Here is a 49,022-nt window from a genome sequence, read left to right on the forward strand (position 1 = left end):
CCGGTGGTCCGGGCGGACGGCCAGGCCCTCCAGGTGCCAGGTGCGGACCATGGTCTCCCAGGCCTGCGGCTCGGTGAAGGTGCCGTGGTCGCGCAGTGCCTCGACGGTCTTGGACATCTGCGTCGTGGTGGCCACGTAGCAGCAGATCAGGCCGCCGGGGACGAGCGCCTTGGAGGCGACGTCCAGGCACTCCCAGGGGGCGAGCATGTCGAGGATGACGCGGTCGACGTCGGCCTCGACCAGGTTGTCCTGGAGGTCGCCGACGGTGAGCTTCCACGCCGGGTGCGGCCCGCCGAAGTAGCGCTCGACGTTGCCCTTGGCGATGTCGGCGAAGTCCTGCCGGCGCTCGTACGAGGCCAGCATGCCGGTGTCGCCGACGGCGCGCAGCAGGTAGGTGGAGAGCGCGCCCGAGCCGACACCGGCCTCGACGACGCGGGCGCCGGCGAAGATGTCGGCCATGGCCAGGATCTGCCCCGCGTCCTTGGGGTAGATCACGGCCGCGCCGCGCGGCATGGACAGGACGTAGTCGGGGAGCAGGGGGCGCAGCGCGAGGTACGGGACGTTCCCCGTGGTGCGCACGACCGTGCCCTCGGGGGCGCCGATCAGCTCGTCGTGGGGGAACGCACCCTTGTGGGTGTGGAACTGGTTCCCGGCCTGGAGCGTGAACGTGTAGTGGCGGCCCTTGGGGTCGGTCAGCTGGACCTGGTCCCCGACCTGGAAGGGCCCGCGTCGGCGGGTGGCACCGGTCGGTTCGGACATGCGGTCAATCCTAAGGGAAGCGGACGGTCCGCCCGACCAGAGTGATCACCGGCCGGCGACGGCGGCGGTGAGGCGCTGCTCGATGTCGGTGAGCGCGGCGACGCCGAACACCCGGCCGTCCGCCTCGACCACCAGGTACTCCCCGGCCGGGGTGGCCTGGACGGCGCGCAGCAGGTCCTCGCCGCCGAGGTCGGCGTCCAGCCGCAGGCCGGGTTCGAGGTCGCGGGCGAGCGGGCCGACGGCGACCCACGGGCGGCGGTGCTCGGGCACCGCGCGGACGGCGGACTCGCGGACGATGCCGATCGGGTCGCCCCGGCCGTCCACCACCACGACCGCGCCGGCCTGGGCCTCCCGGGCCCGGCGCAGCGCCTCGCCGAGCGGGGTGTCGGCGGTGACCTCGACGGTCCGGCGGGCGAGGTCGCGCAGCCGCAGGCCGGGCAGCACCTCCTTGAGCCGGGCGTTGCGCAGGCTGCCGGTGGCGCCGTTCCAGATGATCGCGGCGAGGACGGCGGCCAGCACCGCGTCCACCAGGGTGTCGGTCGTGGTGCGTTCGATCCCGCGGGCGGCGCTGGCCAGCGGCAGGCCGACCAGCACCACGACGGCCAGCGCCCGGCCGACCCAGGCGGCGGCGACCGTGCCGGTCATCGCCTTGCCGCTGATCGCCCAGACGACCGCGCGCAGCATCCGGCCGCCGTCCAGCGGCAGGCCGGGCAGCAGGTTGAAGGCGGCGACCACCAGGTTGGAGACCATCAGCCCGGTGAGCAGCACCCCGGGCACGGTGGAGAGCTCCACGGCCTGCATCGCGAGGAAGAACACGCCGCCGAGCACCAGCGAGAGCAGCGGGCCGACGAAGGCCAGCCAGAACTCGCGCCACGGGCTCTCGGCCTCGTTCTCGATCTCCGAGACGCCGCCGAAGAACTGGAGCTGGATCCGCCGTACCCCGAGCCTGTAGCGAAGCGCGACCAGGGTGTGAGCGAGCTCGTGCACCAGGACGGAGGCGTAGAAGGCGACCGCGAAGAAGAACGCGAGCAGGTAGCGGGCGGCGCCGAGGTCCGGCAGGACGTCGCCGAGCTGGCCGCCGAACACCCAGGTGATCAGCGCGGCGATGACGAACCAGGAGGGGGTCACGTAGACGGGCACGCCGAAGGGGCGGCCCACCAGGAGGCCGCTGCCGCGCTCGGGCGGCCGGGGCGGTCGCCCTGCCGGGCGGCCGCCGTCGTCCTGCGGTGGCTGGTCGGAGGTCTGTTGCCCCCTGCTGTCGCTCACCGTGATCCCTTCGGTCGTCTGCCCCGTCGTGCCCCGGTGCGCCCACGCTACGTGATCGCGGCGCTCCGGTGGCGTGCGGCCCTCTGTCAGGCTTCATACCCACTGTGCCGCGCGGTGTGGCAGCACCGTGGCAGCGGGATGACAGCGAAGGGCAATAGGGTCGGAGGCATGCAGCAGACCGACACCACCAGCGCCGCCGGGGCCCCGGCGCGCCCGGCGGCGCCCCCCACCGGCCTGTCCCCGTCCCGGGCGGGGGACTTCCTGACCTGTCCCCTGCTGTACCGGCTGCGGGTGATCGACCGGCTGCCCGAGCCGCCGAGCGCGGCGGCGACCAGGGGCACGCTGGTGCACGCGGTGCTGGAGCGGCTCTTCGACAGCCCGGCGACCGAGCGGACGCCGGAGCGGGCGCTGGGCCTGCTGCGCCCGCAGTGGGAGCGGCTGCTGGGCGAGCGCCCGGAGCTGGGCTCGCTGTTCCCGGACGATCCGGACGGCGCGGCGCTCACCCGCTGGCTGGCGGACGCCGAGAAGCTGGTCGGCCAGTGGTTCCGGCTGGAGGACCCGACCCGGCTGCACCCGGTGGAGCGCGAGCTGTACGTGGAGACGGCCCTGGAGTCGGGGCTGCTGCTGCGCGGCTACATCGACCGGGTGGACGTCGCCCCGAGCGGTGAGGTCCGGCTGGTGGACTACAAGACCGGCCGGGCGCCCTCGCGGGACTTCGAGGGCAAGGCGATGTTCCAGATGAAGTTCTACGCGCTCGTGGTGTGGCGCTGGAAGGGTGTCGTCCCCAAGCGGCTCCAGCTGGTCTACCTCGGCGGGGGCGGGGACGTGGTCAGCTACGACCCGGACGAGGCCGATCTGCTCGCGGTGGAGCGCAAGCTGCGGGCGCTCTGGGAGCGGATCACCCACGCGGTGGCCACCGGGGAGTTCCCGGCGACCCGCAACCGCCTCTGCGACTGGTGCGACCACCAGGCCAGTTGCCCGGAGTTCGGCGGCACTCCCCCGCCGTACCCGCTGCCGCTGTCGCGTACGTCTGACGAAGACGATCCCACGGGGGATCAGATGAGCAAGGAGTCCTAGTGACGATCCGAGTGCTGCTGGTCGACGACCAGCCGCTGCTGCGCACCGGTTTCCGGATGATCCTGGAGGCCGAGTCCGACCTGGTCGTGGTCGGCGAGGCCGGCGACGGTCAGCAGGCGCTGGACCAGGTGCGGGCGCTGCAGCCCGACGTGGTGCTGATGGACATCCGGATGCCCAGGATGGACGGCGTCGAGGCGACCCGCAGGATCGCCGGCCCCGGGCGGGACGGCCCGGCCAAGGTGCTGGTGCTGACCACCTTCGACCTGGACGAGTACGTGGTGGAGGCGCTGCGCGCGGGCGCCAGCGGCTTCCTGCTGAAGGACGTCCCGGCGGAGGAACTGGTGCAGGCGATCCGGGTGGTGGCGGACGGCGCGGCGATGCTGGCGCCGAGCATCACCCGCCGGCTGCTGGACATGTACGCCACCAAGCTGCCCTCGGGCGAGGAGGCGCCGCCGCAGGCGCTGAGCGCGCTGACCGAGCGCGAGCTGGAGGTGCTGAAGCTGGTGGCGCGCGGGCTCTCGAACGCGGAGATCGCGGCCGAACTGTTCGTCAGCGAGACCACCGTGAAGACGCACGTCGGCCATGTGCTGACCAAGCTCCAGCTGCGCGACCGGGTGCAGGCGGCGGTGTACGCGTACGAGAGCGGGCTGGTGCGCCCGGGCGCCCTGTAAGCCCTCGGGAACGAACCGACGGCCCGCCCGCCTTCCCCCTGCACCCAGGGGGAAGGCGGGCGGGCCGCCGTGTTTGGGGGTGTCGTCCGGTCGGCTACTTGCCGGCGCTGCGGCTGATCTCCCAGAAGCGGAACACGCCGGTGGTGTCGATGGTCGACTCGACGCCGGTGATGTACGAGCGCGACGCGAAGAAGCCCTTGTTCTGGTACAGCGGGATGAGCGGCGCGTTCTCGGCGACGATCTGCTGGATCTGGGCGTAGCCGGCCACCGCGGCGCTGCGGTCTGCCTGCTTGAGGCCGTCCGGCACCAGCTTCTGGCTGATCCTCGGGTCGTCCCAGCCGTGGTGGTAGGCGCCGCCGTCGATGAGCAGCGGGGCGATGTAGTTGTCCGGGTCCGGGTAGTCGGCGAACCAGCCGATGAGGTAGGCCTGGTAGCGGCCCTCGGACCAGCCGGCCCGGTACTTGTCCCAGTCCGGCTCCGTCTGGACGGTCACCTGGAACAGGCCGCCGGCCTCCAGCTGCTTCTTCAGGGTCTCGGGCTCGGCGCTGCCGGCCCGCGAGCGCGACCAGGTGAGGGTGAGCTTGACCGGCAGCTGGACCTTGGCGTCGGTGAGGATCTTCTTGGCCTTGCCGCTGTCCTGGTCGCCGTAGCGGTCGAAGAAGGCCGTGGTGTGGCCGGTGACGCCGGCCGGGACCATCGCGTACAGCGGCTGGACGGTCCGGGCGAAGACGTCGCGGGCGAGCGACTTGCGGTCGAGCAGCTGGGCGGCGGCCTGGCGGACGGCGACGTTGCCGGCGACCGGGTCCTTGGTGTTGAAGACCAGCGAGCGGGTGTCGTTGCTGTCGCCCTCGACGACCTGGAGGTCGGTCTTGCCGCCCTGCTGGTCGGAGTGCATCTGGGCGGCGGTGTTCGGGTCCAGGCTGTTGTCGGTGAGGTCGACGTCACCCTTGTCCAGCGCGGTCTTCAGGTCGGCGGGCTTGTCGAAGTACCGGACGGTGAACTTGCTGTTCCGGAGCTTGGCCTCGCCGTTGTACTTGTCGTTGGGCACCAGGACGACCTTGCCCAGCTGCTTGGCGGTGTCGCCGTCGCCGCCCATGACCTCGACCGTCTCGAAGCGGTACGGGCCGGAGCCGATCAGCTTGTCGTTGGGGACGACCTTGTCGGCCGGGTAGGCCTGGTGGTCGAGGATGGCGCCGGCCGGGCCGGCCAGCTTGGCCGGCAGGGTGGCGTCGGGCGTGGAGAGGTGGAAGATCACCTCGGTGTCGCCCTTGGCCTCGACGCTCCTGATCGAGGAGAGCAGGGGGGCCGCGCCGTTCTGGTCGTTGATCTTCTTGGTGCGCTCGATCGAGAACACCACGTCGGCCGCGGTCAGCGGGTGGCCGTTGGAGAACTTCAGGCCGGTCCGCATGGTGCAGTGGTACTGGGTGGCGTCGCCCGCGGTGAACTCGCAGGACTGCGCGGCGTCCGGGGAGGGGGCGCTGGAGGCGGCCGGGAAGGTGAGCAGCGACTGGAAGGTGTTGCGCAGCAGCAGCCAGGAGCCGGAGTCGTAGGCGGCGGCCGGGTCCAGCACACCGGTGAGCTGGGTGGTGCCCATGACGATCGCCTTGCCGCCGTCCCCCTTGACGGCGTCGGTGACCGATCCGCAGCCTGCCGCCGTCACGGCGACAAGACCGGCGCAGCCGAGTGCTGCCAGGCGTTCAGCTGAAGTCTTCACGGGGCGCGTCCTTCTGGGTGCGGTCCGACCGGGGCCGGCGGCCCGCGTCGAGGGCGCTCCCGGTGCGGAAGGCGTGCGCGGGCCTGACGCCCGTACGACCGCGGGCGGGACGGGGTTGCCCGTCGTCGGCGGTGGCAGGGCGCGAGGGAGGGGAACGAACTGGAGTAGCGTGCCATATCGAACACGCACGACCGATACCCGTGCAGATGACGTTTGGGACACGGTGGTTGAGGGCATCGCGAAACACCCGACGAGTTGTCAGGCAATGCCCTTTTTCTCCCCGGACGGCCGTCGGCGGCGGCTGGATCCAGCCGCTTACCGGCGAGTAGAGCACCCTCGCAATGAGATGACAATCACACCCGCGAAGCGACCAGCGAGCGCAGCAGTTCAAGATCGACCTGCTCCAGCGAGGAGCGCACCAGCCGCCCCGGGGCCGGCTCGATCGGCGCCACCGAGGGCACCGCGACGACCGGGCAGCCCGCCGCCTCGGCCGCCCGGACCCCGGTCGGCGCGTCCTCGACCACCACGCAGCGGGCCGGGTCCGCGCCCAGCCGCCGGGCCGCCTCCAGGTACGGGTCCGGGTGCGGCTTGGTGCGCGGCACCTCGTCCCCCGCGATCGTGAACGCGAAGTGGTGGGAGCCCAGCGAGCGCAGCACGATGTCCACCACGTGCCGGTGCGAGGCGGTCACCAGGACGGCCGGAATCCCGTGTGCGGCCAGGGTGTTGAGGAGCCGTTCGGCGCCCGGCATGAGCGGCACGCCGCCCGCCAGCAGGTCGACGAAGCGCTGGTTGATCAGCACCGTCAGGTCCGCCGGGGCGAGGTCCACCCCGGTGGTGCCGACCAGGTAGTCGATCACCCGCGTCATCGGACCGCCGACCACCTGGGCCCGGTCCTCGTCGGTCAGCGCGTGCCCCAGCTCGGCGAACAGGGTGACCTCGGCCTGCCACCAGAAGTCCTCGGTGTCCACCAGCGTCCCGTCCATGTCCAGCAGCACCGCCTGCAAGCCGCGGCCGTCCCCGTGGTCGAGGATCCGGGCGGCGGTGGAGGTGGTCATGGCGGGAGTCCTTCCGTCGGTACCCCCGGGCGCGTTCAAGTGCCCCCCGGGGATGGCGCGGGCCGGCCCGCTGGTGAGCGGACCGGCCCGTTCAGGATCATCCAGGATACGCCCGGTTCGCCCGAAAAGAGCGAACGGAACGAGGCGCCCGGGTTACCGGGCGTTGAAGTACTTCGCCTCCGGGTGGTGGATGACGATCGCGTCGGTGGACTGCTCCGGGTGCAGCTGGAACTCCTCGGAGAGCACCACGCCGATCCGCTCGGGCTTCAGCAGCTCGGCGATCTTGGCACGGTCCTCCAGCTCCGGGCAGGCCCCGTAGCCGAGCGAGAAGCGGGCGCCCCGGTACTTGAGCGCGAACATGTCCTTGACGTCCTGCGGGTCCTCGCCGGAGAAGCCCAGCTCGTAGCGGACCCGGGCGTGCCAGAACTCGGCCAGCGCCTCGGCCAGTTGCACCGACAGGCCGTGCAGCTCCAGGTAGTCGCGGTAGGAGTTGTCGGCGAACAGCTCGTTCGCCGCCTCCGAGATCCGGTTGCCCATGGTGACCACCTGGAGGCCGACCACGTCCCGCACACCGGACTCCTCCGGGCGGAAGAAGTCGGCCAGGCAGAGCCGGCGCCCGCGCCGCTGGCGGGGGAAGGTGAAGCGGGTCCGCTCGGTGCCGTCCTCGTGGAAGACGATCAGGTCGTCGCCCTTGGAGTTGGCCGGGTAGTAGCCGTAGACCACGGCCGCCTCCAGCCAGCCCTCGGTCTGCAGCCGGTCCAGCCACATCCGCAGCCGCGGCCGGCCCTCGGTCTCCACCAGCTCCTCGTACGAGGGCCCCTCGCCGCTGCGGGCCGCCTTCAGGCCCCACTGGCCCTTGAACAGCGCGTCCTCGTCCAGCCAGGAGGCGTAGTCGGCGAACGGGATGCCCTTGACGATCCGGTCGCCCCAGAACGGCGGGGTCGGCACGGTGTTGTCGACGGTGACGTCCGAGCGGATCTGGCCGAGGTTGACCTCCGGCTCCTCCACCACCTCGACCCGGGCGTGCCGGCGCTGCTTGAGCTCCGGCAGGCTCGCGCCGGGCACGCCGCGCTTGACCGCGATCAGCGCGTCCATCAGCCGCAGGCCCTCGAAGGCGTCCCGGGCGTAGCGGACCTCGCCCTCGTAGATCTCGTGCAGGTCCTGCTCGACGTAGGCCCGGGTGAGCGCGGCGCCGCCCAGGATCACCGGGTAACTCGCGGCCAGCTTGCGCTGGTTGAGCTCCTCCAGGTTCTCCTTCATGATCACGGTGGACTTCACCAGCAGGCCGGACATCCCGATCACGTCCGCCTTGTGCTCCTGCGCGGCGTCCAGGATCGCCGAGACCGGCTGCTTGATGCCCAGGTTGACCACGTTGTAGCCGTTGTTGGACAGGATGATGTCCACCAGGTTCTTGCCGATGTCGTGGACGTCGCCCTTGACGGTGGCCAGCACGATGGTGCCCTTGCCCTCGCTGTCGGACTTCTCCATGTACGGCTCCAGGTGGGCCACCGCGGTCTTCATCACCTCGGCGGACTGGAGCACGAAGGGCAGTTGCATCTGGCCGGAGCCGAACAGCTCGCCGACCACCTTCATGCCGGACAGCAGGGTGTCGTTGATGATCTCCAGCGCGGGCCGCCCGGCCAGCGCCTCGTCCAGGTCGGCCTCCAGGCCGTTGCGCTCGCCGTCGATGATCCGGCGCTGCAGGCGCTCGTCCAGCGGCAGCGCGGCCAGCTCCTCCGCCTTGGACGCCTTGACCGAGGCCGAGGAGACGCCGTCGAACAGCTCCAGCAGGTGCTGCAGCGGGTCGTAGCCGTCCCGGCGGCGGTCGTAGACCAGGTCGAGGGCGGCCTCGCGCTGGTCCTCGGGGATCCGGGAGATCGGCAGGATCTTGGAGGCGTGCACGATCGCCGAGTCCAGGCCAGCCTCGACGCACTCGTGCAGGAAGACCGAGTTCAGCACCACCCGGGCGGCCGGGTTGAGGCCGAAGGAGATGTTGGACAGGCCCAGCGTGGTCTGCACGGCCGGGCGGCGGCGCTTGAGCTCGCGGATCGCCTCGATGGTCTCGATGCCGTCCCGGCGGGACTCCTCCTGGCCGGTGGCCAGGGTGAAGGTGAGGCAGTCCACCAGGATCGAGCCCTCGTCGACGCCGTAGTCGGCGGTCAGCTCGGCGATCAGCCGCTCGGCGATCTCGACCTTCTTGCCCGCGGTGCGGGCCTGGCCCTCCTCGTCGATGGTCAGCGCGATCAGGCCGGCGCCGTGCTCGCGGGCCAGCGAGGCGATCCGGCCGAAGCGCGAGTCCGGGGCGTTGCCGTCCTCGTAGTTGACCGAGTTGAGCACCGCCCGGCCGCCGAGCGCCTCCAGGCCGGCCCGCAGCACCTGCGGCTCGGTGGAGTCCAGCACGATCGGCAGGGTGGAGGCGGTGGCCAGCCGGCCGGCGATCTCCTTCATGTCGGCGACGCCGTCGCGGCCGACGTAGTCCACGCACAGGTCCAGCAGGTGGGAGCCGTCGCGGATCTGGTCGCGGGCGATCTCCACGCAGGCCTGCCAGTCGCCGGCCAGCATCGACTCGCGGAACTTCTTCGAGCCGTTGGCGTTGGTGCGCTCGCCGATCGCCAGGTACGAGGTGTCCTGCCGGAACGGCACCGCCTGGTACAGCGAGGACGCCGAGGACTCCGGCTGCGGGGTGCGCGGGGTGACCGGCCGGCCCTGCACCCGCTCGACCACCTGGCGCAGGTGCTCGGGCGTGGTGCCGCAGCAGCCGCCGACCAGCGAGAGGCCGTACTCGCGGGTGAACACGTCGTGCGCGTCGGCCAGTTCGGCCGGGGAGAGCGGGTAGTGGGCGCCGTCCTTGCCGAGCACCGGCAGGCCCGCGTTCGGCATGCAGGACAGGCCGATCCGCGCGTTCTTGGCCAGGTAGCGCAGGTGCTCGCTCATCTCGGCCGGGCCGGTGGCGCAGTTGAGGCCGATGTAGTCGACGCCGAGCGGCTCCAGGGCCGTCAGCGCGGCGCCGATCTCGGAGCCGAGCAGCATGGTGCCGGTGGTCTCCACGGTCACCTGCACCAGCACCGGCAGGTCCAGCCCGGCCTCGGCGAGGGCGCGCTTGGAGCCCAGGATGGCGGCCTTGGTCTGCAGCAGGTCCTGGCTGGTCTCGACCAGCAGCGCGTCGGCGCCGCCCGCGATCAGGCCGGCCGCGTTCTGCTGGAAGCCGTCGCGCAGCGTCTCGTACGGGGCGTGGCCGAGGGTGGGCAGCTTGGTGCCGGGGCCGATCGAGCCGAGCACCCAGCGGGTGCGGCCGTCGGCGGCGTGGGCGTCGGCCACCTCGCGGGCGATCCGGGCGCCCGACTCGGACAGCTCGAAGATGCGCTCCGCGATCTCGTACTCGCCGAGGGCGGAGAAGTTGGCGCCGAAGGTGTTGGTCTCGACGCAGTCCACGCCGACCCCGAAGTAGGCCTCGTGGACGGAGCGCACGATGTCGGGCCGGGTGACGTTGAGGACCTCGTTGCAGCCCTCCAGGTTCTGGAAGTCCTCCAGCGTCGGATCCTGTGCCTGGAGCATGGTGCCCATCGCACCGTCGGCGACCACCACCCGGGTGGCGAGCGCTTCACGCAGCGCGTTCGCGCGGCTCTGCTGAGTGATGGACGGATTGGCTGCAGTGGCCATGGGGCTTCTCCCTGGTGCGACGGCTGTCGGCTTTGCGGGCCCGCTTACTCGGGCCCGCACGTGGCCAGGGTATCCGGCCCGCGCCCCGGCCTGCGGTCGCATTCCGTATCCTGAGCGTTCGACCGCAAGGGGGGAGCAACCGCGTGGGCCGATTCCCGACCGTCGCGCGACGCGTCGCAGGGGCCCTGGCGGCCCCGTTCCGGGCGTTGCGCAAGCGCTGGCGGAGCTGGTCCCGGTGGCGCCGGGCGCTGCTGGTACTGGGCCTCGCCGCGGCCGTGCCGGTGGCCGCGCTCGGCTCGGCCTTCGTCGCGATCCGCTTGCACTACACCGGCGACCCGTCCGCCGAGGCCCGCACCCGCGGCCGGGACGCGCTCTGGCTCGGCCACGCCTGGGTGGACGGCCGCAAGAGCGAGGCCGACGTCGCCGCGCTGGTGCGGCAGCTGGCCGGCACCGGCATCCGCGACCTGTACGTGCACACCGGCCCGCTGGAACACGACGGCTCGCTGCCGCCCGCCGTCCACCCCCGGGGCCGCTGGTTCACCGACGCGGTGCACCGGGCGCTGCCGGACGTCCGGGTGCAGAGCTGGCTGGGCGACGAGGTCAAGCCGGAGAAGGACGCCCTGGACCTGGAGGACGCCCCCACCCGGGACCGGGTCACCGCCTCCGCCCGGCAGGTCCTGGACCTCGGCTTCGACGGCGTGCACTTCGACATGGAACCGATCCGGCCCGGCAGCGCGGGCTGGCTGGCCCTGCTCGACCAGGTCCGCCCGGTCACGGCCGAGCGCGGCGCCGCGCTCTCGGTGGCGGCCCCGCAGCTCGACCCGGTGCCCGGCCTGCACACCGCCGGGATCCTGCTCACCGACCACGGCAAGTGGTGGGACCAGGCGTACTTCACCGAGACCGCCCGCCGGGTCGACCAGGTCGCCGTGATGGCGTACGACACCAGCATGCCGACCGAGCCGCTGTACGGCGGCTACGTCGCCCTGCAGACCGAACTGGCGCTGGAGGCCACCCCGGCCGGGGTGGACCTGCTGATCGGCCTGCCGTTCTTCTGGGACGACCGGCACGGCCATCGGGGTGACGCCGAGACCGTGCCGGCCGCCGTCCGGGGCGTCCGGCTGGGCCTGGGCCGCCAGGACCCGGGGCGGCGGAACTTCGGCGTCGCGCTGTACGTGGACTTCGCCGCCACCCCGGAGCACTGGGCGGCGTACCGGCGCGGGTGGGTCGACGCCTGAGGCGTTCCGGCGGTGCGTGCGGGAACGGTGCGCGCGGGAACGGCGTATGCGGGAGCGGTGCGTGCGGGAAGGGTGTGCGCGGGAAGGGTGCGTCGTCGCGCCGCGTCGCCGTTCGGACACCGTCCGCGCCCGCCCCGGGCCATCTGACGCCCCGTCAGCCGAGGCGGTCCGGATATCCGCTGGATCGGGGCGGCACGCTCCCCCAGACTGTCCCGGTGCCCGGCCGCGGTGCGCATCAAAGCCCGTAGGCTGGGCAGGTAGGGACCATGGGGCGAGGCGTTCCATGGGTGACGAGAGGTTCGACAGTCGGCAGCCGACCGGTCGGCGCCCCGGCAGGCCAGCCGAGGCGGCGCGGGTTCGACCGCCGACCGGAGGGAGACGCTGGGTGATCGAGCTGGAAGATGTTCCCGAGTTGATCGACCCGGTGATGGTCTGCGCTTTCGAGGGCTGGAACGACGCGGGCGACGCCGCCTCCGCGGCCCTGGCACATCTGGACGACACCTGGGGCGGCAAGGTGATCGCCGCCCTGGACGCGGAGGACTACTACGACTTCCAGGTCAACCGGCCCACGGTCTGGCTGGACGGCGGCATCCGCCGGATCACCTGGCCGACCACCAGGCTCTCGGTGATCCGGGTGACCGAGCCGACCACCCGGGACGTCGTCCTGGTGCGCGGCATCGAGCCGAGCATGCGCTGGCGCTCGTTCTGCAACGAGCTGCTCGGCTTCGCGCACGAGCTCGGCATCGAGCTGGTGGTGATCCTGGGCGCGCTGCTCGGCGACACCCCGCACAGCCGCCCGGTGCCGGTCAGCGGGGTCACCTCCGACCCGGAGTTGGCCCGCCGGCTGGACCTGGAGGAGAGCCGCTACGAGGGCCCGACCGGCATCGTCGGGGTGCTCCAGGAGGCCTGCACGCACGCCGGGGTCCCGGCCGTGACGCTCTGGGCGGCCGTGCCGCACTACGTCGCGCAGCCGCCGAACCCCAAGGCGACACTGGCCCTGGTCAACAAGCTGGAGGACCTGCTGGACCTGCGCATCCCGCCGGGCGAGCTCGGCGAGGACGCCCGGGCCTGGCAGCTGGGCGTGGACCAGCTGGCCGCCGAGGACAGCGAGGTGGCCGAGTACGTCCAGCAGTTGGAGGAGGCGCAGGACACCGCGGAGCTGCCGGAGGCCTCCGGCGATGCGATCGCCCGCGAGTTCGAGCGCTACCTGCGCCGCCGGGAGAACGTCGGACCGACCGGCGAGAAGCCGGTCGCCGGGCACGCCACGGCGGAGCGGCCGGCCGAGCCGGAGTCCCCGGGCGCGGCCCGGGAGAGCCAGGACGGCGACGAGGAGTAGCCGCCGCCCCGGACAACGCCGAAGGGGCGTCAGGTGTGCTGACGCCCCTTCGGCGTGTTGGGGGGTGAGCCCTAGAGCGCGACGCCGAGCAGGGCGTCCACGGTGCGGCTGACCAGGCCCGGCGCACCCATGTCGGTGCCGCCCCCGGCCTCCTGCCGCTCGGCCCAGCGGTCGACGGCGGCCAGCGCGGCGGGCGCGTCCAGGTCGTCCGCGAGCGCCGTACGGACCTCGTCGAGCAGCTGCTCGGCGGCCGGGCCGTCCGGCCGGGAGACCGCGGCCCGCCAGCGGGCGAGGCGCTCGACGGCCTCGTCCAGGGTCGCCTTGGTCCACTCCCAGTCCTCGCGGTAGTGGTGCGAGAGCAGCGCCAGGCGGATCGCCGCCGGGTCGACGCCCTCGCGGCGCAGCGCCGAGACGAAGACCAGGTTGCCGCGGGACTTGGACATCTTGTGGCCGTCCAGGCCGACCATGCCGGCGTGCACGTACGCCTTGGCGTACGGGTGGGCGCCGGTGGCGACCTGGGCGTGCGAGGCGCCCATCTCGTGGTGCGGGAAGGAGAGGTCGCTGCCGCCGCCCTGGATGTCGAAGGACATGCCGAGGTACTGCAGTGCGATGGCGACGCACTCGATGTGCCAGCCGGGGCGGCCGTGGCCGAGTTCGGTCTCCCAGGCGGGCTCGCCCGGGCGGGCGGCGAGCCAGAGCAGGGCGTCCAGCGGGTGGCGCTTGCCCGGGCGGTCCGGGTCTCCGCCGCGCTCGGCGAAGACCGGGCGCATGGCCTCCTGGTCGAGGCCGGAGACCTGGCCGAAGCGGGGGTCGGACTCGACCGAGAAGTAGATGTCGCCGTCCACCTGGTAGGCGGCGCCGCTGGCGAGCAGCTTCTGGACCAGCGGGACGATCCACGGGATCGACTCGACGGCGCCGATGTAGTGGGCCGGCGGGAGCAGCCGCAGGGCGGTCATGTCCTCGCGGAACAGGGCCGTCTCGCGCTCGGCGAGGGCCACCCAGTCCTGACCGGTCTCGACCGCCCGGGCCAGCAGCGGGTCGTCCACGTCGGTGACGTTCTGGACGTACAGGACGTCGTGACCGGCGTCCTTCCACACGCGCTGCACCAGGTCGAAGGCGTTGTAGGTGGCGGCGTGGCCCATGTGGGTCGCGTCGTAGGGGGTGATGCCGCAGACGTAGATCCGGGCGGTGCCGTCCTGCGGCACGACCTCGCGGACCGTGCCCGCTGCGGTGTCGAAGATACGGAGGGGGAGCCCCTGACCAGGCAGGGCGGGAACCTCGGAGGCGGGCCAGGCATGCATGGAACCGACTTTAACCTTGAGAACATTTGAAAGCCTAACCAGTACACAAGATCGACTGGATTCGCTTCCTGTCATTGCCGGACCGCTTCCCGACTGATAAGGAACGGACCTTGACGGGACCGGCGTTGTTTCCGGCAGACGTGCGGCAGGCTTCGGGCAGGCTTTCGGACACGGTTGAGCGCCCGGTCGACCCTGCCGCCGACCGGGCGCCCGGCACCCCGGGGGACGCGGCCGGAGCCGCTACGACCGCTGCCAGAGGGCCGGCACGTTCGGCGGCTCCCAGCCCACCATGGCGGTGTGCGCCTGGAGGCAGAGGTAGGAGGCGCCGGAGTAGGTGACGCGGTCGCCCGCGTTGTACGAGGCCCCCGGCTTCCAGCTGCCGCTCGGCGGCGTGGGCGTTCCGGTGGGCGTTCCGGTGGGGGTTCCGGTCGGCGTGGCGGTGGGGGTCGGGCTCGGTGTGCCCGGGGTCTGCGGCACGTCCAGGACGAAGTCGTAACTGCCCTCACGGCCCGGGCCGTTCTGGCGGACGTTCATCAGCAGCCGGGCGTCGTAGATGGTGTCCGTGCTGTTGCGCGGCTCGCCGGGGAAGTAGAGCTGGGTGGTCAGCACCGGGCGGCCGGGCGCCTGGAGCTTGACGTGGAGGTGCCGGGTGCGGCCCGGGTAGAGGCCGGGGACGATCGTGTCCAGCTTGAAGGCGCCGTTCGCGTCGGTGAACTGGTGGCCGCGGAAGGTGAACCCGGTGTTGTCGTAGGCGCCGTTGTCGTCGGCCTGCCAGAAGTCCAGCAGGACGCCGGAGATCGGTCGGCAGGCGCGGCCGAAGACGTAGCCGCTGACGGTCAGCCGGGTGCCGGGGCCGTCGTTGACCATGGAGCTGCGCAGTGGGGAGTTGGGCTTGAAGTAGGGGCCCTCGGTCTGCTCGATGGTGGGGTCGTCGCCGTCGTGGCACTCGGGGGTGAGGCCGGGGGGCCGGCCGGTGCCGGCCTGCTCGCGGGCCAGCGCGACGCCGCCGCCGACCAGCAGCGGCGCGGCGCCGAGCGCGGCGGCGGCCTTCAGGACGGTCTTGCGGCTGATCATGCCGTCGGGCGTGGGCATGCGCCCTCTCCTTCGGGTGGGGGGTGGGGTGGATGTGGGGGACGGCCCTTGCCATGGTGGGGGCATGACAAGGGCCGAACCGGCCGCCCGTCCGCGCGCGCCGGACCGGCCACCGGTGGCCACCTGCAAAGTTACGGGCAGTCCGGGGCCGCCGCGATGGACGCGATCCGGGGATCGTGGTGATTTCCGTCGACCCGGGCCCGGAACTCCCCCGGCGTCATCCCGGTCTCCCGCCGGAAGAAGCGGCAGAAGTAGGCCGGATCGGCGAAGCCCGCCTCCTTCGAGACCTGACGAATCGTCAAATCCGTGCAGGCCAGCAGCCGTTTGGCCTCCAGGGTCTGCTGCCGCCGGATCAGCCCGCCCGGGGTGCGACCGGTCGCCTGCTTGACCAGGGTCTGCAAGTGGCCCGGCGAGACGCCGAGTTCCTGCGCACTGGACGCCACCGAGTACCGCACCCCGCCCGGGCCGGCGATCAACCGGGTGAAGGCGGAGGCCACTTCGGTCGGTCGGCCGGGCGGCGCCGGCCGCTCCCCCGGCCGGCCGGCGCGCAGCGCCCGGACGATCAGGATGTGCAGGCTGGCCCGCAGCACGCCCTGGTAGCCGGGCTGCCTGGAGCAGTACTCGTGTTCCATGTCGGCGAGCAACGCGCCGATCGGCCCGGCCTGTTCGCCGAGCCCGAGCGCGGGGCGGGTGGCCAGGGTGCGCAGCGCGGCGAGGTCCTGCGGGTTCCGGAGCAGGAAGTCCTCGTTGAACAGGACGACCTGGCCGGTGAGTTCGTCCGCGTCCGACCAGTAGTGCACCTGGCCGGGTGTGATCACGCACAACTGCGGTGGCGCCAGCGGCCGGTGGACCAGGTCCAGGACGTGGGCGCCGCGGCCGCCGGTGACGTGGACGATCTCGTAGAACGAGTGCCGGTGCGGGAAGCCCGCCCGGGACAGCGGGCCGATCGTGTCGAAGCTCCCGATGGCGAACGGGAGCAGGTGCGGCAGCGGGACCTGTAGCCGGTGCAGCGGCAGGTCCGGCGTGGTGCGGGGGGTGGGGGTGGTCCGTAACGCGTCCATCGGAGCAGTGTGCTGCCGGTTCGCGGACAGGTCCAGACCATCAGCTCGGCCCGAGCCGATCCGTACCCCTAGACCGGCGGCCAGGGGATCGAGGGCCAGTCCTCGGAGGGCAGCGGGTGCCGGCCGGTGCGGCGCAGCCCGGCCACCCGGGCGCGGGTCGCCTCCAGTTCGGCGGCGGTCAGGTGCGGGGCGAGGCGCGCGGCCAGCTCGCCGTCCAGCCGCTCGGCGAGCCGGGTCAGCACCTCCAGCGCCTCGGCGGGCAGCGGCTCGCCGGCCCAGCCCCAGAGCAGGGTGCGCAGCTTGCCCTCGGTGTTGAAGGTGACGCCGTGGTCGATGCCGTAGACCCGGCCGTCGGCGGCCGGGATCAGGTGGCCGCCCTTGCGGTCGGCGTTGTTGAGCACCGCGTCCAGCACGGCGAGCCGGCGCAGCCGCTGGTCGTCGTGGTGCACCAGCAGCGCGGTGCGTCCCCCGCCGACCTCGGCCCGCACGATCGGCAGCCAGCCGTGCTCCGGGCCGCGCGGGTCCTGGAGGGCCAGCAGCGGCTCGGCCTGCGGATCCGGCTCGACCCACAGCTGCACCATGCCGGGCCCGTGCGGCCCGTCGCGCAGCACGGTCGGCGGCACCAGCGCCCACCCGGTCGCGGCGGACACCTCGTACGCGGCGACCTCGCGCCCGGCCAGCGTGCCGTCCGGGAAGTCCCACAGCGGGCGCTCCCCGGCGACCGGCTTGTAGACGACCTGCGCGCTCAGCGAACCGTGCGTGGCGGTGCAGTACAGCGCGGCGTTGGACGCCTCGGTGAGGCGCCCGTGCACCGTCAACTCGCCCTCGCGCAGCAGCTCCAGCGCGGTGGGCACGTCGGCGGCGAGGGCGGCGGCGGCCGCCGGGTCCGCCTGGGGCGGGGTCTCGGTGTTCAGCGCCGGTAGCCGTTCGCGCGCGGGCACAGGTGGCCCTCCGGGTCGAGCGGCAGGTTGCAGAACGGGCAGGGCTTGCGGCCGGCCGAGACCAGGTCCAGCGCCCGCTTGGCGAACACCCGGGCCATCGCGCCGGACAGCCGCACCCGCAGCATGTCCGGACCGTTGTCGTCGTCCTCGAAGACCGCCGCGGCGCTGTCCTCGTCCTCGTCCTCCTCCACCTCGATCAGCGCCTGCGCCTCGACCACCAGGCAGCCGTCCACGCTGTCCCAGGCTAGGGCCATGGTGCCGACCCGGAACTCCTGCTCCAGCGGCAGGTCCAGCGGCGCGGTGTCGAGCAGGTCCTGCGGGGCGGCGGCCGGGATGGAGACGTCGCCGCCGCTGCGCCGCAGCGCCTCGTCCAGGACCTCGTCGATCCGCTCGGCGAGCGCCGCCACCTGGGTCTTCTCCAGCAGGACGCTGGTGATCCGGCCCCGGGCGCTGGCTTGCAGGTAGAACGCCCGGGCGCCGGGCTGGCCGACGGTGCCGGCCACGAACCGTTCGGGCTGGTCGTAGAAGAAGACCTGACGGGGCACGCTCTCGCTCCGGATCGTGTCGGTCGTGGGGATCACAGGGATCGTTCGGACGTCATGGCTCGGGCTGCCGTACGACGGCCCGGGCGCGGGCTCGCCACGCGGCGGGGCTCGTTAGTCACCCTACGACCTCCGGGCCTCCGCAGGGGAGCCGAGCCGCAGTGGCACCGGCCAGCTCAGGCGGTGCCGCCGGCCGCTGCGGGGCGGGGTGCGGCGGCTCTCCCGCCACGTGATGCGGCTCCGGGCCGGGTGGCGCCGGTCAGGCCGGGGTCGTACCAGGCGGGTCGGGCAGGTCGGGCAGGTCGGGCGGAGCGACCGTCTCAGGTGGTGCCGCCGACCACCGCGTCGCCCGCCGGGGCGGCCGGGGCCGCGCCGGGCCTGGGCGCGAGCGAGCCGAGGTCACCGGTGTCGCCCATCCTCAGGACGAAGGGGCGCTGCGGGGTGTAGCGGATCGCGGTGACCGAGCAGGGCTCGACGCTGATCCGCTGGAAGTGGTCCAGGTGCAGGCCGAGGGCGTCGGCCACCACCGCCTTGATCACGTCCCCGTGCGAGCAGGCGAGCCAGACCGCGTCCGCGCCGTGCTCGGCGGCGATCTTCTCGTTCCACTCCCGGACCGCGCCGACCGTCCGGTGGCTCAGCTCGCGCAACGACTCCCCGCCGGGGAAGGCCGCGGCGGCCGCGTGGTCCTGCACGGTGCGCCAGAGCGGTTCCTTGGCCAGCTCGGCCAGCGGCCGGCCGGTCCACTCGCCGTAGTGGCACTCGCCCAGCCGCTCGTCCTCGGCGGGCGGGCCCAGCTCGGGCCGGGCCGCCAGCAGCGGCTCCAGGGTCTGCCGACAGCGCTCCAGCGGGCTGCTGACGGCCTGCACCAGCGGGATCCCCGCGAGCCGGCCGGCCAGCGCGGCGGCCTGCGCGCGCCCGGTGTCGTCGAGGTCCACGCCGGGCGTCCAACCGGCCAGGATTCCGGCGGTGTTCGCGGTCGAGCGGCCGTGGCGGACGAGCAGCAGGGTGGGCATGGGGCTCAGCCTACGGCCTCCGGGCGCGGGCGTGGAGTGCCGGTGCGGGGTACGGGCATCGCGTGCGGGCACGGAGTGCGGGCGCGGGGTACGGGCATCGCGTGCGGGCACGGAGTGCGGGCGTGGGGTGCGGGCGTGAGGTGCGGGACCTCCTGAGCCGCCGCCGGCACCGGCCCGCGACGCCGTCCTGGCCCGGCTCCGCCCCGGGCACCCCGCCCCGGGCCACAATGGCCCGATGATCGTCCACTGCGCCAGCTACCACGACGGCCACCGGATCGAGGCCCCCGACGACCTCGCCGGCGCGCTCGCCGCCGCCCGCGCCGCCGGGCCCGGCGGCTTCGTCTGGATAGGCCTGTTCGAGCCCACCGCCGAGGAACTCGACCACGTCGGAAGGGAGTTCGCCCTGCACCCACTGGCCGTCGAGGACGCCGTCAGCGCCCACCAGCGCCCCAAGATCGAGCCGTACCAGGGCTCCCTGTTCGTCGCCCTCAAGACGCTCGGCTACCACCCCGGCGCCCACGCGGTGACCATCGGCGAGGTGATGGTCTTCCTCGGCGCGGACTTCGTGATGACCGTCCGGCACGGCGCCGACACCCCGCTCTCCGGCCTGCGGGCCCGGCTGGAGAAGCAGCCCGAACTGCTGCGCTACGGGCCCAGCTCGGTGCTGCACTCGGTCTGCGACACCATCGTCGACGGCTACATGGAGGTCGCCACCAGGCTCCAGTCCGACCTGGACGAACTGGAGGCGGACGTCTTCGCCCCCGGCCGGGTCGGCCGCGACACCGCCGGCCGGATCTACGGCTACAAGCGCCAGGTGATGACCGTCCGCCGCGCCACCGGCCCGCTGCTGGAACCGACGCTGCGCCTGGCCCGCGGCGGCGAACCGTACATCCGCCCGGAGACCCTGCCCTACCTGCGGGACGTCGCCGACCACCTGGCCCGGGTGACCGACCAGGTCGAGGGCATGGACCGGCTGCTGTCCGACATCCTCAACGCCAACCTGGCGCAGGTCAGCGTGCAGCAGAACAACGACATGCGGAAGATCTCGGCCTGGGCGGCGCTGGCCGCCGTGCCGACGATGATCGCGGGCGTCTACGGGATGAACTTCGAGGACATGCCCGAACTGCACCAGCCCTGGGGATACCCGGCGGTGCTGTCGCTGATGGCCGCGGTCTGCATAGTGCTGCACCGGGTGTTCAAGCGGCACGACTGGCTGTAGTGCCGCTCGACGGCCCCCCCGGCGGCTACGCGAGGCCGGCGCGCTCCAGCGCCTCGACGCCGGTGCGCAGCGCCTGGATCCGCTCGTCCAGGGTGAAGCCGGACGGGGCCGGATTCGTTTATCCGCTAGAGCGTAGACCAACCGCTCATGGTTCCACCCGGCGGGCGTACACCCCGTCGCCGAGCAGTGAGAACCCGTGCCCTTCCCAGGCCCGCCTGAGTTTGGTGATGGCCTCCTCGTCCGGCCGCCGCACCTCCGGGTCATCGGAGTCGTAGCTGCACGGCTCATCCGGCCCGTGGTCGTGGATCGGGGCCGGATAGCAGACGGCCAGCGCGCCGGGTACGGCGAACCGGCGCAGCGCCTCGACAGTCAGGCGCATCCCGACGCCTCTCCCCCTCCATTCGGCCGACACCTCGACGGACTCCAGTAGGAGCAGCAGCGAGGGGCGCAGCTCGGCGACCACCGGGGTCAGCCCGCCGTCCTCGGTGAAGATCACACGCGGGATGCGGTCGAGAAGGCCGGGGTCCTGCCCGAGGGCCTCCCGGGAATTCGACGCGGCTCCGGGGATGACGCGGGTGATGTCGGCAGTGCCGAAGACCTTGCCCCCGTTCTCGTAGAAACTGGCCCGCCAACGGTCCGCCTTCGCCGACCAGTCGACATCGGCGAAGTGGCGCGACTCGTACGAGATGACGAGACGATCGGCCATCGGTGCTCTCCCTTGCAAGTGAGGGCAGGCCCCTCGCCAGCACGCGCGAGGGGCCTGCCAGTGTGTCAGGTGTCTTTACTGAGACGGCGGGGTGGGCTGCGGCTCCGGGGCGGGCTTGCCCGCGTGCTTCGGCGGGGGCTTCTCGTTGCCCTTGTGCTTGGACACGATGATCTCGATGCGCATGGCTGACCTCTCCTACTCGGCGGGAACGGTGGCGGCGTAGTCGGGCCCGGGCGGCAACTCCGGCGGCCGCTCGGGCGGGATGTAGCGCATACTGATGCCTCCTCGCGCTGGGGCCCGGTCGCCGGAAGGCGCCCGGGTCGATCGGTGTTGCGGAGCCCGCTCCGACCGGTCGAGCTGTCCAGGTCCACCGGTCGGGGCGGGAGCTCGGGCCCATCCGTGTGCCACGGGGGAACGGCGCACGGACGGGAGTCTCAGCAGGTCAGCAGCCAGCCCAAGGCGGTCATGCAGAGCATCCCGGCCACTACGTAGGCCCAGACCTCCGCCAAGGTCGTGCGACCGGCACGGGCCTGTTCGGCGGCTTCGCGGTACTCGGCCATCTGGTCATCGGCCATGATCTTGCCCAGGTCGGCGGCCGTGACCTGGTAGGCATCACGCTGGGGATGCGCGTCCCAGGAGCCCACGCGGGGCCGGTCCGGGCGGCTCACGTGCGCATCCAGGTCGGCAGGGAGTTGATCAGGTGCGTTCGCTCCCGCAGCCGGGTCAGCGTCTCCGACTCGGCGGGCTCCAGCGGCGGAGCGTCGGCATCGTCCTGCTCGGTCTCGCTTGCCCCGTCGGGTTCTTCGCCGCTCACGACGCGAGCAGCTTCCGCACGTGTTCCGGAACCTCCGCCCGGTCCGGCAGGCCCAGCTCGGTGAGCTGGGCCTGCATCGGCCCCGTCAGCTCCCCGCGCAGCAGACAGCCGGAGCACCAGGCGTGGGCCGCCACGTGCTTGGCGAACGCCTCGGCCTGCGGCAGGTTCATCCGGACTTGTACGAGCGCGCCCCGCTCACTGGCCATCGGGAGCACCGATACGTCCGGGAGGCCCGCCAGCCGCGCCGCCAGCTCGACGGCGTCGGCCGCACGCTCCGCCTTGACGCGGTTGGCCTGCGCCAACTCCTGTAGTTCTGCCGCATCTTCCACGTCCGGACGCTCCCGCCTGCTCGTGTGTGGCTTCCTGCACCCCGAAGGTAGGAAGTGCCGGAGCCCAACCGCTACGCGATTGCACGGCATTGCAGATTGTCACCCCAGAGCGGCAATGGCCTCAGTGATCAGCGCCCGCGCCTGCGCCCCGTAGACAGCCATCTTGGACATGTCCTGAAACGCCTTGGCGTACGTACTGATCTCGCCAGGGGCCGTCACAACTACGCGGGCGGACAACAGCTCTACCTGCACCCGCGTGTCATCGAAGATCGAGAAGGACTCGACGGGCCACATCCTCCGGCGACCCTTGAACGGCACCACGCCGAGAGAGACGTTGGGGAGGGACATCACGGTCAACAGGTAGCCGAGCTGTCCGGCCATCCCCTCATCGTCGGCAAGCAGGTGATGCAATACGCCTTCCTCGACCAACAAGGCGAACCGGCGGTTCCCCTCGCGGATCACGTTGGACCGCGCCATACGGGCCGCCACGGCTTCGGGCACGTCGTTGGGAATGCCCCGGAACTCCGTGATGGCTTCGAGTAGCCCCGTGGCGTAGGCGGGCGTCTGGAGCAGGCCGGGGACCACGGAGGAGCAGTAGATGCGCATGTGGCGTGTCCGCTCGAACAGCGGGGTGATCGCTTCCTGAGTCTGCCGCAGCCCCGTTCGGTGGATGCGCCTCCACTCGGTGTACATCGAGTCAGCCGACCGAGAGGCAGCGATCAGGTCGGCAGCCTGCTCAGGAACTCCGCACGCGTCGCACCATGCCCGGATATCGGCATCCGAGGGCATGGTGCGGGCGTTCTCGATCCGAGAGGACTTGGACGGGTGCCAGCCGCAGCGCTGAGCAAGTTCAAGGCCGGACAGCTCCGCATCCCTGCGGATGACTCCCAGGCGGTCGGCAATGGCCTTCCGCGCCTCTTGGTCACTGGAGAGCGGTGAAGCGGGCATCAGCGGTGCTCAGGGCCTCTCAGACCGCGTAATCGGCGTGCGGGCTGCCACGCTCCCAGACGGCTTCGAACGCGGAGGCACACAGCTCTGCAATGGCAGGGTCCTCGGTGTACTCAGGTGTAGCCGACGCGCCCTCACCGGTGAAATGGTTGAAGCGCACCAACCGGCCGTCGAACAGCCAGAAGTCGTTGCCCGGCAGGGCCAGCGAAGACGCCAACCAGTGGGGCATCCATCGGACTTGCTCACCAGCGCCCACGATCACCGAGGTGCCAGCGTGCTCATATCGGATGTACTCCGAGACGGGCTCGGAGACGACCCGGGCACGGCGGACGACCATGCCCCGGCTGACCGCGTCCTGGATCAGCTCCACCCACGACCGCCAGTGGTCCGACTCGGGGTCCACGTTCCGGGTGCCGGTCTCACGCCATGCCTTGAGCGCTTCCGACTCGCGGGTGATCCCGTAGCTGTCCCTCAGCCCAAGATGTACCGCTGACGTCTTCGCCGCCCTCAGCAAGTCGGCGGCGGTGGGCACGCTCTGCGACATCACAAGCCTCTCGGATCATCGGCACCATGCGGAACGGGACACGGAAGACGCCCTCACCCTCGGGGCATCCGGACGAGTGGCCGGGGATCTGGGTCTGAGCACAGGTCGCCACGGTCTCGGCGTCAGCCAAGTACGACTGGAACACCAGGTCTTCCGCTTTCTCGTCCACCCACACGGTAGGGCGCTCGTCCGTGTCCGTGTTGGGATCAATACCAATGAACGTTAGCTCCATGGTCTCCGCCCCTGTCGAGTCAGTTGCACTGGCGTGCACGACCATCACCCGTCGTAGTGATGGGCGTCAAGGGTGCCGTCTCGCGTGGTGCGCCCCTTTCAGCACTCACCCCCTCGTCGCCTACTTCAACGAAAGGGCCTGCACACTTCTCGTAGCCCGAAACGAGTTGAGGCGGTCTCAAGAACCAGCAGGATGCCGGAGCCCATGGACCCCAGGGGCCGGGGCGGTTCGCGCGGCGCTGTGTGCGAACCCGGCCCCCAGGGGTGCCCGCCGTCAGGCCAGGCCGGCGCGCTCCAGCGCCTCGACGCCGGTGCGCAGCGCCTGGATCCGCTCGTCCAGGGTGAAGCCGGACGGGGCCAGGGTGAGCGTGGTGACGCCCGCGTCGGCGTAGGCCTGCATCCGGTCGGCGATCCGGGCGGTGTCGCCGATCAGCGAGGTGGCGTCGATCAGGTCGTGCGGGACGGCGGCCGCGGCGCCCGCGTAGTCCTTGGCCAGGTACTTCTCCTGGATCTCGTCGGCGGCCTGCTCGTAGCCCATCCGCCGGGCGAGCTGGTTGTAGAAGTTCTTCTCCTTGCTGCCCATGCCGCCGATGTACAGCGCGGCGTAGGAGCGCTGGGAGTCGACGCCGGCCTTGATGTCCTCGCCGACCGCGATGGTGACGGTCGGGCACAGGTCGAAGCTGTCCAGGCCCTGCCCGGTCTTGGCGCGGCCGGCCTTCAGCGGGTCGAGGGAGAGCGCGGCGTGCTCGGGCGAGAAGAAGATGCCGAGCCAGCCGTCGGCGATCTCGCCGGTCTGCTCCAGGTTCTTCGGGCCGATCGCGGCGATGTACAGCGGGATGTGCTCGCGCACCGGGTGCACGGTGAGCTTGATCGGCTTGCCGGGGCCGCCGGGCAGCGGCAGCGTCCAGTTCGCGCCCTCGTGGACCAGCCGCTCGCGCGACATCGCCTTGCGGATGATCTCCACGTACTCGCGGGTGCGGGCGAGCGGCTTGTCGAACTTCACCCCGTACCAGCCCTCGGAGACCTGCGGGCCGGAGACGCCGAGGCCGAGCCGGAAGCGACCGCCGGACAGGGTGTCCAGGGTCGCCGCGGTCATCGCGGTCATCGCCGGGGTGCGGGCGGGGATCTGGAAGATGGCCGAACCGACGTCAATCCGCTCGGTCTTCGCGGCGACGAAGCTCAGCACCGTCGCGGCGTCCGAGCCGTACGCCTCGGCCGCCCAGCACACCGAGTAGCCGAGCCGGTCCGCCTCCTGGGCCACGGCGATGTTGTCGGCGTCCATGCCGAGACCCCAGTAGCCGAGGTTGATTCCGAGTCGCATGTGCCGAACCTTCCAGTCGGTGAGGGTTGGTGGCGAGGGTAGCCGCGCACTCGCCGGTCATGCTACTGACCGGTAGTGGTGGTCTGGGTCACACCCGCCGCCACCCGGGCCCAGTGATCGTTCTGCGGGTCGCCACCCCTGCCCGGACACCGGCCGCTACGCTCAGCCGACGTGGGGAGCGCTCTCCCCACCTGCGCGTTCTCAGGGCTACCGGGGCGCCCGGTGCCACCGGCCAGTGGAGGGCCCGTCCGATGGAAAAACGTCACCTCGGCCGTACCGGCCTCCAGGTCTCCCGGCTCGGCCTCGGCACCATGACCTGGGGCCGCGACACCGACGAACACGAGGCCGCCGAACAGCTCAAGGAGTTCGTCGACGCCGGCGGGACCCTGCTCGACACCGCCGACGTGTACGCCGACGGCGGCGCCGAGTACCTGATCTCCCGGCTCACCGACAGCCTCATCCCCCGCTCCGAACTCGTCATCGCCACCAAGGCCGGCAGCGTGCCGGAGTCCGCCCGCCGCTTCGACGGCTCCCGCGGCCACCTCCTCGCCGCCCTCGACGCCTCGCTGCGCCGGCTCGGCACCGACTACGTCGACCTGTGGCAGGTCCACTCCTTCGACCCCATGACGCCCGTCGAGGAGACGCTCAGCGCCCTCGACATCGCCGTCTCCTCCGGGCGCGCCCGGTACGTCGGGGTCTGCGACTTCAGCGGCTGGCAGCTCGCCAAGGCCGCCACCTGGCAGCGCGCCCACCACGGGCGCACGCCGCTGGCCGGGGCCCAGCTGGAGTACTCGCTGCTCCAGCGCGGCATCGAGCGCGAGGCGCTCCCCGCCGCGGCGGACGCCGGGGTCGGGCTGCTCGCCTCCTCGCCGCTCGGGCGCGGGGTGCTCACCGGCAAGTACCGGCACGGCGTCCCGCAGGACTCGCGCGGCGCCTCGCCGTACCTGTCCGGGTTCGTCCAGCCGTACCTCGGGGAGCGCTCCCGGCGGATCGTCGACGCCGTCGCCACGGCCGCCGACGGCCTCGCCAGCAGCCCACTCGCGGTCGCCCTCGCCTGGGTCCGGGACCGGCCCGGAGTGGCGAGCGCGCTGGTCGGGGCCCGTACGGTGGCACAGCTGCAGGCGGCGCTGTCGGTGGAGGCGCTTACGCTTCCGGGTGAGATCCGTGGTGCGCTGGACGACATCTCGTCGCCGGTGCACCGCTACCCGGACCAGGGGTGGAGCGAGCTGTAGCCCCCCTCGTCCAGCTGAAAACGCAGTGGAGTGACTCTTGGAGCGGACGATGAGTGACACGGAGAACGGCGCTCCGGAGGAGACCTCGGCAGTCTCGGTGAGCCCGGCGGAGTCGGCCGGTCCGACGGAGAAGGCGAGCCCCGTGGAGACGGCGAGCCCGGCGGAGAAGGCGGCGGCGATCGCCGAGCTGGCGCAGCGGATCCGCAGCGTCGGCCCGCAGGCCGCACCGCCGGAGGGCGAGGGCCGGCCCGCGGCTCCCGAGGGCGCCATGGACGTCAAGGACGCCAAGGCTTCGGCCTCCGCGCAGCCCGACCAGCAGCGCGCGCAGGCGCTCAAGGACACCGCCGAGGTGCTGGCCGCCGGGGGCGCCCCGGCCGATCTCGCCGCCGCCGCGGTGGCCGAGTTCGGCGACGGCGCCGCCGAACAGCTGCGCTCCGACCCGTGGGCCGTGCTGTCCCTGCCCGGCGTCCGCCCCGAGCACGCGGACGGCTTCGCCCGCGGCCTGCTCGGCCCCGCCGCCGGCCCCGGCGACCCGCGCCGCGCCCAGGCGCTGGTGCCGTGGCTGCTGGAGCAGGCGGCGCTGCGCGGCCACTCCGCCGTCGAGGTCGCCGAGATCGCGGCCGGGCTCGACCGGCACGGGCTGCCGGACTCGGCCGCGGCGATCCAGGCCGCCGTCCTGGACGGGCGCGCGATGCCGTTCCAGGAGGAGCTGACCGGTCCCGAGGCGCACGCGGCGGGCGGCGACGAGGACGAGGAGCCGCCGACCCGGACGCTGCTCGCCCTGGAACGGCTCGCGCTGGCCGAGGAGAGCCTCGCGGACGGACTGGTCCGGCTGATGTCGACCTTCGTGCCGGGCGAGGACCCGGAGCCGGGCGACGAGGACGCGGCAGAGGACGCCGGGACGGCGGAGGACTCCGAGTCCGCGGCCGACTCCGAGACGGCCTCCGGTTCCGAGACGGGCTCCGACTCAAGCGCGGCCCCCGCGGAGCCCACGGCGGAGGACGCTCCGCAGGCCCCCGCCGCGCCCGGCCCGGCCGCGTGGGCGGCTGCCGGCGAGGTCGCGCCGTCCTCCTCCGCGACCGCCCTGATCCAGGCCGTCGCCGACAGCGCCCTGGTGCTGCACACCGGCGGCGAGGCCGCCCGCGCCGAACCCGCCGCGCTGCTGGCCGCCGCCGGCGGCCTCGGACTGCGGACCTGGGCCGCCACCTGGACCGACCAGGGCCGGGAGTCCTTCGCCGCGCTCACCGACACCCCGGCCGCCGTGATCACCCTCGCCGACCTGCTCTCCGGCGCCGCCGGGCCGGGCCGCGCCTCCGACGGCACGCTCGCCCTGGACGTCCTGGTCGTCCTCGACGCCCCGCTGCTGGACGTCGAACTGGCCGCCACCGTCCTGGAGTCGCTCGCCGACGGCACCCGGCTGGTGCTCAGCGGCGACCCCGGCCAGCTCTGGTCGGCCGGCCCCGGCCGGTTCTTCGCCGACCTGCTGGCCGCCAAGGTCTGCCCGGCGGTCGCCTCCCGCACCCCTGACTTCGGCCCGATCGGCGAGCTGGTCTCCGGCGTCGGCATCGGCGAGCTCCAGCCCGTCGAGGCGCCGGACAAGGAGGTGGTCATCCTGACCGCGAAGGACGGCGGCGAAGCCGTCCACCGCGCCCTCCAACTGCTCACCGACTCCATCCCGCGCGCCCTCGGCATCCCCGCCGAGCAGGTGGTGCTGCTGACCCCGGGACACGGCGGCCCGGCGGGCACCCGGGCGCTGAACGCCGCCGCGAAGGCCCGGCTCAACCCGGGGCCCGGCCGGTTCGGCGGCTTCGACCCGGGCGACCGGGTGGTCGACTCCCCGGCCCCCGGCGTCACCCGCCCGGCCCGGGTGCTGGACGGCGACGCCACCGGCCTGCACCTGGCGTACGCGGACGGCTCGCGCCGGACCGTCCCGCCCGCCCAGGCCGGCCGGCTGCGGCACGGCTGGGCGCTGACCGTCCACCAGGCACTCGGCCGCCGCTGGCCGGGCGCGGTCGTGGTGCTCCCGGAGGACGCCGGCCCGGCGCTCACCCGGCAGTGGGTCTACACCGCCTTCGGCCGCGGCGAGCGGCACCTGTCCGTGGTGCACGCGGCGGGCCCGGCGCTCGCCCAGGCCGTCACCGAGCGCCCGGCGCAGCCGCGCACCACCCGGCTGCGCGCGATCCTCGCCGAGAACGCCGCCTCGGCGTACTAGGAACGAAACGCGCGGAGGGCGGGCCCCCTACAGGTGGGGCCCGCCCTCCGGGTGTCTGCGCGACGAACGGTTCAGTCGTCGGGGTCCTCGTCGTCGTAGACCTCGCTCACGTCGAACCGGCAGATCAGCATCTGCGGGTCGGCGTGCTCGAAGGGTTCCGGCAGCCACTCCCCCGGCTCGGTCGGCTCCGCCGCCGCGACCCAGAGCGTCGAGTCCGCCTCCTCCAGGCCGAACTCCTCGCTGCGGGCGGCGATCTCGTCCGGCTCGTACTCGCCGAACAGCACACCGATCGCCGCGTTCACCCCGCTGGTGCCGCCCCCGCCGGGGGTCAGCGACTCGTCGAGCCGCTCGGCCTGGGCGCGCAGCCGCTTGGGGTCGGCGACGTGGTAGTCGCGGCGGATCAGCACGCTGATCGCCTCCGGCTGTTCGGGGCCGTGGTAGCCGCCGGGACCCTCGTCCCCGGGGATCTCGAAGGGGGTGACCTCGTCGTAGACCTCGTAGAGGATCTGGTCGTAGGCGATGGCCGCCGTCGCGAGCTGCTCGTAGGCGGCGGTCACAGCGGGATCATCCGCTGCGCTGGGGCTCGACACCGCTTCCAGATGACGGTCGATGGCGGCCTTGACCGCCTCGGCGGCGGCGCGTACCTCGGCAATGGTTGGCTGCGCGGCATCAGACATGGTGCAGACGCTATCTCCCCGCGGTGTCGGTACGCACAGCGGTTGTCACCTACACCCGCGATTTCACCGCAACTTCCCCCCTGATGTCCGATCCGCGTGGTTCTGTCCCCGCGCATGCCCGGCGCGAAGGGCGTGCGACCGGGCCGCGCGGGGCCGATCGGGTGCCGCTTCGCGCGCCGGGATCGGGGTATCCCGTCCGGAGGAACAACGGAACTGATGCACTGTCAGACGGGCCGGCGAGCCCCGGCCGGTCCGGGGCGTCCCGCCGGGTCGGACGGACGGCCGGGAGGACGTCCGGAAATACCCGGGCCGACTGTCCGAGGCAGGTCGTAGGCTTGCGTGCAGGTGATCCTCAGGAGGAGCGTTTTGACCCCACCGAAGCCGGTCCGGCAACCGGAGTACGAGTACCAGTCGCTGCGCATGCCGCGCGGCACCACGCGCAATGCGGCACGCCAACTGCTCACCGAGCACGCCGAGTACGGGCACTGGGAGCTCGACCGGCTGAGGCTGTTCCCCGACGGGAGCCGGACGGTCCGGCTGAAGCGGCGGATCATCCGGCAGGTCCGGAGCTGGTGACGGGCGAGCATGCCTGAGCCCACCCGCCGCCGGGGGGATGGACGGGCGGGGCGCCTGGGCGGGGAAGATCCAGACGGGCGGCGGCCGGGTCGGGGGCTCCGGATCGGGGAACTTCGGGCCCGGGAACGCCGTCGCGGTGGCGATCTCACGCAGGGCTTTCGGGCCGGGGCTTCACGTCACGTCAGGCCTTGATGCGGGCTTTCACGCCGGGCCTCCGCTCGCCCGCGACCGCCCGTACCTCCAGGCGGCCGCGGGCGCGTCACACTCCGGCGTCGTACTCCGGCAGCGCCGCGGGGGGTGCGGCGCTGCCGGAGTGTGGCCTGCCGGTGGCTCAGCGGGCGCCGGCGCGGGCGCGGCGGTAGAGCACGCCGCCACCGAGCAGCAGGGCGAGGCCGGCGGCGCCGAGCAGTTCGACGTCACCGGCGCCGGTGGAGGCCAGCTGGCTGCCGGCGGCGCCGCTCGGCGCGGAGGCGACGGCCGGGGCTGCGGTGCGGGCCGCGACCTGGGCGACCTGGCCGCTCGCGGCCGGGGCGACGGCGGGGGCCGAGTGTGCGCCGGCCTCGGGGGTGGTGGACGGGCCGCCGTTGCGCGGGTAGCCCGGAGTCTCCCCGCCGGCCTGCGGCGGGACGGACGGGCTGTGCTTCTCGGGGCAGTCGTCCGCCGGCTTCGGGGTCGGGGCGGGCTGCGCGACGTTGGCGCAGTCGTTGCCGAAGGCCGGGTTCCCGACACCGACCACGTCGACGGAGTTGCCGCAGGCGTTGACCGGGACGTGCACGGGGGCCTGGATGCTGTTGCCGGAGACCACGCCGGGCGAGTTGGCGGCGACGCCGGAGGCGGACGTGCCCGAGACGGAGGAGCCCTGGCCGGAGCCGCCACTGGCCCCCGGGCCGGCGTGGGAGCCCGAACCGGTGTGGGCGCCGGAGCCCGCGTGGGATCCGCCCGGCTTGGCGGCCTCGGGGTGGCCGCTGACGTTGGCGCAGTGGTTCCCGTAGGACGGGTTCAGCACGCCGATCACGTCGACGGTGTTGCCGCAGGCGTTGATCGGCACCTCGACCGGCACCTGCACCGAGTTCCCGGAGGCGACACCCGCCGATCCGGCGGCACCTCCCTGGGCCTCGGCGCCCGCGTAGGCGTAGCCGGCGGTCGAGGCCAGGACACTGCCGGTGGCCACGACCGTGAGGATCCCCTTCTTGGCTACATTCCTCATCTTTTCCCCTGACGTATCGAGAACGACGTGACGACCTTGACGTAAATACCGTCCGAAAGTCGGAATTTCCGCATATGCGGATATCCGGAAAGGTCTTCGACTGCACAGGAGTTAACGAGAGAACGGCGGGGAAGTTGAGCCGAACGAACCAACTTCACCCGATCGAGCGATTGCCCCCTTGTTTACCTCTCCACACCCAGCTCCCCGCACCCGGTTCCCCGCGCTCCGCATGCAAGCGGCCCCCGGGCGGCGCGTCCGCCGCCCGGGGGCCGAATGAGTCGGCTCAACGAGCCTCAGCAGCTCGGAGCGTGACTCAGAAGTTGGCGCAGTGGTTGCCGAACGCCGGGTTCAGCACACCGATCACGCTGACGGTGTTGCCGCACAGGTTGACCGGGACGTGCACCGGGATCTGCACCTGGTTGCCGGCGACGACACCCGGGGAGCCGGCGGCCACACCCTCCGCGCCGGCACCGCCGTGAGCGGACGCGACACCGGCGGCGGCGATCACCAGGCCACCGGTGGCGGCGGCAACAGCGGCGATCTTCTTGACCTTCATCATTCCTCCTGTATGGACAACGCAACCCGTTCGGCGGGTTGCACAGGGATGAACGAGGGTGTGGCAAACGGGGTACGGAACAGATTTGCCATTCACTCGCAACGGTGACAGTCCGTACATACGTTCGATCCGCATTTCCTTGCAGGATCGTTTCTGTTGATCTCCTTCGCCCTGTCCCAAATCATTAGCTCGGACAATGCGGACGGCCCGCCCCCGGCACTCCGGGAACGGGCCGTCCACCCAAGGTGCTCAGCAGGCGTCGAGGAACCGGTCCAGCACCCGGACGCCGAACTTCAGCCCGTCCACCGGCACCCGCTCGTCCACGCCGTGGAACATCCCGGCGAAGTCCAGCTCCGGTGGCAGCTGCAGCGGCGCGAAGCCGAAGCAGCGGATCCCGAGGTCCTGGAACGACTTGGCGTCCGTCCCGCCCGACAGGCAGTACGGCACCGCGCGGGCGATCGGGTCCTCCGCCCGCAGCGCCGTCTGCATCGCCTCGACCAGCGCGCCGTCGAAGGTGGTCTCGACCGCCTTGTCCGAGTGCAGGCTCTCCCGCTTCACGCGCGGGCCCAGCACGCTGTCCAGCTCCGCCAGGAACTCCTCCTCGTAGCCGGGAAGGAAGCGCCCGTCCACGTGCGCGGTGGCCTGGCCGGGGATCACGTTCACCTTGTAGCCGGCGCCGAGCATGGTCGGCTGGGCGGTGTTGCGCAGCGTGGTGCCGATCATCTTGGCGATGCCGCCGAGCACCCGCAGGGTCTCGTCCATGTTCTCCGGGTCGAGCTCGACCCCGAGCGCGTCCGACAGCTCGTTCAGGAACGCCCGTACGGTCTTGGTGATCCGCAGCGGGAACTTGTGCCGGCCGAGCCGGGCGACCGCCTCGCACAGCTCGGTGATCGCGTTGTCGTCGTTCTCCATCGAACCGTGCCCGGCGCGGCCCTCGACCGTCAGGCGCATCCAGTGCATGCCCTTCTCGGCCGTCTCCACCAGGTACAGCCGCACCTGGTCGTTGACCGTGAAGGAGAAGCCGCCGACCTCGCCGATGCCCTCGGTCACGCCCTCGAACAGCTCCGGGTGCTTGTCCACCAGGAACCGAGCCCCGTACGTGCCACCGGCCTCCTCGTCCGCGACGAACGCCAGCACCAGGTCGCGCGGGGGCTTGCGGCCGGTGCGCAGCCGGTCGCGGACCACCGCGAGGGTCATCGCGTCCATGTCCTTCATGTCGACCGCGCCGCGCCCCCACACGCAGCCGTCCGCGATCTCGCCCCCGAACGGGTCGTACGTCCAGTCCGCGGCGTTGGCCGGCACCACGTCGGTGTGGCCGTGGATCAGCAGGCCCGGACGGGAACGGTCCTCGCCCTCGATCCGCACCACCGTCGAGGCCCGACCCTTGGCCGACTCGAAGATCTGCGGCTCCACCCCGAACTCCGCGAGCTGCTCGGCGACGTACTCCGCCGCCTTGCGCTCCCCCGGGCCGGAGCCGTCCCCGTAGTTGCTGGTGTCGATCCGGATCAGATCGCGACAGATCCCGGCGACCTCCGACTCAGCCGTCGCCCTCGGCCCCGCCGACTCGCTCCGCTCGCTCACGGTCACTCCTCGTCTTTGGCCCGCACCGACGCACCAGCGCGCCACCCCCAGGACCTGCACCCGGGCCGTACGAGCACGTACGCCCATCCTCCCCCAGCCCCCGACCCGGATCCACCCCCTGCGCGCCCCCGAAACCCCCTGGTCACGCCCCCGCCACACACTCCCCCTTGCCCCCGCCACCACCCCCGCACCCCGGCCCCGAACCGTTTTGGGACCCCAAGCCGATCTTTGCTACAGTTACATCTGTCAGCGCGGCCGACGAGAGAACGGAAGCCGCAAAGACAACACCCGGTCCGGGTGGCGGAATGGCAGACGCGCTAGCTTGAGGTGCTAGTGCCCTTTATCGGGCGTGGGGGTTCAAGTCCCCCCTCGGACACCAGCAAGACCCCTGTTGATTCAGGGGTCTTTTGCTTTTCCCGGCTATGGCATGACCAACCACGTGACCAACAGCCCAGCGAATCCCTGGTCAGGCCAGGGAGGACAGACCAATCCGGCTGGCGCTTGAGGCCGCCAGCTTCTTGCCCCCCTCGGCACGGCGCCTTCCGTAGCGCGCCATGGTGTAGCCCGGCGAGTGGTGCCGGGCGTTGGCAGAGACCTTCACCGCGTTCTCGCGGTTGTCGAGGTCGTTCGTGATCTCCGAGCCCCGCCAGTCGTGCAACCGAAAATTTTCGGGCAGGCGCAGTCGGTTCCGAGCCGTCCGCCACCGGGCGGGCACCTTCTCCGGGTCTTGCGGCCCTCCAGCCTCGCGGCCTCCGTGATGAGGTTCCCCCGAGGTGCGGAAGGTTGCCGGAGATGGCCTGATAGGTCATGAGAAGGGAGCCTTTGTGATGGCTGCTCAGATGAAGTACCCTGCACATCCCCGCCTCTACCTAAGTCAGCACCTCCCGCCCAGCCGGGGGAAGCTCAGAGAAGTACGTGCCGATTACATGGATGCGGCACACTTCTACGGTGGGAAGATCGTTCGGCTCCCCGGGCTAGACACGGTGAAGCCGGATCACACCTTTGATGAGAGCAAGCCCACGAAGGACATCCTCAAGGCCTCCGTGGACCGGCCTGCTTCCTGATCTCAAACCCTGACGGGCCCTCGCCTTCTCGGCGAGGGCCCACTTTCTTTGTTTTGGAGCCTCAGGACGTCCTCGCAGGCCTGACAGCGCTTGTCTCGTAGGTACGCCGGGCAACCAGGGCTCCCCAGGCCTCTCAGGCCGGTAATTGGGAGTGCTCCATGGACCCGGTGTCCTCACCACAGAGAGTCCGCAGAAGCGGGTCCTCGGGGGTGTCGGGACCCTGGCCGGCGGCGTGCACCAGAAGCACGGCCAGCTAATTTCCCTTTTCCTAGTCGAGCAAGTTCAGATTCACTACCGGGGTATTTGCAGTATCGAAGACTAGGGCAATAAACGCTGGCGTTGCCGGGTCACTGATATCGCAGCCACGGAACGTGCTTCGGAGGGGAAGAGAGGTAGGGGATACAAGATCCAGCCGACTCGGTGAAGCACTGTACGTGCCGGAAGCAGTCGGAGTTGTCGAGTTCGGCGCAAGGACCTCAAACGTCTTACCATCGCTGTTGAAGATCCAAGAGTTCTTGTTTTGGTCAATGTAGTTGTGAAAGGCTTAGTCAGAATTCTGTGTGCCGCACAGAACAGCGGCCTGGGCCTGAGCGGGGGTCACGGCGGTCAGCAGGCCAGCTGTGGCCACCGAAGCAGCGATAAGGGCACCCCAGCGGGCACCAGCACGAGAGGTCATGTCTCTTCCTTGGCTCGCGTGAGAGGAAGTCAGCTACTGCCTGCTGGAGTTCAGACAAGCACCGAGTCAGCCGGGACACACTTCACACGAACCATCGGGGGAGCCCATCCCGCATCAAACACTCGAACAGCTCGCTGGTGTAGTGGCGCGGGCATCCTTCGGCCACGGTGAGTACATGAGCAACTACATAGCTGAGCGCGGCAACCTTCTGGGCCGCACCCTCCTCCGCAGGCTGGCCAAGGCCACTCTGATCATGACGATGGCCGGTGGCCTCGCCTTCGCCGTGACCACCCCCGCTAGTGCTGCCACCGCAGTACAGATCGACAGCGCCAACGAGCTGAAGATTCTTGGTGAACCGACCGGACGAATGGAGGTTCACATTACCTACAGCTGCGACCCCGTGGACCTATCGGCAAACTTCGAGACCAAAGCCACAGATCAAACTTCCGGCGTTGGCTCCGGCACCAATCTGAATCTTGTAGAGCCGTGTACGAGCCAGAATATCAACCGGACCTTTATCGTCTTCCCGGACTCCCTCGAAGAGGGCTTCCATACTGGGGACACGGTCACTGTGACCGTCACCCTCATTCCTTCAGCGACCGGAATCGTCAAGGCGACTGCCACGCGGACGCTGGTTCTGGGCTGACTCCACAACACGTAAACACCACCAAGGAGCCCCCCTCCGCTGTCCGCAACCTTGGCTATGAGGTGGTCGGCAGGGCCGACGCCAACACTGTGTTGATCACCTGCGGTGAGGGTGCTGAGCGGGCAACTGAGAAGCTGCAAGACGCAGTTGAGTTCGGCATCCCGTACTTCGAAGCTGCCAGGCCCGGAGCCTTCCGAGACGCTATATGCGCCGGAGAGTTCAAGGGTGGTGACCCGCTTCCCGAACTGATGAGGAAGGACACTCAGGCCGTCAAGGCCAGGACCGAAGCACAGTCCATACGTGACTGGGCCAAGGTTCAGGGCTACACGGTGAACGCCAAGGGTCCCATCCCTGCCTCGGTCCGCCACGCCCACCGGGTGGCCGTCAAGCAAGCGGCCTGACCAGCCAGCACATACCTTGGGCAGCCGGGGTCTGCCCGGCCACCCGACCCCAACCACTCTCAGGAGAAGAGAAGTTGAGCGCCATCACGATGTACGGACCCATCGGCCGGGCCGTCGAGAAGGTCAGTCCGTACGTTGAGTGCGATCCGGTCGGCATCTACGTGGCCGCGCTGAGCATGTGGTCTGCGGCCATCGGCCAGATGGTGAAGGTGTCCAGCCGGGGCAACGCCCGTCCGGCCCTGCCCGGCCAGGACCACCCCGCCGGCCCCGGTACCTGTTCCGCACCGTGAGTCGGCCGACAGCGGGAACCCGTTCCTCGCGCTGCGCTGAACGCTCGAAGCAAAGCAAACCGCCCCGGCCGGTAGGCCGGGGCGGTTCGTTCGTTCGTCGGCAACTCAGGCGCTGTACTCGTAGCCGATCGTGACCCGTGTCGGGACGACCCAGAGGCCGAACTCGATCACGCCCACGCCGTCCGACCAGCGATGCACGCCGCCCAGAACCGGGGACCCCACGCGAAGACCCAGGGCCGATGCCTCTCGGGCATCGCACTCCCGGGGCGTGCATGAGGAGTACGCGCTCACCTCCGGGTGGACGGTGGCCCTCACCGTCGTGGACGACGAGATGGAGAAGCCCCCGGAGCGACGCCCCATGTTCCTGGCCGGCTTGCAGATGATCAAGGGCAATGGTGCCGGGGCGATCCTGATTCCGTCCGGGGCAGCCGTCTCCCCCATCGAGGGCGAGTTCGACGAGTTCTCCAGGCGGGTCGAGAAGGCCGGCGGGTTCATCCAGGTGACCCGCCGATGAGCGGGCGGTACGGGATCGTTCCGGCCGATGCCCTTCCCGGGGTCTCGTACCCGGTCTGGGTCATCCAGGACCACAAGGCCAGCCAACTGGTGAAGACCCTGCCGCCCCGCCCCGAACCGCTGCGCTTCTACACACGTGCCGCCGCCGAGGCATACCTCCGCTTCACGCCCGACAACGCCCTGTAACGGGCCAGGCGGCGGTCCCAGGTCGGCCCCGTCCCGCCCTTAGCGGGACGGGGCCGATTGGCCGGTAGGGTCCACGTGACCAACGGATGACCAACAGCGGTCCTGAACGGCCAAAGACGGGCAGGACGCGCAGGCGGCGCAGGCTGTCAAACCTACGGCGCGTCACCGACGCTTCCGCAGGTCACGGACGGAAGAGTCTGGTGCCCGAGAGGAGAGTTAAAGTCCCTCTCGGACACCGGCAAGACCCCTGTTGATTCAGGGGTCTTTTGCTTTTCCCGGCCATCGTGTGACCAACCGCGGGGCCGGCGGCCCCGCGGTTGGTGTCGGGTGGTGGTGGGGATCTCCGTCGGGGAGTCGTGGCTTCGGGTGCGACGGGGGGCGGCCGACCTTGTGGGGCCGGTCGATCCGATGTGATGGCGGGTCGGCCGGCCCCTGGTGGGGGTCGGGGTTATCGGGTGTGGAGGCGGTGGGCGGTGCGCCGGACCCACCAGAGGGCGGCGGCGGTGACGGCCAGGGTCCAGGCGAGTTGTGCCGCGGTGTACGGGTGGCCCTGGGCTGCGGAGCGGGCGAGCGGGAACAGGAGGGTGCCGACCGCCAGGGGGCCGCGCAGGTACCAGACCGCCACCTGGCCGGGGCCGGTGTTGCCCATGGGGGTGTTGACACCGATCGTCAGGTGCATGGGCACGACGCCCCGGTAGGAGCTGACCAGCGCGGCCGCGGTGAGTGCGGGTACGGAGACGAGGAGCGGGAGGAGTCCTGCGGTGTCCCGGCCACCGAGCGCGCACGCCAGTGCGCCGGCTCCGGTGAGCGCGAGGAGGAGGCCGCCGGGCACCGCCGAGTGCTGGAGGGCGAGCGACGTGAACGTCCAGGGCAGGTTGGTGGAGCGTCGCGGGTCGTCGCTCTCCAGGCGGGCCGGCTCGGCGAGTTGAGCGGCCGCCAGGTATTCGGCGACCAGGGACAGTACGACGACGATCTGCTGCGCGGTCGAGGTGAAGGAGGGGGCGGCCGCGGTCAGTGCGACGGCGGTCCCGCTCCAGGCGACGGCCCACCCCAGGCGGCGGGGGTTGCGCAGCAGGCAGGTGAGGTCGCGCCACGGGACCAGTAGCAGCCGGTGCCGCGGCATGGGGAGGCGGAGCCGGGGGGTGCTGCGCCGCGCCTTGAGCCGCGGCACTCCGGAGCGGGCCTGGCGGAGGTCGAGCATGAGGACGGACGTGCTGATCTGGGCGGCGACCGTCGCGCGCAGCCTGAGGGCGGCCTGCGGGATCGCGGGCAGTTCCCGCCAGGCGAGGACGAGGGCGACCGCCGGGGTGCCGACCGACAGCACCGTGCCGACGGCGCCCGCCGTACCCACGAGGCCGAGCGCCCACAGGAGCGGTTGGGACGCCCACCCCCACGGGCCGGACCAGAGCAGGAGGTCCTGCGGCCAGCCCGGCCGCCCCTGCCTCCATGCCGTCCACACGCCGGCGGCGGCGGCCGCGGCGAGGAGCCACCCCGCGGCGAAGACCCTGCGGCCGTACCGGGACATCCACTGGTCGTTCCGCTCGACCAGGACGCCGACCGCGCTCGTGGTGAGCGCCACCGAGACGCCCGTCCAGGAGCCCGCGAGGGTCAGCAGGATCCACGACTGCGGGGCCAGTCCCTGCAGCAGGAAGCCCGCGACCGCGCCGGCGACTCCGCTCACCACGCAGGCCAGCGCCACCGAGGACCGCAGCCCCGGTGCGAGCAGGGCTCGCCGGTCGACGGCCGAGGGCAGCAGGAAGCCGGTCGTGGCCCGGTCCAGCAGGACCGGGCCCCGCCACATCGCTCCCCGGGCGGTGAGCAGCAGCGCGAGGACCAGCACCGCCGGGATCAGCGCCAGGAGCGTCGCGGACGCCTGTTCCCCGATCTGCACGGGTGGCCGGTCGGCCGCCCTGGTCGAACTCGTCCACTGGAGCAGGGCGGGGACGCCCCAGCAGCCGCCCACCAGGAGGACGGTGTAGGCGATGAACCACGCGCTCCTGCGCTTCTCCTGGCGCGTACCGCTCCGGGCTTCGCGCAGGAACAACAGGGTGTCCGCGGTGCAGTCCCCCGACCTGTCGGGCACCCGCGTCCTCGTCCCGGTCGCGGGTGCCACGCTGTCGCTCAAGCCGCTCATCCTTCCCCCTGCACCGCCCCGAACGGGCCCGAGTGCCCCGCACGCGAGCCGACTTCGACGATCTGGTCCGCGACCTCGTTCAGGGCCCGGTGGTGGGTGGCCATGAGGACGGCCGTCCCGCGGTCGCGGTGCTCCGCGATCAGGCGGGCGAGGGCGGTCCGGGCGTGGGAGTCGAGCCGCTGTTCGGGCTCGTCGAGGATGAGGAGGTCGTGCGGCCGGATGAAGGCGGCGGCGAGGAGCAGCGCCTGGGTCTGCCCGGAGGACAGGGCCGAGGGGAACTGTTCGGACTGCGCCGTGAGGCGGTGCGACTCCAGTGCCCCGTCGACCGCGGCATCGGCTCCGGCACCCATGCCGTGCGACAGCGCCACGAGCCGCAGGTGCTCCCGCACGGTGAGGTCCGGATAGAACGCACCGGGGTCCATCACCGACGCGACCCGTTTGCGCACGTCCAGGGAATCCTCGTGGATCTCTTCCCCGTCGAAGACGACCGACCCTGCGGAGGGTCTCTCCCGGCCGGCCGCCACGCGGAGCAGCGTGCTCTTGCCCGACCCGTTCTCCCCGACCAGGGAGACGCACTCACCACGGTGAACGCGCAGGGAGACCCGGTCGAGCACGGTGCTGTCACCGTACGTGTGTGTGACGTCGACGAGTTGCAGCAGCGGTGCGTCCGCCGCCTTGCCGGTTTTCTTTTTCAATCGACGAGCCGTCTTCTCTCGGATGATCGAAACGTTCATTTTCACACTTTTCTGAACATTGGGCCGATCATAGCAAGGCGTCCCAATCCTGCAAAGCCGACCCAAATACACCCTCCGGTCGACCTCGGCCCCGACTCCGAGGCCGTCAAGTCAAATGGGGCGATTCGCGGCCATACGGACTGTTCGGCGGAATCCACCGCCCGCCCTACCTCCCGATCAAGGCCTGACCTGCGATATCAGTGATCAAATACAGAAACACCCAGGCCTCCACAACAAAAGGGGCATTGTGCAGAATTCACGGGATGTCCACCTACAATGGAATTGGTCAATTTCTTCGAAATTATCCGCAACCGATTCGCATTGCGCACACCATGAACACATCAAGGGTCTTCCCGTGGTTACCGGAACGACATATGGTCGAACGGCAGCGGCCGGCAGCGGACGTCGGTCCTCTGTGGGTTGGCCGCTGTCTCCACCATCAAAAGGAGAAAAAGTGAACGCCACCGAATCGCGTGTCGAGTTCGTGACCGATGCCGTCAACGCTTCGTTCGCGGAGGCGCAGGAGGGTTTCGTGAACGCGCACAACGCTCCCGCGATGACCACCCCCACCATCGTCGCCATATGCGAGGTCGTCGTGACGGGCAGCACGATCTGCCTCGGCTGCTGAACCACTGACCCACCGGTGACACCACCCATGTGAGCAGAGGGGCCGGAAAGGGGGGCGAACGGTTCCCCTTTCCGGCCCCGCTCGACCGGAGCACGAGGACGCGTGAATGCCATTCACCAAGATCGTCAACGAGCCTTCCCACCCCATATCGCGCGAGGACGCGCATTACTGGACGCTGGCCCCGGCCGCGGTGGGCGAGATCATCAGCGGCCTCGAAGCCTTGACCCGGACGGCCGCCTACGGACCCAACGGCCTTTTGCAGGGCCTGAGTTCGAAACGTGATCGCAGCGTGGTCCCGCAGGCCCTCCGCAAGGCGATCGACAGCCGAGGCGGTGCCGTCGCCATCAAGGCCATGGGCGTCGTCGGCGGAGCGCTGACCCTGACCGGCCGCAGGAGCCGGGCGCAGCAGATCACCGGAGCCGGCCTGATGCTGGCCTCCAGCGGCCTGAGCAAGTACCGCACCTCGTTCGGCCGGGACGGGGCGGACCACATGGCCGCCCTGATCTGCGGCTACCGCCTGCTCACCGCCCTGGTCCCCGGGGCCGAGAAGTCCGACGACCTCTTCCTGCGCGCGGTCAACGCCCAGACCTTCATCGCCTACGTGACCGCCGGCGCGGCGAAGGCGATCTCCAGCACCTGGCGGTCGGGCGAGGCGCTGGAACAGGTCCTGCAGACCCAGCAGTACGGGGACAGCGCGGTCGCCAAGTGGCTGAAGAAGAGCCCGCTGCTGTGCAGTTCGATGACGTGGTTCACCATCGTCTGGGAGACCGGGTTCCCGGTCGTCTACCTGCTGGCGCCAGCGAACGCCCGCAGGGCCCTGGCCGGCGTCAAGCTCTTCCACCTGGGCATCGCCGTGACGATGGGCCTGCCGCGGTTCTTCTGGGGATTCAGCTCGGCCCACGCGGCGGTCCTCTACGCCGTGGACCGCCTGCCCGGGAACGGGGGCCGGGGATGAGGTTCGAACGCCAGGTGGTCGCCACCTTCGGGGCCGCCGCCGTGGTCAGCGCCTACCTCTCGTACATCCGCCTGGAGGAGGAGTACACCCGGCGCAGCGGGCTCAAGGGGACCTCCCTGATCCAGGGCCCGGACGGCCTCGCGATCGAGTACGCGCTCGATGCCGGGGAACTCGGCCCCACCGCCCCCGTCGCGGTCCTCGAAAGCGGTCTGGGCGCGCCGCTGGAGTCCTGGGACTGGGTGGCCGGGCAGCTCGGCCGGCGCTTCCGGGTCCTGCGCTACCACCGCAGCGGGTACTGGCGCTCGAAGAGCAGGCTGCGGCCGGCCCAGTCGGTCGAGTTCCTCCTGCGACAGCTCGCGCCGGAGGGCGACGTCGTCCTGTGCGGCCACTCGATCGGCGCCCTCACCGCCATGAACGTCGCGGCGGAGTCCGCCTACGTGCGCGAGCGCGCCACCGCCCTGCACATCGTCGACGGGACGGACGCCGTCCTCCTCGGTGAGGACCGCGGGTCGAAGCGGCGGGTCGCGCGCTACAACCAGGACACCGCGCGACGGCTGCTCGGCTCGGCCCTGGGCACCACCCGCTGGCTGACGAGCCCCACCGAGCGGGAACTCGAGTACCGCCCGGACATCCAACGGGCGTACCTGGCCTCGATCTCCAGCCCCCAGGTGCTGCTGGCGGCGCGCCAGGAGTACCTCCACGAGCCCCTCGCCGGCCAGGACTTCGTGGCCGCAGGGCCGCTGCGGCGCGTCGTCATCTCGGCCGCCGACAACACCGAGCAGCAGCGCAAGCTCAGCGAGCGGGTGGCCGCGGACTTCCACGTCGTCCCGGCGAGCAGCCACCGGTCCATCATCGCCAAGCCCGCCCTGGCGCAGCAGACGGCGGCGATCATCCTGGAGAACTCGTGAGCGCGTGGCGCAGGGCCGTCGCGTCCCTGGTCAAGGCCGCCCTGGTGACGCACGTCGTGCTGACGGTCTTCGAGAACCTGCCCGACGACAAGCTGCCGATCAAGATGCGCCTGCCGTTCTTCCCCGACCTGCCGCAGTGGCGCTTCTTCGCCCCGAACCCCGGCATCGAGGACCTGTACGTCTTCTACCGCACGCGCGCGACACCCGCGGACGGCTGGACCACGTGGGCCGACCTGGCCATGCGGAACGAGGCGAAGCCGCTCGCCGTGCTGTGGAACCCGGGGAGCCGGGTTCCGAAGGCGCTGTTCGACATGGCGTCGCAGGTGCGCACGCTCGCCTCGAACGGGGCCATGTTCGAGTGGATGCTGAACAGCGACGGGTACAACCTGATGGCCGGGGCCGTGCGGGACGCGTGCAGGAAGAACAGCGGGTCCGGGGACTACCAGTTCATGATCGTGGCGTCCGTCCCGACCGAGGGTGCCGACGGGATCAAGCCCATCATGATCTCGCCCGAACTCGCCCTGTGAACCGGGGGAATACCGAGATGCCCGAAAACACCGGAAACAGCGGAAGTGCTGGAAACCCCGGAACCGCTGGAAACAGCGGAAATCAGGAGATCCCCGATCTGGGCGAGAAGCGGATCCTGTTCATCGTGACCGGATCCATCAACGCCGCGCTCACGCCGTACTGGCTGCACTGGCTGCGCCAGTCGTTTCCCCGGATCACGAGCGATCTCCTGGTGACCAGGTCCGCACAGCGTTTCGTGACGCTCGACGCCCTGCGCCGACTGGTGGGCGGCGACGTGTGGACCGACGACTACGCCGACCCCTCCCTCCCGGAATCCGCTCACGTGGAGATCGGCGAACGCGTCGACGCCTTCGCCATCTTCCCCGCGACGCTCGATTTCGCCATGCGGCTCGCCGCGGGAAACTGCAACACCCCCGCCACCATGGCGTTGCAGATCACCGAGAAGCCGATCGTGCTCGCCACCGCCTTTCCGGCCGGAAATGCCGTCGTCGAACACAACATGGAGCTCCTGCTGCGGCGCCCGAACGTCTCGGTCAGCCGGACCGTCGCGGCGTACAGCGTCGGGAAGCGAAAATGGGAGGGCGAGACCGGCTTCTACCTGCCGTCGGTCCTGAAGGAGCTGGAGGGAATGTTCGACGCGGAGGACCGCCGGTAGCGCCTGCTCCCGGCAGCCACTCCGCCCGTGGAATCCCGCGCGGCGGACCGAGCACGAACGAGGCGGGCCGAGCATGAAACGGAACAGCGACGTCGCGGTCGTGGGCAGCGGGCCGAACGGCCTGGCGGCGGCCGTCACCTTCGCCCGCGCCGGACTGCACGTGGACGTCTACGAGAGCCAGGACGAGATCGGCGGCGGTCTGCGCACGCACGCCCTCTTCGACAGCGACGTACGGCACGACATCTGCTCCGCCGTCCATCCGATGGCCGCCGTCTCGCCGTTCCTCCGCCGGTTCGACCTGTCGGCCCGCGGCATCGACCTGCTCCGGCCGGAAGCGTCCTACGCCCATCCGCTGGCGGACGGGCGAGCCGCCGTGGCGTACCAGGACCTCGACCGGACCTGCGACGCGCTGGGCCGCGACGGCGCCGGCTGGCGGCGGTTGATGGCGCCGCTCATCGGCCGCAGCACCGAGATCGGGGAGCTCTTCCTCTCCGACTTCCGCTCCGTCCCCACCTCCCTGCGGACTCCGGCGATGCTCGCATGGCGGTCCCTGGTCCACGGGACGGCGCTCGCCACCCGCCGATTCGCGACCGACGAGGCGGCCGCCCTCCTCGCCGGGGTGGCCGCGCACGCCGTCGGCAGGCTGCCCAGCATCGTCGGCGGAGCCGTGTCGGTCTTCCTCGGCCACCTGGCGCACAGTTCGGGGTGGCCGGTGCCGCGCGGCGGGAGCTCGGCGATCGCGGCCGGCCTGGCCGAGGACATCCGGCGCCACGGCGGGCAGCTCCACACCGGTGCGCGCATCACCGACCTGGCGCAGGTGCGCGGTTCGCGCGTCGTCATGTTCGACACCGGGCCGAAGGAGTTCTCGGCCGTGGCGGGCGAGCGGCTGCCCGCCGCCTACCGGCGACGGCTCCGCAGGTTCCGGTACGGGCCCGCGGCGGCCAAGGTCGACTTCCTGGTGTCCGAGGCGATCCCTTGGCGCAACGCCGACGTGGCCAGGGCCGCCACCGTGCACCTCGGAGGGTCGCAGGCGCAGATCTACCGCCGGGAGTCCGGGGTCGCCCGCGGTGTCGACGCGGGCGACCCCTTCGTGCTGCTGGTGGATCCCGGCGTCGCCGATCCCGATCGGGTCCGCGCCGGGAAGCGGCCCGTCTGGGCCTACGCGCACGTGCCCAACGGGTACGCGGCGGACCCCACCGGCTCCGTCACGGCACAGATCGAGAAGTACGCGCCCGGGTTCGCCGAGACGGTCGTCGCCGCCCGGAGCACCAACGGCGTCCAGTACGAGGCGTACAACCCGAACTACGTCGGCGGGGACATCGGGGCCGGGGCCCTGACCCTCGGCCAGCTGCTCATGCGCCCCACCCTCCGGTGGAACCCGTACGCGACCCCGCTGCCCGGCGTCTACCTGTGCTCCGCGTCCACGCCGCCCGGTCCGGGCGTCCACGGCATGAGCGGCTACCTCGCCGCCCTCTCCGCACTCCGCAGGGAGTTCGGCATCGCCGCGCCGCCCTCGCTCGGGCCGCGTCCGGCGTCTTTGCGACGTGAACCGTGACGGCGGCGTCATCAATCGGAGAGGCTGCTCCGCAAGGGTGGTGGCGGCGGGTCCGCCCCGTGGAACCCCTGACGCTTTTGGAGGAGACCGATGTCCGCACCTGTTCAGCACCACCGGTTCGCCGTCGACGAGGACGGCAACGACCTGGGGTACGCCCTGTCGCTGCCGGACGGGTACGACGAGGGCCCCGGGCCGTGGCCGCTGCTGCTGTTCCTGCACGGCGCCATGGAGCGCGGTGAGGACCTGGACGCCCTCGCCGTACACGGGCCGGTGCGGCAGATCGCCGCCGGGGCGAAGCTGCCGTTCGTGGTGGTGGCCCCGCAGTGCCCGGCGCACAGTTCGTGGGTCGCGGAGGTGAGCGCGCTGGCGGCCCTGGTCGAGGAGGTGGCGCGGACGTACCGGATCGACCCGGACCGGCGGTACGTCACCGGGCTGAGCATGGGCGGCACCGGCACGTGGGCGCTCGCCGCCCGGTACCCGCGCCGGTTCGCCGCCGCCGTGCCGATCTGCGGGTCCGGGCTGAGGGAGGCTGCGCCGCGGCTCGCCGCCCTCCCGGTGTGGGCCTTCCACGGCGGGGAGGACGACGTCGTCCCGGTCGCCCACACCGAGCGGGTGGTCGAGGCGCTGCGGGAGGTGGGCGGTCCGGTGCGGTTCACCCGCTACCCGGGGGTCGGCCACGACTCCTGGACGCGGACGTACGACGACCCCGAGGTCTACGCCTGGCTGCTCGCCCAGTCCCGCCGGTCCCACAGCGCGGGCTGAGGCCGCCGGCGGGCCCTGGCGGGCGCTACTGCTGGGGGCCGGTCGCCTGACGGGGCCCGGTCCGGGGGCGGGTGGGGTGCGGGACCGACGCGGGCAGGGCGTGTCCGGTGCGGTCGTCGGTGTGCCAGGACTGCGACTGGAAGGCCAGGAACACCGCCGCCCACCGGCTCTCCGCCGGCAGGTGGATGAGCAGCGCACCGTCCTGGTAGACGCCGTCGTCCGTCCGGAACCGCCCGCTGTTGCCCTGGTTCATGTGCACGTCGTGCACGCCGTTGCCGGGCAGGAAGCCGAACACCTTGTCCGGGACTCCGGGTTCGGGCCCGAACCGCTGCCCGAAGACGTACACCGCGGCCGCCGGGTCGGCGATCGCCCGCTGGACGTGCTGGTCGAGCACGTCGGCGAGGTCGTTGTCCGGGCCCGGGAGGTCGGGCGGCAGGACGTGCATCGCCGCGGGGTCGAACAGGCGCCCCCGGACGAAGTCCAGGCTCGCCGTGCCCGGCCGGGACGCCAGCGGGTTCCAGCCGCTGGCGGCCGGCGGGAGGAGGCCGGTGACGGGGTGCCGGAAGTCCTCGACCGCGAGGTAGCGCAGGTCGGCGGGGGCCTGCTGGGAGAGGACGTTGACCGCCGCGCGGTAGTCGGTGCCCCCGGCGTCGCGCAGGTGGATCTGGTAGTGCGGGGTGTCGGTGGCGCCCTCGCGGCGCCGGTCGACGGCGGTGGCGGCGAGCACGCCGTAGTCGCTGATCGGCATGGGTGTGGTTCCTCGGTTCCCTGGCTGCTGGTCCTGGTGCCCCGCCGGTCGGTCGGTCGGGGTCCCTCCGTTATCGCGCACACCGCCGACCGGGTGCCGCGGAATCCGCAGTTGTTCATCTGCCGTCTCCCGAAGGGATTTTCGCGCCGCAGAACGTTGACGTCGGGGCGCCGGCGTCCGGCGACCGGCGACCGGACGAGGGCGGGCCGGTCAGTCGGCCGGGGTCGGCCGAGGTCGGCCGGGCAGGGCGCGGACGCGTCTCCACCGCCCCCGGACCAGCTCGCCGGTGACGAAGGCCGTCACCGCGGCGACGATCAGCAGCGGCATCGCGTCGGCGGCCTGGCCGCCCAGCAGCGCCGCTGCCAGCACCGTGCTGGTGACCGGAAGCCGGGTGACGGCCGCGCCGGAGGCGGCCAGTCCGGCGGCCAGCGCGGGCGCGGTGCCGAAGCCGGGCAGCGGCGCGCAGGCCGCCCCGAGCGCGGCACCGATCAGGATCGCCGGGAAGATCGGGCCGCCGCGCAGGCTGCCCAGGGCGATCCCCCAGCCGACCGTCTTGCACAGCACCAGGGCGAGCAGCGCGCCGATCGGCCAGGCCGCCGGGTCGGCCGCCAGCGCGCCCAGGGTGGCCTGTCCGGAGAGCGCGGCCTCCTCCGGGGAGCGACCGGTGAGCAGGGCGTACGCCGCGAGGCAGGCTCCGACGGCGATCGCGCACAGCACCGTCCGGACGGCGGTCCGACGAGCGGTCGGCACCGGCCGAGGGCCGTCCGGATCGCCCGTGGTGAAGGCCTTGACCCGCCGACCGAGGGCCTGCCCGGCCACGCAGACCACGGCGATCACCACCGCCAGCGGGACACCCCAGAGGAAGTCACCCGGGTCCGGGACGCCGCTCTCGGGCACCCGCGGCAGCGAGAGCGCTCCGATCGACAGCCCGGTCCAGTGGCCGAAGCCCGTGAAGACCAGCGCACCGACCCCGCTGGCCAGCAGGCAGGGCAGGATCAGGGCGGTCAGCTGCGGGCCGCCCAGCCCGGCCGCCTCGATCATCATCACGCCCGCCACCAGCGGACTGCCGAAGATGGTGGAGATCGCGGCCGCCGCCCCGGCCGTGCCCAACACCGGTACCAGATCCTGGTGTTGGGACCGCCTGGCGGATCGGACGGCGAGCAGTGCGAGGCCGCCGCCGATCGCCATCAGCGGCGCCTCCGGGCCGAGCACCGCGCCGAGCGGCAGGCAGGCGAGCGCGGCCAGCACCACGCCGGGAACGGCGCCCGGCGGGGTGGGTGGGCCGCCCAGCCCGTCCACCGGGACGTGGCCGCCGCGCCCGGGCAGCCGGGTGACCACGGGGGCGAGCAGCAGGCCGGCCAGCAGCAGCGCGGGCAACGGCCACCACCAGGGGGCGCGGTCGAAGCCGGCGGCGACCGGCAGGCTCTCCCAGACCCAGCGCTGGAGTTGGTGCTCCAGGCCGACGAAGCCGAAGGCGACCAGCGAGACCGGGGCACCGATCAGGACGGCGACCAGCAGCAGGCCGGGGTAGCCCTTGCCGAGCAGCACCTGGCGCAGGGTGGGGCCACCGTCCTGCTGCTGGGGCGTCCCCGGCATCGCCGCTCCTTCGCGCTCCCGGGGCGCGCGGCCCCCGTCCTGCGACCGAGTCTCGCCCGGGGCCGGGCGGCCCGCACGGCGTGCGGGCCGTCAGCCGGGCGCCGGACGAGCGGAGTTGCGCCGTTCGGGTGGGAACGCCCTCCGCGGCGGGTCGGCGTCGGCGGAGCGGTTCGGCGTCGGCGGACGGAGCCGGCGGACGGCGGTCAGAGCCGGTGGACGTCGCCGAGCGCGCTCTCGATGCCCTGGACCATCCGCCACAGCGGCGCCCGGCGGCTGGCGACCAGCACCACCACATCGTCCGCCCCGGACTCCTCGGGCTCTCCGGACTCCCCGCCCGAGCCGCCCGAGCCGCCCGAGCCGCCCGAGCCGTTCTCGCCGCCCGGCCGGTCGTTCCAGGTGCCGGTGACGAAGGCCATCGCCGCGTCGACCTCGACCACCCAGTCGCTCTCGCCGCCCGAGCGCAGCCAGGTGCGCAGGGCGTGGTTGTGCGCGGCGACGACGGCGGCGGCGGTCACGTCGGCGCGCAGCGGGCCGTCCGGCCGGTCGGCGAACCGGCCGCGCAGGTAGGCCGCGAGCGTGTGCTCGTAGCGCCAGACCACCGAGAGCTCGTACGCCCGCAGGCCGGGGACCTTGCGGGTGAGGCGGTAGCGCTGGACGGAGAAGGAGGGCTGTTCGGCGTACATCCGCAGGACGAGCCGGGCCGCGTCGCAGGCGTGCTTGACCGGGTCCTCCTCGCCTGTGCCGGACTCCAGGAACTCCGTCATCTCGGCGAGGCTGCGCTCGTGGTCCGGGAAGACCACGTCCTCCTTGGCCGGGAAGTAGCGGAAGAAGGAGCGCCGGCCGACCCCGGCGAGCGAGACGATGTCGTCGATGGTGGTCTGCTCGAAGCCGCGTTCCAGGAAGAGCTCGAAGGCCGCGGCGACGAGCGCCTCGCGCATCGCCGGCTTGGCGGGCCCGTCGTTCATGGGCAGGTCCTGCTCTTCCTTCTCGCTCATTCCCGGAACATAGCATCGGCCCCGAACGGCCGGACCGGGTGCTCGGCCCGGCCGTCGGTGCACCTCGCAGGCGCTGTTACGGCAGGTTGCGGGCCATGACGATGCGCTGGACCTGGTTGGTCCCCTCGTAGATCTGGGTGATCTTCGCGTCCCGCATCATCCGCTCCACCGG

50 protein-coding genes and 1 tRNA gene (1 of these 51 cut by a window edge) are annotated in these 49,022 nt (G+C 71.8%); 22 read left to right on the forward strand and 29 right to left on the reverse strand.

The window, feature by feature from the left end:
* Window positions 1-759, reverse strand: the 5' portion of a protein-coding gene (locus ABT015_RS08950; protein WP_350877994.1) for a tRNA (adenine-N1)-methyltransferase. Its footprint begins 201 nt before the window's first position; only the first 759 of its 960 coding nucleotides appear in the window; its start codon is at window positions 757-759; its stop codon lies off the left edge, out of view.
* A gap of 45 nt (window positions 760-804) precedes the next feature.
* On the reverse strand, window positions 805-2,025 hold the full coding sequence (locus tag ABT015_RS08955) for a site-2 protease family protein (protein ID WP_350877995.1): 1,221 nt from the start codon (window positions 2,023-2,025) through the stop codon (window positions 805-807).
* Between the two features lie 168 nt (window positions 2,026-2,193).
* Between ABT015_RS08955 and ABT015_RS08960 the strand changes: the two genes are divergently transcribed.
* Window positions 2,194-3,102 carry a RecB family exonuclease gene (locus ABT015_RS08960; RefSeq protein ID WP_350877996.1) on the forward strand — a complete coding sequence of 303 codons (909 nt, stop codon included), beginning with the start codon at window positions 2,194-2,196 and terminating at the stop codon, window positions 3,100-3,102.
* Complete coding sequence (locus ABT015_RS08965; RefSeq protein ID WP_063346919.1) at window positions 3,102-3,773, forward strand: response regulator; 672 nt, start codon at window positions 3,102-3,104, stop codon at window positions 3,771-3,773. The genes ABT015_RS08960 and ABT015_RS08965 overlap by 1 nt, the downstream gene beginning before the upstream one ends.
* Window positions 3,774-3,867: 94 nt before the next feature.
* Here the strand turns inward: ABT015_RS08965 and ABT015_RS08970 are convergent, their stop codons facing one another.
* From ABT015_RS08970 to metH, 3 genes are all read right to left on the reverse strand, one after another.
* On the reverse strand, window positions 3,868-5,487 hold the full coding sequence (locus ABT015_RS08970; protein WP_350877997.1) for an ABC transporter substrate-binding protein: 1,620 nt from the start codon (window positions 5,485-5,487) through the stop codon (window positions 3,868-3,870).
* Window positions 5,488-5,840: 353 nt separating this feature from the next.
* Entirely contained in the window at window positions 5,841-6,542 is a 702-nt protein-coding gene (locus ABT015_RS08975; RefSeq protein WP_350877998.1) for an HAD family hydrolase, read from the reverse strand.
* 153 nt (window positions 6,543-6,695) lie between these two features.
* Entirely contained in the window at window positions 6,696-10,202 is a 3,507-nt protein-coding gene (gene metH, locus ABT015_RS08980; protein WP_350878000.1) for a methionine synthase, read from the reverse strand.
* A gap of 143 nt (window positions 10,203-10,345) precedes the next feature.
* On the opposite strand from metH, the gene ABT015_RS08985 reads away from it, so the two are divergent.
* Together ABT015_RS08985 and ABT015_RS08990 are read left to right on the forward strand one after the other, a co-directional pair.
* Entirely contained in the window at window positions 10,346-11,437 is a 1,092-nt protein-coding gene (locus tag ABT015_RS08985) for a hypothetical protein (RefSeq protein ID WP_350878001.1), read from the forward strand.
* 385 nt (window positions 11,438-11,822) lie between these two features.
* On the forward strand, window positions 11,823-12,773 hold the full coding sequence (locus tag ABT015_RS08990; RefSeq protein ID WP_350878002.1) for a PAC2 family protein: 951 nt from the start codon (window positions 11,823-11,825) through the stop codon (window positions 12,771-12,773).
* Window positions 12,774-12,844: 71 nt separating this feature from the next.
* On the opposite strand, the gene mshC is transcribed toward ABT015_RS08990, so the two are convergent.
* The 6 genes from mshC to ABT015_RS09020 all read right to left on the reverse strand — a co-directional run bounded on the left by mshC (window position 12,845) and on the right by ABT015_RS09020 (window position 18,723).
* Window positions 12,845-14,074: a cysteine--1-D-myo-inosityl 2-amino-2-deoxy-alpha-D-glucopyranoside ligase gene (mshC, locus tag ABT015_RS08995; RefSeq protein WP_350878003.1), complete on the reverse strand. Its 1,230-nt coding sequence runs from the start codon at window positions 14,072-14,074 to the stop codon at window positions 12,845-12,847.
* Between the two features lie 240 nt (window positions 14,075-14,314).
* The gene (locus ABT015_RS09000) at window positions 14,315-15,232 is read right to left on the reverse strand and encodes a dioxygenase family protein (RefSeq protein ID WP_502897277.1); all 918 of its coding nucleotides are present in this window, start codon (window positions 15,230-15,232) and stop codon (window positions 14,315-14,317) included.
* A 65-nt stretch (window positions 15,233-15,297) separates the two neighbouring features.
* On the reverse strand, window positions 15,298-16,227 hold the full coding sequence (locus ABT015_RS09005) for an AraC family transcriptional regulator (RefSeq protein ID WP_350878005.1): 930 nt from the start codon (window positions 16,225-16,227) through the stop codon (window positions 15,298-15,300).
* 68 nt (window positions 16,228-16,295) lie between these two features.
* Window positions 16,296-17,081, reverse strand: a complete 786-nt coding sequence (locus tag ABT015_RS09010; protein WP_350878053.1) for an SCO1664 family protein — start codon at window positions 17,079-17,081, stop codon at window positions 16,296-16,298.
* A 56-nt stretch (window positions 17,082-17,137) separates the two neighbouring features.
* Complete coding sequence (locus ABT015_RS09015; RefSeq protein ID WP_350878006.1) at window positions 17,138-17,713, reverse strand: DUF3090 domain-containing protein; 576 nt, start codon at window positions 17,711-17,713, stop codon at window positions 17,138-17,140.
* Between the two features lie 317 nt (window positions 17,714-18,030).
* Window positions 18,031-18,723: a histidine phosphatase family protein gene (locus ABT015_RS09020; protein WP_350878007.1), complete on the reverse strand. Its 693-nt coding sequence runs from the start codon at window positions 18,721-18,723 to the stop codon at window positions 18,031-18,033.
* Window positions 18,724-18,958: 235 nt separating this feature from the next.
* On the opposite strand from ABT015_RS09020, the gene ABT015_RS09025 reads away from it, so the two are divergent.
* Window positions 18,959-19,942 (forward strand): magnesium and cobalt transport protein CorA, encoded by a 984-nt coding sequence (locus ABT015_RS09025; RefSeq protein ID WP_350878008.1) that lies wholly within the window; start codon window positions 18,959-18,961, stop codon window positions 19,940-19,942.
* 145 nt (window positions 19,943-20,087) lie between these two features.
* Here the strand turns inward: ABT015_RS09025 and ABT015_RS09030 are convergent, their stop codons facing one another.
* The 7 genes from ABT015_RS09030 to ABT015_RS09060 form a co-directional block, all read right to left on the reverse strand.
* Window positions 20,088-20,648, reverse strand: a complete 561-nt coding sequence (locus ABT015_RS09030; RefSeq protein WP_350878009.1) for a hypothetical protein — start codon at window positions 20,646-20,648, stop codon at window positions 20,088-20,090.
* A 434-nt stretch (window positions 20,649-21,082) separates the two neighbouring features.
* Complete coding sequence (locus tag ABT015_RS09035; RefSeq protein WP_350878010.1) at window positions 21,083-21,316, reverse strand: hypothetical protein; 234 nt, start codon at window positions 21,314-21,316, stop codon at window positions 21,083-21,085.
* Entirely contained in the window at window positions 21,313-21,462 is a 150-nt protein-coding gene (locus ABT015_RS09040; protein ID WP_350878011.1) for a hypothetical protein, read from the reverse strand. The genes ABT015_RS09035 and ABT015_RS09040 overlap by 4 nt, the downstream gene beginning before the upstream one ends.
* Window positions 21,459-21,791 (reverse strand): hypothetical protein, encoded by a 333-nt coding sequence (locus ABT015_RS09045; RefSeq protein WP_350878012.1) that lies wholly within the window; start codon window positions 21,789-21,791, stop codon window positions 21,459-21,461. Before ABT015_RS09045 ends, ABT015_RS09040 begins: the two co-directional genes overlap by 4 nt.
* 99 nt (window positions 21,792-21,890) lie before the next feature.
* Entirely contained in the window at window positions 21,891-22,739 is an 849-nt protein-coding gene (locus ABT015_RS09050; protein ID WP_350878013.1) for a helix-turn-helix domain-containing protein, read from the reverse strand.
* 19 nt (window positions 22,740-22,758) lie between these two features.
* Window positions 22,759-23,283, reverse strand: a complete 525-nt coding sequence (locus tag ABT015_RS09055) for a DUF6879 family protein (RefSeq protein WP_350878014.1) — start codon at window positions 23,281-23,283, stop codon at window positions 22,759-22,761.
* Window positions 23,284-23,788: 505 nt separating this feature from the next.
* Complete coding sequence (locus ABT015_RS09060) at window positions 23,789-24,835, reverse strand: LLM class F420-dependent oxidoreductase (RefSeq protein WP_350878015.1); 1,047 nt, start codon at window positions 24,833-24,835, stop codon at window positions 23,789-23,791.
* Window positions 24,836-25,086: 251 nt separating this feature from the next.
* Between ABT015_RS09060 and ABT015_RS09065 the strand changes: the two genes are divergently transcribed.
* Window positions 25,087-26,067 carry an aldo/keto reductase gene (locus ABT015_RS09065; RefSeq protein ID WP_350878016.1) on the forward strand — a complete coding sequence of 327 codons (981 nt, stop codon included), beginning with the start codon at window positions 25,087-25,089 and terminating at the stop codon, window positions 26,065-26,067.
* 49 nt (window positions 26,068-26,116) lie between these two features.
* The gene (locus tag ABT015_RS09070; protein ID WP_350878017.1) at window positions 26,117-28,279 is read left to right on the forward strand and encodes a helix-hairpin-helix domain-containing protein; all 2,163 of its coding nucleotides are present in this window, start codon (window positions 26,117-26,119) and stop codon (window positions 28,277-28,279) included.
* Window positions 28,280-28,350: 71 nt separating this feature from the next.
* On the opposite strand, the gene ABT015_RS09075 is transcribed toward ABT015_RS09070, so the two are convergent.
* A complete protein-coding gene (locus ABT015_RS09075) occupies window positions 28,351-28,956 on the reverse strand; it encodes a hypothetical protein (RefSeq protein WP_350878018.1) in 606 nt (201 codons plus the stop codon).
* 366 nt (window positions 28,957-29,322) lie between these two features.
* Here ABT015_RS09075 and ABT015_RS09080 point away from each other — a divergent pair, with 366 nt between their 5' ends.
* Window positions 29,323-29,532: a DUF5703 family protein gene (locus ABT015_RS09080; protein ID WP_033350848.1), complete on the forward strand. Its 210-nt coding sequence runs from the start codon at window positions 29,323-29,325 to the stop codon at window positions 29,530-29,532.
* Between the two features lie 331 nt (window positions 29,533-29,863).
* Here ABT015_RS09080 and ABT015_RS09085 read toward each other — a convergent pair whose 3' ends face one another.
* The 3 genes from ABT015_RS09085 to ABT015_RS09095 form a co-directional block, all read right to left on the reverse strand.
* Entirely contained in the window at window positions 29,864-30,703 is an 840-nt protein-coding gene (locus ABT015_RS09085) for a chaplin (protein ID WP_350878019.1), read from the reverse strand.
* A gap of 349 nt (window positions 30,704-31,052) precedes the next feature.
* Complete coding sequence (locus tag ABT015_RS09090; RefSeq protein ID WP_402448402.1) at window positions 31,053-31,295, reverse strand: chaplin; 243 nt, start codon at window positions 31,293-31,295, stop codon at window positions 31,053-31,055.
* A gap of 249 nt (window positions 31,296-31,544) precedes the next feature.
* A complete protein-coding gene (locus ABT015_RS09095; protein WP_350878021.1) occupies window positions 31,545-32,876 on the reverse strand; it encodes a M20/M25/M40 family metallo-hydrolase in 1,332 nt (443 codons plus the stop codon).
* A gap of 291 nt (window positions 32,877-33,167) precedes the next feature.
* On the opposite strand from ABT015_RS09095, the gene ABT015_RS09100 reads away from it, so the two are divergent.
* Window positions 33,168-33,255: transfer RNA gene (locus ABT015_RS09100), tRNA-Leu, on the forward strand.
* 87 nt (window positions 33,256-33,342) lie between these two features.
* Here ABT015_RS09100 and ABT015_RS09105 read toward each other — a convergent pair.
* On the reverse strand, window positions 33,343-33,534 hold the full coding sequence (locus ABT015_RS09105; protein WP_350878022.1) for a hypothetical protein: 192 nt from the start codon (window positions 33,532-33,534) through the stop codon (window positions 33,343-33,345).
* 115 nt (window positions 33,535-33,649) lie between these two features.
* Here ABT015_RS09105 and ABT015_RS09110 point away from each other — a divergent pair, with 115 nt between their 5' ends.
* The 6 genes from ABT015_RS09110 (at window position 33,650) to ABT015_RS09135 (ending at window position 36,652) form a co-directional block, all read left to right on the forward strand.
* The gene (locus ABT015_RS09110) at window positions 33,650-33,940 is read left to right on the forward strand and encodes a hypothetical protein (protein ID WP_350878023.1); all 291 of its coding nucleotides are present in this window, start codon (window positions 33,650-33,652) and stop codon (window positions 33,938-33,940) included.
* 851 nt (window positions 33,941-34,791) lie between these two features.
* Entirely contained in the window at window positions 34,792-35,262 is a 471-nt protein-coding gene (locus tag ABT015_RS09115) for a hypothetical protein (RefSeq protein WP_350878024.1), read from the forward strand.
* Between the two features lie 62 nt (window positions 35,263-35,324).
* A complete protein-coding gene (locus tag ABT015_RS09120; protein ID WP_350878025.1) occupies window positions 35,325-35,663 on the forward strand; it encodes an Lsr2 family DNA-binding protein in 339 nt (112 codons plus the stop codon).
* A 74-nt stretch (window positions 35,664-35,737) separates the two neighbouring features.
* Window positions 35,738-35,953: a hypothetical protein gene (locus ABT015_RS09125; RefSeq protein WP_350878026.1), complete on the forward strand. Its 216-nt coding sequence runs from the start codon at window positions 35,738-35,740 to the stop codon at window positions 35,951-35,953.
* Window positions 35,954-36,221: 268 nt separating this feature from the next.
* Window positions 36,222-36,467, forward strand: coding sequence for a hypothetical protein (locus tag ABT015_RS09130; protein WP_350878027.1), 246 nt, complete (start codon window positions 36,222-36,224; stop codon window positions 36,465-36,467).
* Window positions 36,464-36,652 carry a hypothetical protein gene (locus ABT015_RS09135; RefSeq protein ID WP_350878028.1) on the forward strand — a complete coding sequence of 63 codons (189 nt, stop codon included), beginning with the start codon at window positions 36,464-36,466 and terminating at the stop codon, window positions 36,650-36,652. The genes ABT015_RS09130 and ABT015_RS09135 overlap by 4 nt, the downstream gene beginning before the upstream one ends.
* 448 nt (window positions 36,653-37,100) lie before the next feature.
* On the opposite strand, the gene ABT015_RS09140 is transcribed toward ABT015_RS09135, so the two are convergent.
* Together ABT015_RS09140 and ABT015_RS09145 are read right to left on the reverse strand one after the other, a co-directional pair.
* Entirely contained in the window at window positions 37,101-38,777 is a 1,677-nt protein-coding gene (locus ABT015_RS09140; RefSeq protein WP_350878029.1) for a DUF6297 family protein, read from the reverse strand.
* A 5-nt stretch (window positions 38,778-38,782) separates the two neighbouring features.
* Window positions 38,783-39,481: an ABC transporter ATP-binding protein gene (locus ABT015_RS09145; protein ID WP_350878030.1), complete on the reverse strand. Its 699-nt coding sequence runs from the start codon at window positions 39,479-39,481 to the stop codon at window positions 38,783-38,785.
* A gap of 493 nt (window positions 39,482-39,974) precedes the next feature.
* Between ABT015_RS09145 and ABT015_RS09150 the strand changes: the two genes are divergently transcribed.
* The 7 genes from ABT015_RS09150 (at window position 39,975) to ABT015_RS09180 (ending at window position 45,511) form a co-directional block, all read left to right on the forward strand.
* Entirely contained in the window at window positions 39,975-40,148 is a 174-nt protein-coding gene (locus ABT015_RS09150; RefSeq protein WP_350878031.1) for a cypemycin family RiPP, read from the forward strand.
* 106 nt (window positions 40,149-40,254) lie between these two features.
* Window positions 40,255-41,103: an HTTM domain-containing protein gene (locus tag ABT015_RS09155; protein ID WP_350878033.1), complete on the forward strand. Its 849-nt coding sequence runs from the start codon at window positions 40,255-40,257 to the stop codon at window positions 41,101-41,103.
* The gene (locus tag ABT015_RS09160) at window positions 41,100-42,011 is read left to right on the forward strand and encodes an alpha/beta fold hydrolase (protein WP_350878034.1); all 912 of its coding nucleotides are present in this window, start codon (window positions 41,100-41,102) and stop codon (window positions 42,009-42,011) included. The genes ABT015_RS09155 and ABT015_RS09160 overlap by 4 nt, the downstream gene beginning before the upstream one ends.
* The gene (locus tag ABT015_RS09165) at window positions 42,008-42,538 is read left to right on the forward strand and encodes a hypothetical protein (RefSeq protein ID WP_350878035.1); all 531 of its coding nucleotides are present in this window, start codon (window positions 42,008-42,010) and stop codon (window positions 42,536-42,538) included. Before ABT015_RS09160 ends, ABT015_RS09165 begins: the two co-directional genes overlap by 4 nt.
* A gap of 17 nt (window positions 42,539-42,555) precedes the next feature.
* The gene (locus ABT015_RS09170) at window positions 42,556-43,194 is read left to right on the forward strand and encodes a flavoprotein (protein ID WP_350878036.1); all 639 of its coding nucleotides are present in this window, start codon (window positions 42,556-42,558) and stop codon (window positions 43,192-43,194) included.
* Between the two features lie 73 nt (window positions 43,195-43,267).
* Complete coding sequence (locus ABT015_RS09175) at window positions 43,268-44,749, forward strand: phytoene desaturase family protein (RefSeq protein ID WP_350878037.1); 1,482 nt, start codon at window positions 43,268-43,270, stop codon at window positions 44,747-44,749.
* Between the two features lie 90 nt (window positions 44,750-44,839).
* The gene (locus ABT015_RS09180; protein ID WP_350878038.1) at window positions 44,840-45,511 is read left to right on the forward strand and encodes a carboxylesterase family protein; all 672 of its coding nucleotides are present in this window, start codon (window positions 44,840-44,842) and stop codon (window positions 45,509-45,511) included.
* A 25-nt stretch (window positions 45,512-45,536) separates the two neighbouring features.
* Here the strand turns inward: ABT015_RS09180 and ABT015_RS09185 are convergent, their stop codons facing one another.
* The 4 genes from ABT015_RS09185 to ABT015_RS09200 form a co-directional block, all read right to left on the reverse strand.
* Window positions 45,537-46,259: a DUF2278 family protein gene (locus ABT015_RS09185; RefSeq protein ID WP_350878039.1), complete on the reverse strand. Its 723-nt coding sequence runs from the start codon at window positions 46,257-46,259 to the stop codon at window positions 45,537-45,539.
* 210 nt (window positions 46,260-46,469) lie between these two features.
* A complete protein-coding gene (locus ABT015_RS09190) occupies window positions 46,470-47,855 on the reverse strand; it encodes a chloride channel protein (protein WP_350878040.1) in 1,386 nt (461 codons plus the stop codon).
* A gap of 203 nt (window positions 47,856-48,058) precedes the next feature.
* Window positions 48,059-48,793 (reverse strand): TetR family transcriptional regulator, encoded by a 735-nt coding sequence (locus ABT015_RS09195; RefSeq protein WP_350878054.1) that lies wholly within the window; start codon window positions 48,791-48,793, stop codon window positions 48,059-48,061.
* A 133-nt stretch (window positions 48,794-48,926) separates the two neighbouring features.
* The coding region (locus ABT015_RS09200) for an acyl-CoA dehydrogenase family protein (protein WP_157849844.1) at window positions 48,927-49,022 on the reverse strand (96 nt) is incomplete at its 5' end.

This window comes from Kitasatospora sp. NPDC094016 (assembly GCF_040304045.1).
Classification (GTDB): Bacteria; Actinomycetota; Actinomycetes; order Streptomycetales; family Streptomycetaceae; genus Kitasatospora.

Bases quoted from the DNA above. Each gene is read 5' to 3' on its own strand.
- ABT015_RS09185 (WP_350878039.1), bottom strand. From the start codon at position 46,259: ATGCCGATCAGCGACTACGGCGTGCTCGCCGCCACCGCCGTCGACCGG.
- ABT015_RS09060 (WP_350878015.1), bottom strand. From the start codon at position 24,835: ATGCGACTCGGAATCAACCTCGGCTACTGGGGTCTCGGCATGGACGCC.
- ABT015_RS09030 (WP_350878009.1), bottom strand. From the start codon at position 20,648: ATGGCCGATCGTCTCGTCATCTCGTACGAGTCGCGCCACTTCGCCGAT.
- ABT015_RS09075 (WP_350878018.1), bottom strand. From the start codon at position 28,956: ATGTCTGATGCCGCGCAGCCAACCATTGCCGAGGTACGCGCCGCCGCC.
- mshC (WP_350878003.1), bottom strand. From the start codon at position 14,074: ATGCATGCCTGGCCCGCCTCCGAGGTTCCCGCCCTGCCTGGTCAGGGG.
- ABT015_RS08960 (WP_350877996.1), top strand. From the start codon at position 2,194: ATGCAGCAGACCGACACCACCAGCGCCGCCGGGGCCCCGGCGCGCCCG.
- ABT015_RS09135 (WP_350878028.1), top strand. From the start codon at position 36,464: ATGAGCGGGCGGTACGGGATCGTTCCGGCCGATGCCCTTCCCGGGGTC.
- ABT015_RS09175 (WP_350878037.1), top strand. From the start codon at position 43,268: ATGAAACGGAACAGCGACGTCGCGGTCGTGGGCAGCGGGCCGAACGGC.
- ABT015_RS09170 (WP_350878036.1), top strand. From the start codon at position 42,556: ATGCCCGAAAACACCGGAAACAGCGGAAGTGCTGGAAACCCCGGAACC.
- ABT015_RS09195 (WP_350878054.1), bottom strand. From the start codon at position 48,793: ATGCGCGAGGCGCTCGTCGCCGCGGCCTTCGAGCTCTTCCTGGAACGC.
- ABT015_RS09000 (WP_502897277.1), bottom strand. From the start codon at position 15,232: ATGCCCCCACCATGGCAAGGGCCGTCCCCCACATCCACCCCACCCCCC.
- ABT015_RS09115 (WP_350878024.1), top strand. From the start codon at position 34,792: ATGAGCAACTACATAGCTGAGCGCGGCAACCTTCTGGGCCGCACCCTC.
- ABT015_RS09050 (WP_350878013.1), bottom strand. From the start codon at position 22,739: ATGCCCGCTTCACCGCTCTCCAGTGACCAAGAGGCGCGGAAGGCCATT.
- ABT015_RS09180 (WP_350878038.1), top strand. From the start codon at position 44,840: ATGTCCGCACCTGTTCAGCACCACCGGTTCGCCGTCGACGAGGACGGC.
- ABT015_RS09025 (WP_350878008.1), top strand. From the start codon at position 18,959: ATGATCGTCCACTGCGCCAGCTACCACGACGGCCACCGGATCGAGGCC.
- ABT015_RS09005 (WP_350878005.1), bottom strand. From the start codon at position 16,227: ATGGACGCGTTACGGACCACCCCCACCCCCCGCACCACGCCGGACCTG.
- ABT015_RS09070 (WP_350878017.1), top strand. From the start codon at position 26,117: ATGAGTGACACGGAGAACGGCGCTCCGGAGGAGACCTCGGCAGTCTCG.
- ABT015_RS08975 (WP_350877998.1), bottom strand. From the start codon at position 6,542: ATGACCACCTCCACCGCCGCCCGGATCCTCGACCACGGGGACGGCCGC.
- ABT015_RS09065 (WP_350878016.1), top strand. From the start codon at position 25,087: ATGGAAAAACGTCACCTCGGCCGTACCGGCCTCCAGGTCTCCCGGCTC.
- ABT015_RS09090 (WP_402448402.1), bottom strand. From the start codon at position 31,295: ATGAAGGTCAAGAAGATCGCCGCTGTTGCCGCCGCCACCGGTGGCCTG.
- ABT015_RS09055 (WP_350878014.1), bottom strand. From the start codon at position 23,283: ATGTCGCAGAGCGTGCCCACCGCCGCCGACTTGCTGAGGGCGGCGAAG.
- ABT015_RS09155 (WP_350878033.1), top strand. From the start codon at position 40,255: ATGCCATTCACCAAGATCGTCAACGAGCCTTCCCACCCCATATCGCGC.
- ABT015_RS09160 (WP_350878034.1), top strand. From the start codon at position 41,100: ATGAGGTTCGAACGCCAGGTGGTCGCCACCTTCGGGGCCGCCGCCGTG.
- ABT015_RS09020 (WP_350878007.1), bottom strand. From the start codon at position 18,723: ATGCCCACCCTGCTGCTCGTCCGCCACGGCCGCTCGACCGCGAACACC.
- ABT015_RS09190 (WP_350878040.1), bottom strand. From the start codon at position 47,855: ATGCCGGGGACGCCCCAGCAGCAGGACGGTGGCCCCACCCTGCGCCAG.
- metH (WP_350878000.1), bottom strand. From the start codon at position 10,202: ATGGCCACTGCAGCCAATCCGTCCATCACTCAGCAGAGCCGCGCGAAC.